The sequence below is a fragment of the Neomesorhizobium albiziae genome (assembly GCF_900114255.1).
Taxonomy (GTDB): domain Bacteria; phylum Pseudomonadota; class Alphaproteobacteria; order Rhizobiales; family Rhizobiaceae; genus Neomesorhizobium; species Neomesorhizobium albiziae.
Genome location: NZ_FOSL01000002.1, coordinates 390,193 through 446,919 on the forward strand (window position 1 = coordinate 390,193; position 56,727 = coordinate 446,919).

Annotated in this window: 52 protein-coding genes, 1 pseudogene and 1 riboswitch (2 of these 54 cut by a window edge); of the genes and pseudogenes, 24 read left to right on the plus strand and 29 right to left on the minus strand. The window is 63.1% G+C overall.

From position 1 onward, the window contains the following. Positions 1–90, plus strand: the 3' portion of a protein-coding gene (locus tag F3H98_RS05510) for a GNAT family N-acetyltransferase (protein ID WP_149759105.1). Its footprint begins 465 nt before the window's first position; the window shows 90 of its 555 coding nt (coding positions 466–555); its start codon lies beyond the left edge, outside the window; the stop codon is at positions 88–90. 19 nt (positions 91–109) lie between these two features. Here F3H98_RS05510 and F3H98_RS05515 read toward each other — a convergent pair whose 3' ends face one another. Continuing rightward, the gene (locus tag F3H98_RS05515; RefSeq protein ID WP_149759106.1) at positions 110–769 is read right to left on the minus strand and encodes a peroxiredoxin; all 660 of its coding nucleotides are present in this window, start codon (positions 767–769) and stop codon (positions 110–112) included. Then, positions 766–948, minus strand: coding sequence for a hypothetical protein (locus F3H98_RS30985; RefSeq protein WP_188130335.1), 183 nt, complete (start codon positions 946–948; stop codon positions 766–768). The genes F3H98_RS05515 and F3H98_RS30985 overlap by 4 nt, the downstream gene beginning before the upstream one ends. Before the next feature lie 183 nt (positions 949–1,131). On the opposite strand from F3H98_RS30985, the gene F3H98_RS05520 reads away from it, so the two are divergent. The 3 genes from F3H98_RS05520 (at position 1,132) to F3H98_RS05530 (ending at position 6,572) form a co-directional block, all read left to right on the plus strand. Next, positions 1,132–2,325, plus strand: a complete 1,194-nt coding sequence (locus F3H98_RS05520) for an efflux RND transporter periplasmic adaptor subunit (RefSeq protein WP_149759107.1) — start codon at positions 1,132–1,134, stop codon at positions 2,323–2,325. A 4-nt stretch (positions 2,326–2,329) separates the two neighbouring features. Beyond that, on the plus strand, positions 2,330–5,506 hold the full coding sequence (locus F3H98_RS05525; RefSeq protein ID WP_149759108.1) for an efflux RND transporter permease subunit: 3,177 nt from the start codon (positions 2,330–2,332) through the stop codon (positions 5,504–5,506). A 376-nt stretch (positions 5,507–5,882) separates the two neighbouring features. Then, positions 5,883–6,572, plus strand: a complete 690-nt coding sequence (locus F3H98_RS05530) for a Crp/Fnr family transcriptional regulator (protein WP_149759109.1) — start codon at positions 5,883–5,885, stop codon at positions 6,570–6,572. Between the two features lie 57 nt (positions 6,573–6,629). On the opposite strand, the gene F3H98_RS05535 is transcribed toward F3H98_RS05530, so the two are convergent. Beyond that, the gene (locus tag F3H98_RS05535; RefSeq protein WP_149759110.1) at positions 6,630–10,835 is read right to left on the minus strand and encodes a cytochrome P450; all 4,206 of its coding nucleotides are present in this window, start codon (positions 10,833–10,835) and stop codon (positions 6,630–6,632) included. Between the two features lie 125 nt (positions 10,836–10,960). Continuing rightward, positions 10,961–12,724, minus strand: a complete 1,764-nt coding sequence (locus F3H98_RS05540; protein WP_149759111.1) for an adenylate/guanylate cyclase domain-containing protein — start codon at positions 12,722–12,724, stop codon at positions 10,961–10,963. A gap of 1,388 nt (positions 12,725–14,112) precedes the next feature. Between F3H98_RS05540 and F3H98_RS05545 the strand changes: the two genes are divergently transcribed. Further along, positions 14,113–15,177, plus strand: a complete 1,065-nt coding sequence (locus F3H98_RS05545; protein ID WP_149759112.1) for a FecR family protein — start codon at positions 14,113–14,115, stop codon at positions 15,175–15,177. Positions 15,178–15,291: 114 nt separating this feature from the next. Here F3H98_RS05545 and F3H98_RS05550 read toward each other — a convergent pair whose 3' ends face one another. The 3 genes from F3H98_RS05550 to F3H98_RS05560 form a co-directional block, all read right to left on the minus strand. Beyond that, on the minus strand, positions 15,292–17,493 hold the full coding sequence (locus F3H98_RS05550; RefSeq protein ID WP_149759113.1) for a CHASE2 domain-containing protein: 2,202 nt from the start codon (positions 17,491–17,493) through the stop codon (positions 15,292–15,294). 610 nt (positions 17,494–18,103) lie between these two features. Next, positions 18,104–19,648, minus strand: a complete 1,545-nt coding sequence (locus tag F3H98_RS05555) for a VOC family protein (RefSeq protein ID WP_149759114.1) — start codon at positions 19,646–19,648, stop codon at positions 18,104–18,106. 29 nt (positions 19,649–19,677) lie between these two features. Continuing rightward, positions 19,678–21,267 carry a peptide chain release factor 3 gene (locus F3H98_RS05560; protein ID WP_149759115.1) on the minus strand — a complete coding sequence of 530 codons (1,590 nt, stop codon included), beginning with the start codon at positions 21,265–21,267 and terminating at the stop codon, positions 19,678–19,680. A 321-nt stretch (positions 21,268–21,588) separates the two neighbouring features. Here F3H98_RS05560 and F3H98_RS05565 point away from each other — a divergent pair, with 321 nt between their 5' ends. After that, complete coding sequence (locus F3H98_RS05565) at positions 21,589–22,320, plus strand: hypothetical protein (protein ID WP_149759116.1); 732 nt, start codon at positions 21,589–21,591, stop codon at positions 22,318–22,320. 162 nt (positions 22,321–22,482) lie between these two features. On the opposite strand, the gene F3H98_RS05570 is transcribed toward F3H98_RS05565, so the two are convergent. The 5 genes from F3H98_RS05570 to F3H98_RS05590 form a co-directional block, all read right to left on the minus strand. Then, positions 22,483–23,223, minus strand: a complete 741-nt coding sequence (locus F3H98_RS05570) for an adenylate/guanylate cyclase domain-containing protein (RefSeq protein WP_188130336.1) — start codon at positions 23,221–23,223, stop codon at positions 22,483–22,485. Between the two features lie 129 nt (positions 23,224–23,352). Further along, complete coding sequence (locus tag F3H98_RS05575; protein ID WP_244621612.1) at positions 23,353–24,006, minus strand: glutathione S-transferase family protein; 654 nt, start codon at positions 24,004–24,006, stop codon at positions 23,353–23,355. Further along, positions 23,999–24,361, minus strand: coding sequence for a response regulator (locus tag F3H98_RS05580; RefSeq protein WP_188130337.1), 363 nt, complete (start codon positions 24,359–24,361; stop codon positions 23,999–24,001). The genes F3H98_RS05575 and F3H98_RS05580 overlap by 8 nt, the downstream gene beginning before the upstream one ends. A 71-nt stretch (positions 24,362–24,432) precedes the next feature. After that, a complete protein-coding gene (gene hpt / locus F3H98_RS05585; protein WP_149759117.1) occupies positions 24,433–24,975 on the minus strand; it encodes a hypoxanthine phosphoribosyltransferase in 543 nt (180 codons plus the stop codon). A gap of 17 nt (positions 24,976–24,992) precedes the next feature. Then, a complete protein-coding gene (locus tag F3H98_RS05590) occupies positions 24,993–25,634 on the minus strand; it encodes a hypothetical protein (RefSeq protein WP_149759118.1) in 642 nt (213 codons plus the stop codon). Between the two features lie 189 nt (positions 25,635–25,823). Between F3H98_RS05590 and ftsE the strand changes: the two genes are divergently transcribed. The 4 genes from ftsE to F3H98_RS05610 all read left to right on the plus strand — a co-directional run bounded on the left by ftsE (position 25,824) and on the right by F3H98_RS05610 (position 29,168). Beyond that, entirely contained in the window at positions 25,824–26,483 is a 660-nt protein-coding gene (gene ftsE / locus F3H98_RS05595; protein WP_149759119.1) for a cell division ATP-binding protein FtsE, read from the plus strand. Beyond that, entirely contained in the window at positions 26,476–27,459 is a 984-nt protein-coding gene (locus tag F3H98_RS05600) for a cell division protein FtsX (protein ID WP_149759120.1), read from the plus strand. The genes ftsE and F3H98_RS05600 overlap by 8 nt, the downstream gene beginning before the upstream one ends. A 102-nt stretch (positions 27,460–27,561) precedes the next feature. Then, positions 27,562–28,284 (plus strand): YdcF family protein, encoded by a 723-nt coding sequence (locus F3H98_RS05605; RefSeq protein ID WP_149759121.1) that lies wholly within the window; start codon positions 27,562–27,564, stop codon positions 28,282–28,284. An 89-nt stretch (positions 28,285–28,373) separates the two neighbouring features. Further along, the gene (locus F3H98_RS05610; protein ID WP_149759122.1) at positions 28,374–29,168 is read left to right on the plus strand and encodes a lysophospholipid acyltransferase family protein; all 795 of its coding nucleotides are present in this window, start codon (positions 28,374–28,376) and stop codon (positions 29,166–29,168) included. A gap of 5 nt (positions 29,169–29,173) precedes the next feature. Here F3H98_RS05610 and F3H98_RS05615 read toward each other — a convergent pair. Then, a pseudogene (locus F3H98_RS05615) lies at positions 29,174–29,740 on the minus strand (methylated-DNA--[protein]-cysteine S-methyltransferase); the annotation flags it as partial. Between the two features lie 148 nt (positions 29,741–29,888). Further along, a complete protein-coding gene (locus tag F3H98_RS05620; RefSeq protein ID WP_149759124.1) occupies positions 29,889–30,407 on the minus strand; it encodes a gamma-glutamylcyclotransferase in 519 nt (172 codons plus the stop codon). A gap of 94 nt (positions 30,408–30,501) precedes the next feature. On the opposite strand from F3H98_RS05620, the gene F3H98_RS05625 reads away from it, so the two are divergent. Further along, positions 30,502–31,497 carry a DUF2125 domain-containing protein gene (locus F3H98_RS05625; protein WP_342211601.1) on the plus strand — a complete coding sequence of 332 codons (996 nt, stop codon included), beginning with the start codon at positions 30,502–30,504 and terminating at the stop codon, positions 31,495–31,497. Here F3H98_RS05625 and F3H98_RS05630 read toward each other — a convergent pair. Continuing rightward, positions 31,492–32,445: a prephenate/arogenate dehydrogenase family protein gene (locus F3H98_RS05630; RefSeq protein ID WP_149759126.1), complete on the minus strand. Its 954-nt coding sequence runs from the start codon at positions 32,443–32,445 to the stop codon at positions 31,492–31,494. The two genes, F3H98_RS05625 and F3H98_RS05630, sit on opposite strands and share 6 nt — an antisense overlap. A 2-nt stretch (positions 32,446–32,447) precedes the next feature. Continuing rightward, positions 32,448–33,560 (minus strand): histidinol-phosphate transaminase, encoded by a 1,113-nt coding sequence (gene hisC / locus F3H98_RS05635; protein WP_149759127.1) that lies wholly within the window; start codon positions 33,558–33,560, stop codon positions 32,448–32,450. A 117-nt stretch (positions 33,561–33,677) separates the two neighbouring features. After that, positions 33,678–33,755: riboswitch (SAM riboswitch) on the plus strand. Between the two features lie 56 nt (positions 33,756–33,811). Here hisC and F3H98_RS05640 point away from each other — a divergent pair. The 3 genes from F3H98_RS05640 (at position 33,812) to F3H98_RS05650 (ending at position 36,516) form a co-directional block, all read left to right on the plus strand. Beyond that, positions 33,812–34,750, plus strand: coding sequence for a homoserine O-succinyltransferase (locus F3H98_RS05640; protein WP_149759128.1), 939 nt, complete (start codon positions 33,812–33,814; stop codon positions 34,748–34,750). A 118-nt stretch (positions 34,751–34,868) separates the two neighbouring features. Beyond that, a complete protein-coding gene (locus F3H98_RS05645) occupies positions 34,869–35,090 on the plus strand; it encodes a hypothetical protein (RefSeq protein WP_149759129.1) in 222 nt (73 codons plus the stop codon). Between the two features lie 187 nt (positions 35,091–35,277). Continuing rightward, positions 35,278–36,516: a TCR/Tet family MFS transporter gene (locus tag F3H98_RS05650; protein ID WP_149759130.1), complete on the plus strand. Its 1,239-nt coding sequence runs from the start codon at positions 35,278–35,280 to the stop codon at positions 36,514–36,516. Positions 36,517–36,527: 11 nt separating this feature from the next. Here F3H98_RS05650 and F3H98_RS05655 read toward each other — a convergent pair whose 3' ends face one another. From F3H98_RS05655 to F3H98_RS05665, 3 genes are all read right to left on the minus strand, one after another. After that, on the minus strand, positions 36,528–37,316 hold the full coding sequence (locus F3H98_RS05655; protein ID WP_149759131.1) for a DUF1194 domain-containing protein: 789 nt from the start codon (positions 37,314–37,316) through the stop codon (positions 36,528–36,530). Further along, complete coding sequence (locus F3H98_RS05660) at positions 37,313–39,163, minus strand: ABC transporter ATP-binding protein/permease (protein ID WP_149759132.1); 1,851 nt, start codon at positions 39,161–39,163, stop codon at positions 37,313–37,315. The genes F3H98_RS05655 and F3H98_RS05660 overlap by 4 nt, the downstream gene beginning before the upstream one ends. A gap of 87 nt (positions 39,164–39,250) precedes the next feature. After that, positions 39,251–40,003 (minus strand): class I SAM-dependent methyltransferase, encoded by a 753-nt coding sequence (locus F3H98_RS05665; protein WP_149759133.1) that lies wholly within the window; start codon positions 40,001–40,003, stop codon positions 39,251–39,253. Between the two features lie 104 nt (positions 40,004–40,107). On the opposite strand from F3H98_RS05665, the gene gloB reads away from it, so the two are divergent. Together gloB and F3H98_RS05675 are read left to right on the plus strand one after the other, a co-directional pair. Beyond that, positions 40,108–40,875, plus strand: a complete 768-nt coding sequence (gloB, locus tag F3H98_RS05670; RefSeq protein WP_149759134.1) for a hydroxyacylglutathione hydrolase — start codon at positions 40,108–40,110, stop codon at positions 40,873–40,875. Further along, positions 40,872–41,303: a cupin domain-containing protein gene (locus F3H98_RS05675; RefSeq protein ID WP_149759135.1), complete on the plus strand. Its 432-nt coding sequence runs from the start codon at positions 40,872–40,874 to the stop codon at positions 41,301–41,303. Before gloB ends, F3H98_RS05675 begins: the two co-directional genes overlap by 4 nt. A 3-nt stretch (positions 41,304–41,306) precedes the next feature. Here F3H98_RS05675 and F3H98_RS05680 read toward each other — a convergent pair whose 3' ends face one another. The 3 genes from F3H98_RS05680 to F3H98_RS05690 all read right to left on the minus strand — a co-directional run bounded on the left by F3H98_RS05680 (position 41,307) and on the right by F3H98_RS05690 (position 43,901). Continuing rightward, positions 41,307–41,996, minus strand: coding sequence for a lysoplasmalogenase family protein (locus F3H98_RS05680; RefSeq protein ID WP_149759136.1), 690 nt, complete (start codon positions 41,994–41,996; stop codon positions 41,307–41,309). Beyond that, on the minus strand, positions 41,993–42,886 hold the full coding sequence (gene yddG / locus F3H98_RS05685) for an aromatic amino acid exporter YddG (protein ID WP_149759137.1): 894 nt from the start codon (positions 42,884–42,886) through the stop codon (positions 41,993–41,995). Before yddG ends, F3H98_RS05680 begins: the two co-directional genes overlap by 4 nt. 187 nt (positions 42,887–43,073) lie before the next feature. Next, a complete protein-coding gene (locus F3H98_RS05690; protein ID WP_149759138.1) occupies positions 43,074–43,901 on the minus strand; it encodes a DUF3108 domain-containing protein in 828 nt (275 codons plus the stop codon). A gap of 198 nt (positions 43,902–44,099) precedes the next feature. On the opposite strand from F3H98_RS05690, the gene F3H98_RS05695 reads away from it, so the two are divergent. The 5 genes from F3H98_RS05695 to F3H98_RS05715 all read left to right on the plus strand — a co-directional run bounded on the left by F3H98_RS05695 (position 44,100) and on the right by F3H98_RS05715 (position 47,009). Next, a complete protein-coding gene (locus F3H98_RS05695; protein WP_149759139.1) occupies positions 44,100–44,690 on the plus strand; it encodes a biotin transporter BioY in 591 nt (196 codons plus the stop codon). A gap of 1 nt (position 44,691) precedes the next feature. Next, complete coding sequence (locus tag F3H98_RS05700) at positions 44,692–45,138, plus strand: DUF1284 domain-containing protein (protein WP_149759140.1); 447 nt, start codon at positions 44,692–44,694, stop codon at positions 45,136–45,138. Positions 45,139–45,267: 129 nt separating this feature from the next. Further along, positions 45,268–45,564, plus strand: coding sequence for a 50S ribosomal protein L28 (rpmB, locus tag F3H98_RS05705; protein ID WP_149759141.1), 297 nt, complete (start codon positions 45,268–45,270; stop codon positions 45,562–45,564). An 89-nt stretch (positions 45,565–45,653) separates the two neighbouring features. Then, positions 45,654–46,334 (plus strand): queuosine precursor transporter, encoded by a 681-nt coding sequence (locus F3H98_RS05710; protein WP_244621613.1) that lies wholly within the window; start codon positions 45,654–45,656, stop codon positions 46,332–46,334. A 3-nt stretch (positions 46,335–46,337) separates the two neighbouring features. Next, positions 46,338–47,009, plus strand: coding sequence for a spermidine synthase (locus tag F3H98_RS05715; RefSeq protein WP_149759142.1), 672 nt, complete (start codon positions 46,338–46,340; stop codon positions 47,007–47,009). Between the two features lie 74 nt (positions 47,010–47,083). Here the strand turns inward: F3H98_RS05715 and F3H98_RS05720 are convergent, their stop codons facing one another. From F3H98_RS05720 to F3H98_RS05740, 5 genes are all read right to left on the minus strand, one after another. Then, positions 47,084–47,461, minus strand: a complete 378-nt coding sequence (locus F3H98_RS05720) for a nuclear transport factor 2 family protein (protein WP_149759143.1) — start codon at positions 47,459–47,461, stop codon at positions 47,084–47,086. Positions 47,462–47,681: 220 nt separating this feature from the next. After that, the gene (locus F3H98_RS05725; RefSeq protein WP_149759144.1) at positions 47,682–48,716 is read right to left on the minus strand and encodes an esterase-like activity of phytase family protein; all 1,035 of its coding nucleotides are present in this window, start codon (positions 48,714–48,716) and stop codon (positions 47,682–47,684) included. Then, entirely contained in the window at positions 48,713–50,614 is a 1,902-nt protein-coding gene (cobT, locus tag F3H98_RS05730) for a cobaltochelatase subunit CobT (RefSeq protein WP_149759145.1), read from the minus strand. Before cobT ends, F3H98_RS05725 begins: the two co-directional genes overlap by 4 nt. A gap of 12 nt (positions 50,615–50,626) precedes the next feature. Further along, complete coding sequence (gene cobS, locus F3H98_RS05735; RefSeq protein ID WP_149759146.1) at positions 50,627–51,613, minus strand: cobaltochelatase subunit CobS; 987 nt, start codon at positions 51,611–51,613, stop codon at positions 50,627–50,629. Between the two features lie 122 nt (positions 51,614–51,735). Then, entirely contained in the window at positions 51,736–52,344 is a 609-nt protein-coding gene (locus F3H98_RS05740; protein WP_149759147.1) for a J domain-containing protein, read from the minus strand. Between the two features lie 143 nt (positions 52,345–52,487). Between F3H98_RS05740 and F3H98_RS05745 the strand changes: the two genes are divergently transcribed. From F3H98_RS05745 to yihA, 3 genes are all read left to right on the plus strand, one after another. After that, the gene (locus F3H98_RS05745) at positions 52,488–52,790 is read left to right on the plus strand and encodes a BolA family protein (RefSeq protein WP_149759148.1); all 303 of its coding nucleotides are present in this window, start codon (positions 52,488–52,490) and stop codon (positions 52,788–52,790) included. A 1,161-nt stretch (positions 52,791–53,951) separates the two neighbouring features. Further along, entirely contained in the window at positions 53,952–54,590 is a 639-nt protein-coding gene (locus tag F3H98_RS05750; RefSeq protein ID WP_149759149.1) for a CatB-related O-acetyltransferase, read from the plus strand. Between the two features lie 220 nt (positions 54,591–54,810). Continuing rightward, positions 54,811–55,476, plus strand: coding sequence for a ribosome biogenesis GTP-binding protein YihA/YsxC (gene yihA, locus F3H98_RS05755; RefSeq protein ID WP_280177975.1), 666 nt, complete (start codon positions 54,811–54,813; stop codon positions 55,474–55,476). 122 nt (positions 55,477–55,598) lie between these two features. Here yihA and msrB read toward each other — a convergent pair whose 3' ends face one another. Then, positions 55,599–56,090: a peptide-methionine (R)-S-oxide reductase MsrB gene (gene msrB / locus F3H98_RS05760; protein ID WP_149759150.1), complete on the minus strand. Its 492-nt coding sequence runs from the start codon at positions 56,088–56,090 to the stop codon at positions 55,599–55,601. Between the two features lie 190 nt (positions 56,091–56,280). Further along, a protein-coding gene (locus F3H98_RS05765; RefSeq protein WP_149759151.1) for a fasciclin domain-containing protein crosses the window boundary here: on the minus strand, positions 56,281–56,727 show its 3' portion. It continues 111 nt past the right edge of the window; 447 of the gene's 558 nt are visible here — the last part of the coding sequence; the start codon falls outside the window, past its right edge; the stop codon is at positions 56,281–56,283.

Here is a 56,727-nt window from a genome sequence, read left to right on the forward strand (position 1 = left end):
AAATGTGGCTATCGCGAAGTCATGAAGACGACCTACCGCGGCGACCCGACAATCCTTTTTGAAAGACAGGCGGGAGGGAAGGCCGCCTGAGCAGCCCACCCTCGATGCATCAGTCCTTCGGCTGCTTCGTCTTCCTGAGATAAGGCAGCACGCGCTCGAACTCACCGAACTTTTCCGTGGCCTCATCGTCAGGCACGGCGGCCGTGATGATCACGTCTTCGCCCTGCTTCCAGTTGGCGGGGGTGGCCACCTTGTGCTTGGCAGTCAGCTGGATGGAATCGATCGCCCGCAGGATCTCGTCGAAGTTGCGGCCGGTGGTCATCGGATAGGTAATGGTGAGCTTCACCTTCTTGTCCGGCCCGACGACGAAGACCGAGCGCACCGTGGCGTTGTCCGCCGGCGTGCGACCTTCCGAGCTTTCGCCGGCGCCGGCCGGCAGCATGTCATAGAGCTTGGCGACCTTCAGGTCCTTGTCCCCGATCAGCGGATATTCCACCGACTGGCCGGTCGCCGTCTTGATGTCGGCCTTCCATTTGTCGTGGCTCTCGACTGGGTCGACGGAGATGCCGATGATCTTGGCGTTGCGTTTCTTGAACTCGCCGGCGAGACCGGCCATGATGCCGAGTTCGGTCGTGCACACGGGCGTGAAGTTTTTCGGATGCGAGAACAGCACGGCATAGCTGTCGCCGATCCAGTCATGAAAATTGATTGTGCCTTGCGTAGTCTCGGCGGTGAAATCCGGCGCTGTGTCGTTGATGCGGATGCTCATTTGGTGTCTCCCGGCTTTCGTGGTTTGGCCGCCATCATAACGCAAAGATCGACTGTTTCGGGAAGCAAAGAGCCGAATTTTTTGGCGAAAAAACAGAATTTGACGAGATCGGCCTGCCTTTGAACGATTGTTCCGGCTTTCGGTTCGCCCATGAAATGCCCGTTGCGGCCGGCTTTCACAAAGCGCCAAAGCCTACTTCTGAAAGTTACCGTTACAGGCTACCATTTGCGCTAACATTGGCTAGATTTTGGCAACTTTTGAATGTGACCATATTGCGGCGCACAAGGTTCAGCCTACATGTGTTTCGCATAAATCACTTTCCGCCATCACAAACACGCATCGATCCCAACGAGGGGAATCACATGGACGAAACGGCTAGCCGACTTCCGGTCATCCGCAATTTTGGTGGGCGTTTTGGCCTGCGAACCGGCGCCCTGGCGCTGTTCTGGGTTCTTACCGCAGCCGCGCCGCACGCCGCGTGGGCACAGCAGCCGGACCTGCCCGTCGTCACCGCGGCCAAGCCGGTTGTGCGCGACATCGTCGAGGACGACGAATTCGTCGGCCGGTTCGAAGCCGTCGACGAGGTGGCTATCCGCTCACGCGTCAGCGGCTATCTTGCCGAGGTGCATTTTCGCGACGGCGCCGTGGTCAACAAGGGCGATCTTTTGTTCACCATCGACCAGCGCCCCTACCAGGCGACCTTTGACGCGGCCAAGTCGCAGGTCGATGTCGCGCGCAGCCTGACCGAGTTCTCCGCCTCGCAGCTCGAAAGGGCTGAAGCGCTTTCCAAGTCCGGCAATCTCGCGGTGTCGATCCTTGACGACCGCAGGCGCGAAAGCCTTGCCGCCCAGGCCCAGTTGCAGGGCGCCGAAGCGTCGCTGCGCAACGCCAGCCTCAATCTCGAATTCACCGAGATCCGCGCGCCCCTTTCGGGCCGCATCGACCGCCGGCTGGTTTCACCGGGCAATCTCGTGCAGCCGGATTCGACCCTGCTGACGACGATTGTCGCCTGGGACCCGATCGACTTCTATTTCGACATCGATGAGCGCACCTATTTCAGCTATGCGCGCGACGCCCGTGAGCGCGGCGGCACGATGCAGGAAGGCGCCAGCAATCTCGATGTCGTCGTGCGGGTCGCGGACCGCAGCGAAGCACAGTTCAAGGGCAAGCTCGATTTCGCCGAGAACCGCCTCGACGACGCCAGCGGCACCATGCGGGTGCGCGCCCGGTTCGACAACAAGGACGGTGTGCTGCAGCCCGGCATGTTCGGCCGCGTCAACGTGCCCGGATCGCTTCCGCACCGTGGCATTCTCGTCCCCGACCAGGCGATCGGCGCCGATCAGGATCGCCGCATCGTCTTCGTTCTTGACGATACCGGAACGGTGTCGACCAAGCCCGTGCGCACCGGCCCCAATCTCGACGGCTACCGCGTCATTCGCGAAGGTCTGACTGGTGACGAGACCATCGTCGTCAACGGGCTGATGCGCGTGCGGCCCGGCGTGAAGGTAAAGGCTGAAATGGTGACCCTGCCTCCCAAGGCCGAGACTGCGGAGTAATCCGATGCGCTTCGCACATTTTTTCGTCGACCGGCCAATCTTTGCGTCGGTGGTTTCCATCGTGGTGCTGATCGTCGGCGCCATCGCCTATACCCAGCTCCCTGTCGCGCAATATCCGGAGATTGCGCCGCCAACCATCGTCGTTCGCGCCGCCTATCCCGGCGCCGACGCCGAAACGGTCGCGGCGACCGTCGCCACGCCGATCGAGCAGGAGATCAACGGCGTCGAGAACATGCTCTACATGTCGTCCTACTCGTCGAACGACGGGGCGATGGCGCTGACCGTGACCTTCAAGCCGGGCACCGATCTCGACCAGGCGCAGGTGCTGGTGCAGAACCGCGTGTCGATCGCCGAACCGCGCCTGCCGGAAGACGTCAGGCGGCTCGGCATCACCACGGCCAAGAGTTCGCCGGACCTGATGATGGTCATCCACATGCTGTCGCCGGACGACACCTACGACCAGCTCTATGTGTCGAACTATGCACGCTCGCGGGTGCGCGACGTGCTGTTGCGGCTCGACGGGGTCGGCGACCTCATCATCTTCGGCGAGCGCGAATTCTCGCTGCGCATCTGGCTCGATCCGGAAAAGCTGTCGGCCTACGGCCTGACTGCGGCCGACATCGTGCAGGCCCTGCGTGACCAGAACGTGCAGGTTTCCGGCGGCGCCATCGGCGCTCCGCCGATGAACACCGGCACTGCCTTCGAATATACCGTGACCACGCAGGGACGCTTCGACGATGCGCGCGACTTCCGCTACGTCATCGTCAAGTCGACCGAGGACGGAAGACTGATCTCGCTGCAGGATGTCGCCCGCATCGAGCTTGGCGCCAAGGACTACGTGACCAACTCCTATCTGGACGGCAAGCCGGCGGTGGCGCTCGGCATCTTCCAGCGGCCGGGCTCGAACGCGCTTGCCTCCGCGGCTGAAATCCAGGCGAAGATCGCCGAACTGTCCCGGGATTTCCCGAAAGGGCTGGCCTACGACATCGTCTACAACCCGACCGAGTTCATCCAGCAGTCGATCAACGAGGTCTACAAGACGATCCTTGAGGCGATGGCGCTTGTCGTCATTGTGATCCTGGTCTTCCTCCAGTCGTGGCGCACGGCCATCATTCCGATCGTCGCCATACCGATTGCGTTGATCGGCACGCTTGCCGTCCTCTACGCGGCGGGCTTTTCGCTGAACATGCTGACGCTCTTCGGCCTTGTGCTGGCGATCGGCATCGTCGTCGACGACGCGATCGTGGTGGTGGAGAATGTCGAGCGAAACATCGCGCTCGGGATGGATCCCAACCCCGCCTCGCATATGACCATGGACGAGGTGGGCACGGCGGTCATGGCGATTTCGCTGGTGCTGATCTCGGTGTTCGTGCCGGCGGCGTTCATCCCCGGCATCACCGGACAGTTCTATCTGCAGTTCGCCATCACCATCGCGGTCTCCACGGCAATCTCAGCCTTCGTTTCGCTGACGTTGTCGCCGGCGCTCGCCGCACTGCTGCTCAAGTCGCATCACGAGACACAGAAGCCGCCGCGCACTGCCATCGGGCGTTTCGGGCGCCGGCTGGCGGATGGGTTCAACCGCGGCTTCGACCGGGTCTCGGAATGGTATGGCCGTCTGGTCAAGGCGCTGGTCGGCTCCACCATGGCGTTGCTGGCCATGCTCGCAGTCTTTGCCGTGCTGATCTATGCGACGGTGTTCATGATCGAGAAGGTGCCCACCGGCTTCATCCCGACCATGGACCAGGGCTATGCGATCGTCGTGGTGCAGTTGCCCGACGGATCGTCGATCGAGCGCACCGACGCGGTCATCCAGAAGGCGACCGACATCGTCCGCAAGACGCCCGGCGTTCGCAACGCCGTGGCATTTTCGGGCTTCTCCGGCGCCACGTTCACCAACGCCAGCAATTCCGGCGTCATCTTCACTCCGTTCACGAGCTTCGAGGAACGGCTGGCAAGCGGCCTGACTGCGGAAAAGATCATCGGTTCGCTGTATGGCAGTCTGCAGGGGCTTCAGGAGGCCTTCATCATCGCGCTGCCGCCACCGCCCGTGCCGGGCATCGGCAATTCCGGCGGCTTCAAGATGCAGCTGCAGGAGCGCAACAGCGCCGACATGCGCCAGATACTGGCTCTCGCCTACGAACTGGCGGGCAAGGCCAACCAGACCCCGGGCCTGGCTGGTGTGTTCACCACCTTCTCGGCATCGAGCCCGCAATACTTCCTGGCCATCGATCGCGACAAGGCGCGTATGCTGAACGTGGCGATCCCGAGCATCTTCGAAACGCTTTCGATCAATCTCGGCACCGCCTACGTCAACGACTTCAATGCCTTCGGCCGTGTCTACCAGGTGAGGGCGCAGGCCGATCAGGCCTTCCGCCTCGACCGCGACGACATATTGAAGCTCAAGGTGCGCTCGCAGTCGGGTGAACTGGTGCCGCTCGGCACGCTGGTCGAGATCCAGGATTCGACGGGTCCCGCGCTGGTGCAACGCTACAACATGTATGTGTCGGTTCCGGTGCAAGGCAACGCCGCGCCGGGCGTCTCGACGGGCGAAGCGCTGCAGAAGATGGAGGAGCTTGCCAACGCGACGCTGCCAGACGGAACCTCCTTCGAGTGGACCGAACTCGCACTCCAGGAAAGCCAGACCGGAAACACGGCGATCTTCATCTTCGGGCTGTCCGTGCTGTTCGTCTTCTTGGCGCTGGCGGCCCAGTATGAAAGCTGGATCATGCCGTTCGCCATCGTGCTGATCGTGCCGCTTGGCGTGCTGGCTGCGATGATCGGTGTCTTCATAAGAGGGCTCGACAACAACATCCTCGTGCAGGTGGGGCTCATCGTGCTGATCGGTCTGGCGGCCAAGAACGCCATCCTGATCGTCGAGTTCGCCAGACAGGCGCAGGATCGTGGCCTGTCGCCGGTCGATGCAGCCGTCGAGGCCTGCCGGCTGCGCCTGCGGCCGATCCTGATGACGGCCTTCGCTTTCATCCTCGGCGTCGTGCCCTTGATGATCGCCACCGGACCCGGTGCGGAAATGCGCCAATCGCTGGGCACCACGGTGTTCTCCGGCATGCTGGGCGTGACGATTATCGGCCTTTTCCTGACGCCGGTCTTCTATGTCTCGCTGCGGCGGTTGTTCCCGTTGCGGGTCAAGCAGCATCCGGCCGAGGAAGTGCCGGCCGAATAACGCTGCATTTTCATGTACGATGGTAAAAGGCCCGGATCACTCCGGGCCTTTTCCGTTCCGGGCAAGTGCCCGCCCCGGTGCGGTGGGGCGGGCTCTGCGGACATTGTTGTCAAATTGTCAAGGTGACATGACGTATGGGAAGTGCTGCGCCGCGATCTTCTCGACACGTTATCAAATGGAATGTTCCCATTACTCGCACGGTTCGCTCGACAATCGCTTTGGCCGTGGGGCACGATTGCCGTAGAAAGGCTCAGGGCATTTGCAGCCAGGTGGAATCACTTGGCGTTGCACAAATGCGGCTAAAACAAGCAGATGGAGCGGGATGCTCGGTTCAATCTGAATGCATTCCGCTCTAGGGTCCAATAGGGAAATCGATATGTCGCCGCCACATCCGGATGAAAGTGAAAGGGAGACGATACCGAGGCCGGCAAAGATCGGCGCCGACCTGTTCGAACTGCTATTCGCCGGATGCAAGACCGAACACCATGCGGCAGGCCAGCATCTCTTTGTGCAGGAGGATATCGCCGACAGGGTCTACGGCATCCTGCGCGGCACCGTCGAGATATCGCTCTATTCGGTTGGCGGTAAGAAGCTTGTCGCCAATATCGAGCGCCCGCCAGCCGTGATCGGCGAAATCGGGGCGCTGGACGGCGGCCCTCGCACCGCCACCGCGATCTGCCTGGACGATTGTGATCTTGTTTCCATCAGCCGTGGGCAACTTTTCGAACGGATCGAGCGGCATCCGGCTCTGGCCCGGGCGATGATAGAAATTCTGTGCACCCGGCTTCGCTGGGTGACCGGTCAGCTCGGCGATCAGGCGTTTCTGGGAATAGAGGCGCGGCTGGCCAAACGGCTGCTTTTTGTCTCCGCCATGATGTCGGACCCTACCGGCTGGATACCGATCTCGCAGTCCGAACTCGCCGAATTTCTGGGCGTCACGCGCGAGTCCGTCAACAAGACCCTCAACGAATGGCGCAGCCGGTCGATCATCAACATGAAGCGCGGCGGTGTGCGCATCGAACGGGCCAGCGGGCTGCGCGTGATCGCCGAAGCAGAAGACGATTGACCGTCAGAGCATGATCCCGAAAAACGGAAACCGGTTTTCGGAATAGACGGGCTCCCGTCAAAGCCGTGAAATTAGAAAGCGCAACGCGGAGCGGCTTGGCATGAAGAAATAACCGCCGCCTTTGGTGGTGACGAAATTCGGAATGCCCTTCAGCACCAGGGTGCCTTCCCATCTGGGGATGGAAAAGCGGCCGCCGCCCTTTTTCTCGTCCTGCGTGCCGATGGTCGGATCCTTCTCCTTCATCAGGCCGTGGAACGATCCGGACGACACCCAGGTCTGCTGCATGAACTCATACTGCCGCTCGATATCGGCGTTCAGGCACATGAACAGCAGGCCCTTTTCAGGCTCTCCGTCCTCCTTCTTCTTTTCGTAGGTGCGTCCGACACGCAGGATGCGATGGCGCTTGCCGATCTTGAGCTGAATTTCATGGTCGTCGCCAAGTGAATCGCGCGGGTTCGAACGGCGTATGTGGGAGCCCAGCGGGCAGAGCAGCCCTTGCGGGTCTTCGGCGCCGAAGGTGAAGTCGTTGTCGATCGGCCTTTTCTCTCGGCCGTCGGGATTGCGCACGAGGGAGGACCCATCGGGCCAGCGACCAACCATTTTCGCGGCGATCCATCGCTCCGTAATTTCCGGGTCCTTACGCCCGCGCGCCGCCGCCTGGCAGAAGTCCTTGAATTTTTCGACATGCTGCTCGAACTGGCGAACCACCAGGAACGAGCCGTTCCGGCCGAAATCGTGAAGGCCGGTTTCGCCTCCCATGGAATTCATCTCGTTGAGCGTCGGCAGGATGCCGTCACGGTCCTGCGCGGCACTTGTCGTCACTGCCGGCGGGAAGTAGCCGTGTTCGTCGCGGTAGCCGAAAAGGAATTCGCCGGGCGCGACCAGATGCAGGGGCGAAACCGAGGAGTTCGCTCGAGCCGTTCCCCGCACGATCGGTTGCGAAATACCGTCGACAAAGCCGAAATGTTCCTTTGCCCGTTTTTCGTCGCGATTGACGACCAGCGGCAATTTCGCGGCGCGCTCCAGGCCGGCGGCTTTCAGCTGCTTCTCCAGGTCGGTAACGTCGGATTCCAGCTTTTCTTTGCTTGCTGCATAGCAGACAACGACGGCATCCACGGGGTTGCGCGCCGAGCCCCACTCCCATTTCGCCGGCGCGCTGTCTCCGACATCGTCAAGAATGCGGCTGCGCGAGGCGCTGCCCATGCCTTGCCGGAACGACAGCGCGAAGTTTTCCATGGGGTCGTGATCGGGGTCGCAGTCGAGCCCCAGGCGCCTGAGGCCGTCGGGACCGAAGGCGACTGTCATTGCCTGGTCGGTCAGGACGCGATCGCCGAAGGTCGTCCGCTCGGCGATGAATTCAAGCCAGGCCTTGCGTTTGCGACGCGGGCTGCCGTCCGGAATACGGATCGCCAGCATGGCCCCATATTTCAGGGGACCGAAGGCGTTGAAGAAGATCGTCTGGATTTCGCCCAGTTCGAGCGTCTCGATCGGTGGCGGGGCGGCATCCACCAGGTTGATCCTGGCGCTGTCCTTCGCAATCAGCGGCCGCGGTAGCGAGCCGAAGAGGCTGATCCAGTCGCGCGCCTGGTTTGCCGTTGCATGCGCGATGCCGTAGCGGATTTTCGAATTGATGCGAATGCGCGCCGTGTTGACGGGATACGCCGAATACCAGAAGAGGGTCGGCACCTGTTGTGTCCGGGCCCAACGCTTGAAGCGCTCACCGTCACGCGCGCCTGCCCCGAACAGCCAGCGTGTCGCCGGAAATCCTATCGTGTTGCTCCACACGCCGGTGAGCCCGTTGGCCGCCTTGGTTATGAAATCCTCGAGATAGCTTTCCCAGCTGCCGCCGTAGTTGCTGAAGAACATCAGCTGGTTGGTGCCGGGTATCGAGATCCAGCGGGCGAAGTGGATCGTGTTGATGTTGGACAGATATCCCGGCCGGAAGACTTTCTGCGCCGATATCGAAATCACGTAGAAGGTAAGGCGCAGGGCCAGACGCCGCAACCGGCCCGGCTTCATGATCGAGATCGCCGTGAGATGGTTCTGGGCGGCGTGGTCTTCGCGCTCGTTGATGGCTTCGAACCGGCTGAGCTCGATCATTTTTTCGCTGGGCTTGTCCTGTTTTTCGAGGCGGCGCAACGCGATGAAGCCAATGCCGAGCGGCACGACAACCAGCAGCGCCAGCCCGACAAGCGTGAGGATAAGGGAGGCGCCGCCAACGAAGAGGTTGCGGAAGAAGCCGGGTAAATATCCAAATACGTATGTGTAAGTCAGCCAGCAGCCGACCAGTAGGGCGATCGTGCTGGCGGCAGCCATGGGGCGCGCCTTCAACGTGGTCAGCGCGGCCTGCCAGAGGCTTCCCTCCGGCTTGTCCAGCAGGTTTTCCGCCGGCTCCAGCACCCATGCGGAAGCGGGGTCTTTCGCGATTTTCCGGCGCACCTCGGCCAGCGTGGCCGCAGCGCTGCGCGTCTCGTTTCCCGGTCCTTCCACTATCTTCTGGACCTTTTCGGCGAGTTTGGCTTCGGCGCGGATACGCTCGACCGACAATCCGGGCGTGCCGGAAAAGACCAGGCCGGCGCTGCTGCCGAAGGATGGCGATATCTTCACCGCGTGCTTGCGCATGAAGTCCGCAAGCGTTTGGCCTTCGAAGTCGCAGGCCTTTCGGATGATACCGCCGAGCACCGGGTCGGAATGATTGGCGAAAGCGTCGATCACCGAAGCTTCTGTCCCGTCGCCCGAAAGCTCGATGATGAGATGGGTGTCTTCGCGTTCGGCGCCTTCAGGGCTCGAAACCGCGATGCTGGCAAAATGAATCACGCCCGTGGCGTCGAGCGCCGCCTTCATGTCGGCGCCGGCCGGGTTGCCGAGCGATGCGATCTCATCGCGAATGTCGCCCACCAACACGGCAGGCTTGAGCGGGCAGACAACGGTGACCATCGAATGCGTCACCGTCCGGCAAAGCGGCGATCGCTCGAAATCCACCTTGAGGCTCTCGGGATAGGCGCCCAGGCGCCTCATCTTTCCCGCCGCACCTTTTGCCCGGCGTAAACCCGGCTTTGCGAAGAGTGCGCGGAAGCTTTCGGCTATCTGCACCTGGGCGACGGCCGATCCGATGCACAGATGGATGCCGTGGCCGAAAACCATATAGTCCCGGTAGGGACGCGTCGTGTCGAAATCGTCAGGTCGGTGCATCGCCTCAGGGTCGAACATCGCAGACAGCGTCGCCGGCATGACGATCGTGCCCTTCTTGATCACGCGTTCGCGGCGCGTTCCTTCGGCGATCAGGGCGTCCCGGGCGGTATAGCGCACCGGGCCGATCCAGATCGGTTTGAAGCGCATCGCCTCCATGATCGTCTTCTGCACCTGCTGTTCGTCGTTGTCGGCGAACGCTTGCTCCAATGCGGCGCGGGCTTCTGGTTTCGACAGCAGAACGTCCAGGCAGTTGCCGCCTGCAAGCAGGTTGGTGGGGCCGAACCCCGCGATCATGCCCATCATGATCGAGTGAATGTCGTCGAGCGTCAGCCGCTTGCGGTCGAGCATCGCGACCAGCCGCGCCAATGGGGCGTTCGGGTTGGTCCTGCCGTCCCTCACGGCTTCGATGGAGCGGTCGATCACCCCGACCATCCGGTCGGCGGCGACAACCGCCACGTCTCTGGTCGCCGGATTGCCGAACGGGTCGGAGAAGAACAGCGCGCTGAGGGCGATCGACCATTCGGCGAATTTCACGTCGTCGTCGACCACGATCCCGAAATAGTCGCGGCAGATGTTGACCGGCACCACCTTGAGCAGGCCGCTTATGGGGTCGAAGCCGGGTTCGGCACGCGTCATGATCGCTTGCGAATGGCGCGCCGCGATCGGCCTGACGATCGCCTCGACCTCATCGGGCGGAAAGGCGCTCAGCACCGCCGACTTCATCCGGCGGTAGTCGGGGCCGTCCTGCATGCCGAGAATGAAATTCGTGCCGCCGGCGATCTCGGTCATCTCGGGACCGTAGGGCGTCTGGAATTCGTCCTGGCGCTCGAGGATGTCGCGCACATCGTCGTTTCTGGTGACGAGCATGAATCGGCCGACGCGCAGCAGCGGTCGGCCGCGCCGAAGCAGCGAAAGCCACCATCTGGGGTTCTCCAGAAACTTGCTCACGATCCGGCTGGCGAAGCCGCGGCCGGTGCGCAGCCGGCCGAGATCGAACCGCGGCAGTTTCGATGCCGGCAGTTCGGCCCGCTGGGCGTCGTGGATCTTTTCGAAATACTTGAGTTTAACCACGCCTTTCGAGCCCCAATGTCACGGCAAAAAAAGCCGGCTATGGTTGACATATGTTTGCGTGCATCTTGCGTATGTGATCGCCTTCACAGTAAGCGCTGGCTCTATATTGAAGAGACAAACACCCGTCATTTTGCCATTTCGAAATTCGCGATCAGGAAATCGTTGACCCGCTTGTCGGTGAACGGAATCCAGCCAACCCGGTCGTTCGAGAAATCCGGATGGCGGGTCTGGAAGACCGCGAGCTCCTGCCTTGCTTCTTCGTAGCGGCCGCTTCGCGAAAGGGCGCCGATCTTGAGAAATGCCGAATAGAAATAGCCCGGCGACAGGCTGAGCGACCGGTCCGCCGTTTCGATGGCCAGGTCCCAGTTGTGGGTGAGGCAATAGGCGGCCGTCAGTTCACCCAGATTGTGGAAGCCGTAGAGATCGAAAGGGCTGAGCCGTTCGGCGTCGCGAAACAGCGGTATGGCCTGCTCTGCCTCTCCAAGAAGCAGGTGGGCGCTGCCCTTGGCCGAGCGCGCGAAGGCGAAGCTGGGGTTGATGTGGAGCGCATCGTCGAGATGCTCCTGCGCCGATCTCGGTAGTCCCCGCATGATGTCGGTGACGCCGAGATGGGCATGCGGACGTGCGTCCTGGCTGTCCATCCGCAGCGCCTTGCGCGCGTAGTCCGTCACCTTGTCGAGATCGGCGCTGTCGCCGAACCGCAGCCAGGCACGCCAGAAATACCACCATGCCAGTTCGTTCAGCACCGCGCTGGAGTTGGGGTCGTCCAGATAGGCCTTTTCGAAGAATTCGAGCGCCAGCGCGGTATCCTTGCGGGTACGGCGGTTCATGTGCCAGCGTCCGCGCCGGACCAGCTGCCAGGTCTCGAGGCTCTCCCATGGCACTTGAAAGGTTCGCGCTTGTTCGGCCCGGTCGACTTCCTTTTCCAGGGTGGAAACGATCTCGCTGCCGATCTCGTCCTGCAGCTCGAAAATGTCGACCAGTTCGCGCTCGAAACGCCGCGACCATACGAGACGCCCGTTGGAGGTGTCGGTGAGCGCGAAGTTCAGCCGGATGTTGCGCCCGCCGCGCGTCAAGGCGCCGGTGACCAGGTATCGCGCGCCGAGCGCGGCGCCGATTGCCTTAGTTCCGAGCGCATCGTCGCGAAACTGGAAACTTGAACTCTTTGCGATGACCAGCATCCAGCGCGTGTTCGAAAGCCCGTAGATGATGTCTTCCGCGATGCCGTCGGCGATATAGTCGATGTCGCGCTCGCCGCTGTCGTTGCGCAGCGGCAAGATGGCGACCGCGGGTGGCCCGTTGGAAGGCGCCTGCCGCGAATGAGAGTTGGCAAAGGACATGGGGATGGCCGGTGCGGCGCTTTTTTCGCGCGCGGCGATAAAGACCCTCACCGGCAGCGCGATGTTCTTGAGCGGGAGTTCGCCGAGGTCGGTGAATTCGGCGGCCGATTTGTCCTTGACGTGGTGCCATGTCGTTTCGGAGAGGGCGAGGCCGTTATGCGGCGCGAATTCCTGGATGCGCGCCGCGATGTTGACGTCGTCGCCGTAAAGATTGTCACCGCGCACGATGACGTCACCCGTGTTGATGCCGGCGCGAAACGGCATCCGCATCTTCTCCGACGCCGAGGCGTTGAGCGTTGCTATCCTCTCCTGGAAATCGAACGCGGTGAGCAGCGCTTCGCTCGGATTGCCAAACTCGGCCATGATGCTGTCGCCCGCGGCGCCGAAAACCCGGCCGCCATACTTGCCGCAGCTTTCCATGATGATTGCGCGCCGCTCTTCGAACGCGGCCACCGCCGATTCGTCGTCGAGCCCCATCAACCGCGAAAAACCAACAGCATCGATCGACATTATGGTCGCGAGCTGATGGGTGTATTGCCAATCAGCCATGGTCCCAGCTTCACCCCTTCTGGGCAGTACAAGCGGACCGAGCCGATCCGCCCGGCTCGCCCGAGACTGTATTCCCCAACCGGAGACCGACGCCGCTTCGGTACCCTCATTTTTCGTATTGGAGACCTTAGATGCCGAGCGACGTTTAGGAAAGTGCTGTGTTGACTAGACCAAAGTCTTTTACGCCCTGAGTTGCCAAAGCAAATCTCGCACGGGGCGTCAAACGTCTTTGCTTAACAGAATAAAGTACGGTTTTAATGTCAGGTTGAAGTGAAAGCTGCCAATATCGCGCCAAGGTTGCTGTTGTACGACCGCGAATTACATTGGCCAAACATCGCACAGGACGCGGTTGGCTGGCGGTCAATGGCGGGAAGGGCGTGGCTTCGATCCGCTCGTAGGCGTCTTCATCCGCGTCCCGTCAAGCCGCTCGTAGCGGACGCCGGGGAAAATGATGATGGTGGCGTCCGTCGACTGCCCGCGCTTTTCGCGAGTCCCGGAGCTGCGCTTCGGCTGAAAGCTTAGAATGTCTCCCATGACTTCCCTCCCTTTCCGCAGAAGGTGCCTATGATTGCGCTGCACTGTTATGCAAAAGCTTGTGCGCCGATGCGTTCGACGCTGTATGATTTTTCATATATTACGATGAAACTGTATGTGACAGCCTTCACATAGGTGGATGGGATTAACATCGTCCATTTTGATCTACGCTAAAAGTATTATGTGTAGTCAAAGCGAGCTATGAATTTGGATGACTTGTAGCGATACTCTGCGCTGCACTCATGTGCCGCGCAGAGGGCGGCATGAGGGTAAGTTAGCAGGCAAAACCGGGTCATAATGAGCGGAGGCCGGAGCGGCGCGCTGCCACCCCGGCCACCCTGGAAGGATTTTCCGCCTGCCCCCACCGTCGCCAAACAAATATACAAGCGATGGTAGTGCGATTATGTGAGTTATGTCACAATATTGGCCAAAAATCGCAAATAATCCTGCGGGTCACTCCGGTTCTTCTGCAGTGTCCGTCATTGCCCAAGCAGTTGGGATACCTCTTGTTCAGTAAGAGAGAGCGGGTTGCTTGGATGACGCTGATACATCTGCCGTCATCTGTTTGCGATTCATGGCTGATCGTCTCTGCACCATCGGCGCCGGCTTGGATGTTTTCGGCGGTCCGAAATCTTGCCGGTTCCCGAATTGAAGCTTGCAGGAAGTTGGCGTCCTTTACAGTCGTATAGAATTTCGACGGATCGAAAGATAATCTATGTTAGCGAGGAAAGTAACAACTTCCGCGCGAATCGATGATTACGGCTCGTTACTTAGAGTACTCCAAATGATTTAGGTATTAACTTGGGACAAGAAACCTCCTGCTGTGTTATGGGTAGCTAATTAAGGAGGGTGGTATGTTGCCTGTGCGCAGCATTGCTTTCGCCGCGCTCGCTGCGATTAGCGTCCCAACCACGACATTTGCCGCTGAGCGGGTCGGACAGGCCGTGCTGATCAAGACGGCGGTTACCGGTGCGAACGGTCCTCTTGCCGTCCGGGGGCCCGTCCATCGCGATGAACGCATCCGCACATCCGCATCGGGCCTTGGCCAATTTGTGTTCCGCGACGGCACCAAGCTGGCGGTGGGTTGGGGATCGTCGGTCGTCATCGACAAATATGTGTTCGACGACGAACGGTCGGTCGCGAAGCTGACGATCAAGGCGACCAAGGGAACGTTCCGCTGGATCAGCGGCAATTCCAAGTCCTCCGCCTACGAGATCGTGACGCCCGCGGGAACGATCGGCGTGCGCGGAACGGCTTTCGATTTCTTTGTCGGGGCCAACGGGCAGACGGCGGTGGTGCTGTTGAACGGCTCGGCGCGTTTTTGCAACGGAGCCGGGTGCCAGGAACTGAGGCGGCGCTGCGACTGTGTGGTGGCCTCGCCCGGGTCGCGGCCTAGTCCCGTGCAACGCGTCAGCCGCAACACGCTGAGAACATTGGGTACGCAAAGGGCGTTGCCGTTCCTTTCGGGAAACCAGGAGCTTGCGCGGGGTTTCGGGGTCACCGGTTGCGGGCTTTCATCGGCGTCGACCCTCGGCAACGGCCAGGGATCAGTGAGGGAGCGGAGTGCCCCGGCGCCTGAAGCGCCTGCTCCGGAAGCTCCCGCCCCGGAGGCTCCGACCCCAGAGGCTCCCGCGGCTCCGGACAGGCCACAAGCCCAGGCGCCGGAACCGCCGAGCGCACCAGCGCCTGATCCCGATCCTCCCGGCAAGCCTGACAAACCCGATAAGCCCGATAAGCCCGACAAGCCCGACAAGCCGGGCAAACCCGGTCATCACCATGGCCATCATCATGACAAACCCGGGAAGCACCACGATAGGGACGACGACGATAAGGGCTGGGGCGGCAAGGACTGGGGCGGATCGAAAGGAAACTGGGGAGGACGCGACAGGGGATCGCGTCGCGGTCGCGAACGCAGCTAGCTAGAGCATGATCCTCGGAAAAGATTATGCTTCAAGAAAGCATGATCCCGAAAAGTGGAGACCGGTTTTCGGAAAGGATCATGCTTCAACAAAGAGATAGAGATCCATTCCGGTTCAATCGGAATGGATCGGGCCTTGGACGCTGTCCCCGGTCTTTTCCGGAGCAGGCTCGCCGGGTTGCGTGAGATAGTGGTCGTGCCGTCGCGATATGCGGCTGTAGAATTCCTGCAGGCCTTCCGTCATTCCAGACGCCTTGACCTTTGCCGCGTGGATGGCCTTCCGGTTGTTGTGCGAGTGCGAGTTCAGCGCCCGCACGAGTTGCAGGTGAGCAGCCTGCAGCTCTGAGAATGCCGTCGACCGGGCAATCTTGTCGTCGCCGACAACCGCATAGATACGGGTGCGCCGGCTCTTCCCCTTCAGTTCCACCGCGCCGGCATCGAGCATGGCGAAACGGTCGTCCAGCGATTGCGCCGCCGCCTCGGAAACGAGAATGTCGAATGCCAGGTGTTTGCAGGAGCTTTCGATACGCGCCGCGACGTTGACGGCATCTCCTACCGCCGAATAGTTGAACCGCGATTCCGCGCCCATGTTGCCGACACAGGCAAGCCCGGTGTGGATGCCGACGCCGATGCCGATTTTTTGCGCGCCGAAACCGAACGCATTGTTCGCGTTGAGGTGCGCCAGCGTTTCGCGCATCGCAAGTGCTGCCCGCACCGCCTTGCCCCTGTGATCGGCGACATCGATCGGGGCGTTCCAGAAAGCCATGATGGAATCGCCGATGAACTTGTCGAGCGTGCCTTCGTTGTCGGTGACATGACGGCTCAGTGCGTCGAGCAGCGTGTTGAGGAAACTCACCACCGCCGTCGGCGACAGCCTTTCGCTGATCTCGGTGAAATTGCGAACATCGACGAACATCACCGTTAGCTCACGCTCGTCGCCGCCGAGGCGCAAGGCGTTTCGGGTATGTTCGATACGATAAAGCAGCGAGGGCGAGAGGTATTGGCCGAAGGCCCGCCGGATTTCGCGGCGCTGCCGATCGGTGACCAGAAACCGGAATGACGTCGCCGCGAAATGGGTGATGGTGCCGGTGACGATGGGCGCCAGCGGATCGAACAGCAGCCCGCCGTAGAGGAACGCCAGCCACGATGCGACCAAGGCAAATGCGGTAATCAGCAGCCCGCACACCAGCGCGATCGCCGGGCTGACGAAGATGGTGAGCGTCACCAGAAGGACGCCAAGCACCGCGACCGCAAGTATTTCCAGTCCATCGGCCCAGTCCGGACGCGAGAGAAAGCGGCCGGACAGGATTTGTTCGATGGTCTGGGCGTGGAGCGAGACGCCCGGAACGTTCTGGCCAAGCGCGGTGGTGCGCGTGTCCTGCAGGGCGGCGGCTGATGTTCCGACGAAGACGATGCTGCCTTCCAGCGTTGCCGCTGTTTCGGGGGAAGCGCCGCCTTCCGCCAGCACGTCTCTTGCGGAGACATAGCGCTTTGCGTTGTCCGGACTGACATACAGCCAGAGTTCGCCGGCCTTGGTCACCGGCACCACGAAATCACCGTTCTTGATGGAGGTGATAATGTCCGGCGCCTCGGGTGCTCCGGCCAGCAGGTAGGTCGACGCGCCTTGCGCGACGCGCAGCGCCTCCATGGCGAGATTGGGGTAGAACTGTTCGCCGTCCGTCAAAAGAAGCGGAACCGTCCGAACCACCGCCGAGGAAGCGCCCGGGTTCAGGTTGATATGGCCGATGCCCGACGCGGCGGCCTCGAGCTGCGGCCTGAGTGGCGCAGCCGCCGTGAAATGCGGCGGCGCATTGATCGGGCTTTCGCCCGTGAAGGCAAAGCCTGCCTTGACCGGCGGCCGGTAGTTGCCCTGATTGGACAGGCCAAATCCCAGCACCACCGGCCGCCCGACGAAGGACCGGGCGAAAATCTCGTCATTGTCCGGCAGCTTTTCGACCAGCGACGGTTCTATTCCTGGAACGTCGCGCACGACGTTGCGCGGTGAGAGACGGTCGGGTTCGGCAAACAGCATGTCGAAGGCGATGACCGAGGCGCCCATTGCGGCCAGTCTGTCGACGAGCGTCGCCAGGCGGTCGCGCGGCCAGGGCCACTGGCCGAATTCGAGCAGCGAGGTCTCGTCGATGTCGACCACATGCACCGGCATGTCTTCGAAAGGTCGGGGTGACAGGCGCTGGTATTCGTCGAATGTCGCGTCGCGCGCCAGTTTCAGCGGCGCCGGATCGCTTGCCCGCAGCATCGTAAGTGCTGCGACGATGGAAAATCCGATAATGATCCCCACCAGTTGGGCGCGTGTCATGACATCGGCGGCAGGCCCCTTTCGCGGGGATGTCCCATGGCATCGGAAACCGGACCCACGCGGATCCTGGTTTGCGCAACAGTAACATGGGCCACACGCTTCCCGGTTACTCAATTCGGCTGCTTGCCGATTTGGCCTCGCGAGAAAGCACGCTTCAATTCGCCGGCTCCCAAGCTTTGCGACCAATCATCCGAATGAATGAATTGGCGGCGCCGACGATCAAATAAGTCACGTCTTTGTCACGCGTTTACTAATATGCCTGATGCTTAACAGATATGTCCGATTCTTGGATGTAAGTAAGTCCAAATCTGGACAGTTGATCTTATCCGGATTTCCAAGATGACTGTTTTTTGTGCAAACGGACGAGGTTTGATCATGAGACCCTGTCGGCCTTGGTCGCCGCAAGACCTTGAACACTTGAAGATGCTTGCAGACAGCAATGTGCGGGTGAACGCAATTGCGCGCAGGTTGAACCGAACCATCAGTGCATTGCGGACCAAGGCTTCCAAGGAAGGCATCAGCCTGATTGAGATCAGCATCCCGCTTCTCTGAGAGTGGTTGCGGCCGACCGGCCGGCATGTACGGCTGGACCGCGTTACCCGTTCGGCCTTTACCGGCTGGCCATCCACTCGGCAACGGCGTCGCGGTCGGCAGCGACAAGTTCATGACCGGCGTCAAGCGTGCGGACGTCGAGGTTCGCGCCGCCGGCCCTCAGCGCTGTCTCCAGCGCGGGGGCAAGGGCGCCATACGGGTCCGATCGCCCTTGCAGCACCAGCACAACGCAGCCTGACAGGTCCGCTGCGGGCGGCTGGTCCAGCACCGCCGCCGCGCGCAGCAGCACCGCGCGCGCGATCAGCCCGGGATGGAGCAGCATCGTCGCCGCCAGCAGGTTGGCTCCGTTGGAATAGCCGAGGAAGACGGTCCGCTTGTCCTCCAGGCCGTAGGCTGCCCTCGCTCCCTCGGTGAAAGCGGCGAACGCTTCGGCCTCCGCGCGTATGTCCTTTTGGTCGAACGAGGTCTGCGAGATGCGCCTGAACCAGCGCGCGACGCCCTCCTCGGTGCTGCGGCCGCGCACGCCGAGCAACCTGGCGTGCGGCGCGACACGGCGGGCAAACGGCATCAGGTCGGCCTCGTTGCCGCCGGTTCCATGCAGCAAAACGATGGTGCTGCCGTCCGGTTCGTCGGGCGTCAGGAAGCGGTGCACGAAGGGCAGGTCGCGATAGATCGGCCTTTCCATGCCCGGCATTGCGAATTGTGGCAGCACCGCCGTGATATCGCTGGCGCGCCCCATCTCAGACGGCGGGATGAACAGCTGCGTTCCAAGCGTTTCCTCCGGCTCGTCGACGGTAAAGCCCGGCCCGTCGGTGGCCAGCTCGAACAGCGTTCCGCCGGGTTCGCGCACATAGAGCGAGGTGAAGTACTTGCGGTCGTGAACGTTGGTCGGGCTTGAATTAAGCTTTCGCAGCGACGCGTTCACCGCTTGCAGTTGTTGCGTATCGGCGCTGCGGAAGGCGACGTGATCGGCGGTGCCGGTTCCGGGGATGCCGGGCCAGAAGCCCGTCCCGTCGCGCACGTCGATGATGTCGCCCGCCTGCGAGACCAGCCGTTCGATCGCGCCTTCCCGCGCGTTGTGCGTGAAGCCGAAATAACGCTGGATGAAGCGCGCGGTCTGCTCCGGCGTCTCGGTGTGGACAGTCGCGCCCCGGATGCCCCGAATGGCGTGGGCAAGGGGGATGTCGCCCGAAGTCCAGTCGCCGGTCGGCCGGTCGGTTCCGACCAGCTTGACGATCACCCCGTCGCGATCGCGCAATCTGAGCACGGTCTCGCCGAATTCGCGCATCGGGCCTTCAGCCGCCACATGGAAACGCAGCGCCCGTTCCAGCCAGAAGCCGATGCTTGCGGGGTCGATGGCGAGCGCCAGCTCGCCGACCTGGCCATGCCCGACACGGCCCGGCGAGCCGTCCTCCCAGACGAGGAAGGTGACCAGCGATCCCGGCGAGCCGGTCTTGTCGCCGTAGAACAGGTGGAGCTGTTCGGCATCCTCGTATCCGCCGGTCCGCTTGACGAGACGCAAGCCGAGAAAGCCGACGTAGAAGTCGACATTGGCCTGCACCTTGCGGGTGATCAGCGTGACGTGGTGAATGCCGCTCGTCATGTCGTCAGCAGCGCCTTTCTCCCGTAGGGCTACGCCGCCTCGCGCACCTGATAGTCCTTCACCGCCTTGAAGCGGATCGCCTTCCAGCGCTCGGCCTCGTAGTTCAGCGAGAATTCGTGCTGCGCCAGGAAAACCGGGTCGTTGTCGAGATCGCGGGCAATATCGCCGCGATGGCTTTCGACGAAGCGCTGCAGGTCGGCCGGATCGTCGGCCTCGATCCAGCGGCACACTGAAAAGCGCGCCATCTCGAAATCCACCGGCAGCGTGTATTCGACCGACAGCCGTTCCTTCAGAACGTCGATCTGCAGCGCGCCGACGACGCCGACGATGGCAGGCGAGCCGTCCTCCGGCGAAAACAGTTGCACCACGCCTTCCTCGGCCATCTGGTGCAGCGCTTCCTTGAGCTTCTTGGCCTTCATCGCGTCCCCAAGGCGGACACGCCGCAGGATCTCCGGCGCGAAGTTGGGCACGCCGCGGAACAGGATTGCCTCGCCCTCCGTCAGCGTATCGCCAATGCGCAAGGTGCCGTGGTTGGGAATACCGACCACGTCGCCAGCATAGGCCTCGTCGGCGGTGATGCGCGAGCGGGCGAAGAAGAACTGCGGCGCCGACAGGCTCATCGGCTTGCCGGTGCGCACCAGCTTGGCCTTCATGCCGCGCTTCAGCTCGCCCGAGCAGACGCGCACGAAGGCGATGCGGTCGCGGTGGTTGGGGTCCATGTTCGCCTGTATCTTGAAGACGAAGGAGGTCATCTTCTCCTCGGTCGCCTCGACCTTGCGCGTATCGGCTTCCTGGTCGCGCGGCGGCGGCCCGTAGGCCCCCAGCGCCTCGATCAGGTCGCGCACCCCGTAATTGCGCAAGGCGGACCCGAAATAGACCGGCGTCATGTGGCCTTCGAGGAAAGCGTCGTGGTCGAAAGGCCGGCAGGCTTCGCGCGCCAGCTCCAGTTCCTCGATGAAGTTCTCGCGTTCATTGTCGGGCAGCAGGCCGGCGGCGCGGTTGGAGTCCGGGCCGTGGACAGGTGTTCGCTCCGCCTCGGCGTCGCCGCGGCGCACCGCGTTCTGCGCCAGGTGGTAGGTGCCGGCGAAGGTCTTGCCCTGCCCGATGGGCCAGGTGATGGGTGCTGTGTCGAGCGCCAGCTTCTCCTCGATCTCGTCGAGTATCTCGAAGGTGTTGCGGGCCTCGCGGTCCATCTTGTTGACGAAGGTGATGATCGGGATGTCGCGCAGCCGGCAGACCTCGAACAGCTTCAGCGTGCGCGGCTCGATGCCCTTGGCGGCGTCGATGACCATCACCGCCGAGTCCACCGCCGAAAGCGTGCGATAGGTATCGTCGGCGAAGTCCTCGTGACCGGGCGTGTCCAGGAGGTTGAAGACGTTGTCGCCATATTCGAACGTCATCACCGAGGTGACGACGGAGATGCCGCGCTCGCGCTCGATCTTCATCCAGTCCGAACGGGTCTGGATGCGGTCCTTCTTGGCCTTGACCTCGCCGGCAAGCTGGATGGCGCCGCCGAACAGCAGGAGCTTTTCGGTCAGCGTGGTCTTGCCGGCGTCCGGGTGCGCGATGATCGCGAAGGTGCGGCGGCGCGCCACCGCCTTGGCTATGTCTTCAGCCATTTCATGATGATCCTGTTGATGGGCGGGCTTCTAGAGCATTTTGCAGCCAAATGGAAACATTTGGCGTCCGCATAAATGCGGCAAAACAAACAGTCAGAGCGAGTTTCCGGGTCCCGAAGGAACCGGAACCGCTCTAACAGGAGCTTTTGCGGCTGTCGACCATAACCGGCAAGGCGCAGGGCCGGAGCCGCCGCCATGCCTTGTGGTTCAGCCGCCCGCGCGTCAAATGTCGCTGCTTTCTGCAGCGACAGAAAAGGGAGTGCCCGGATTCGAATTTTCAGCTGCCAAGATAGAACCGCCAATAGTATTTAAGGAGTCAAATTGACCCCTGCAAAGTACTCGAATAAAATGAAAGAAAGGGGGAACTTTATTATGACCGCGCGTAATCGGACGATAGATGAGATGACTTGGTGGGAAAAGCACTCGGATGCAGTTGTTGTAGCGATCTTGGTTGCAGGAATTTGTGGAATAGGTGGATTGCTTTGGTCTATCAACAGTAGCGTTTCTGATCATGCGGCAAGATTGCGGATAGCTGAGCAACGGATGGAGAGAATTGCTAGTACATTGCCCGATTTACGAATTAGATTATCTGAAGAGGAAATCTCAAGAGAGTACAACGTAGCTTTGGTGCAGTACGGTAAAAGCTCAGAAAAATCTAAGGATGGGCGAGTATTTTTGATTAACATGAATACCAACGCCGTCGAATACTGGTCCCCACCGGATGTGGCCGACGCGCGCATAAACGCAGCATTCTCCTTTGCAGCGTCGGGTTCTTTCTCCGCGACCATGCAGTCGGCGAGGACATTCCAGGATTTGGAGAAAGCGAGAGCAGAAGCCGGTGTGGCGGACATATTTGTTCCCGCTATTCATATATCGAACAGCCATGTAGCGCAGGGAGATCCAGGTCAATTTGTTGGAACTTTAAATAATATGGGTTGGAGGCGAGAAGATTCCGTTTCGTTCCAGGATATAGGCGTTAGCCTTATGGGTGGAAGAACGAGCTTCGAAAATATCGTTGAGGTTACGAAGAAAGCATCAGCTAAAGTAAATTAGCAGGTTGGAATTATCTATCTCAGATTGAGATCAAACCCACTTTCGGCGACGATCCCGCCATTGACGATCAGCTCGACGCGGTGATGCCCCGCGTGATGTCTGCGCATGGTGAAGTCGCGAATGGTCCGGTCGGCGCTGCCGGCTTCCGGGGTTCACCGACCTTCAGACCGCATACAGCTCGATGGGCTTGTCGAAGCCTTTCAATTCGTAGTCGCGTCCCTCCCGGGAGGCTGTTTCACCGGGAGCCCGGTCGCAGACGGCCCTGGTAACGAGAATCCGACCGGCCGGTGCGACCGATTGGGCGCGTGATGCGGTGTTGACCACCGTGCCGATCGCTGTCAGGTCGCGGTGCGACCGGCCGAACTCCCCAAAGCTTGTCTCGCCGGTATCGATGCCGATGCCGACGCCTAGCTCACTCCCGTCCGCCTCCGCATGGTGCGGGAGATCGAACTCGCGGCCCAGATGGCTGCAGCGGCGCTGGATTTCGCGCGCCGTTCGCACCGCGCGTTGTGCATGATCGTCGTGGCGGATCGGAAAATTGAATATCGCCATGATCGCATCGCCCACGGTCTTGTTGAGCAGTCCGTCAAATTCCCAGATCGCCTCGGCGCATTCGTCGTAAAAGACATCGAGCAGCGACGAGACGGTGTCTGCCGGAAGCGATTGCGACAGCGTCGTGTAGCCCCTCAGATCGGCAAAAAGCACGGACACGTCGACGGTGATCTGGCGCGCCTTCATCACCCGTGTGAACATCAGCTCGCAGATCGTGCAGGTGTTCGGGTTCATCCGGCTGGGGCGTATGCCAAACGCCCGAAATGGAATGGAGGCTGGTCCGCGCAGCGGCACCGGCAGATGCATCTGCTGCCAGCAACCCTTGCAGATCATGGATCTTGGAAGCGACATCGCCCAATCTTTTGATGGCCGCGCCAATTGTAGCACAGCGGAGCTGGAGTTCGCTGCGAAAACGACCCTTGCGTCAGGCCAAAACTGTTCGCCGCCTCCGCAAGCAGCGATTATCGGTTGGAGGTTGTTCTAGGACGGCAATCCGGGATCGGTGTCGATCAGCGATTTGCGGTTGCCAATCCCGGCCCACCATGCTGCCAGCCGGGGATAGGAGGCAAGCGCGACGCGTCCGTCTTCTGCGGCGGTGAAATAGGCCATCATGGCGGCGAGATGGATGTCGGCGAGCGTCAATGTCCGTCCGACGAGGAACGGCCCGCCGGCAGCGAGCTCCTCCAGCGCGCCAAGCACCGTGTGCGATTTCGCGATGCCTTCGGCGATCACGCCTTCGTCTGGGATCGTACCGAGGGCGGCATTGAAGACGCGCGGCGAAAACACCTGGCGCACCATCGGCCAATAGCCATAGGAATCGGCAACCGCGATGATCTGGTTCATGCGCGCCCGCTCGCGCGGCGTTTCCGGCTGCAAGGCCTGTCCGGGAAAAACCTCGTCGACGTAACGGGTGATCGCCGCTGTTTCGTAGAGCACGAAATCGCCGTGCCTGAGGGTAGGCACCCTGCCGAACGGGTGCAGCGCGAGATAGTCGGCCGGTATGGTCTCGGCGAACGGGTCGATCTCGACATGGGTCCAGTCGACGCCCTTTTCGGCCAGTGTCATGCGGGCGATACGCAGATAGACGCTGTACCGGTAGCCGTAGAGCGCGACAGCTGCGGCCGCTTCAGCCAAGCGCCTTGCCTACATGTTCGCGGATTTCGGCCAGCGTGAACGGCTTCTGCACCACGTCGACGATGATGTCGCGCAAATCTTCCGCGCGCTCGCGCTGGTCGGCATAGCCGGTAATCAGAAGGATGCGCAGCCCCGGATAGGAGGATGCGGCGGACTTCGCCATCTCGATGCCGTCCATCTCGGGCATGCGGATATCCGAGACAACGAGGTCGAAACCGCCGCCAGAAGCCCGGATGCGGGCCAGGCCGGCTGCGCCGTCGCCGGCAACCTCGATCGCATGTCCGGCGCGTTCGAGCGCCCGGGCAGCAAGTGTACGTACGGACTCGTCGTCCTCAACAATCAGGATTTTTGCCATGGCCGGGATACTGGCGGCGAAGTCTTGACGATCCCTGAACGATGCCACTTTTTTCGAACCGGCTGGCCGGCTCAGGCGTCGCCCTTGACGATGCCGACGAACGGCAGTTCGCGGAAAGCGTGGGCGACGTCCATGCCATAGCCGACCACGAAATAGTCCGGGCATTCGAAGCCGACGAATTCGGCCGTGAGGTCAGTCTGGCGGCGGGTGTACTTGTCCAGCAGAACGGCGATGGAAACGCTTCTTGCGCCGCGCGACAGCATCAGCTCGCGGGTGAATTTCAGCGTCTTGCCCGATTCCAGGATGTCGTCGATCAGGAGAACGTCGCGGCCGGCCACCTCATTGTCGATGTCGCGCAGCACCCGCACCTCGCCGCTTGTCGTGCCGGCGCCGTAGCTGGAGATGAAGATGAACTCGACCTCGGGCGAAAGCCCGGTGTCGTGCATGGCGCGAATGAGGTCGGCGGCGAATATGAACGAGCCCTTGAGGATCGAGATGACCAGCAGGTCGTGGTAGTCGCGCCCGGCGATCTCCTTGGCCAGTTCAAGATTGCGGCGAGCGATCGCCGAAGCGCTGAACAGGACCTCGATGTCCTTGCCGCGAACCACAGGCATGGCGGTTTTCCCAGTCTTTAGCGGCCGAAAGTGACCGAAACGGATTTGACCCCGTTCTTAGGCACTGGCAGGCGGCTCGCAAAGGCGAATTTTTCGCCGGGCGCCACCGGACTGCCGGATGTCCCCAGATTGTAGCGCGTGGTGGCGCCGTCGTGGGCGACAACCTGGATGTTCATCGGCGGCATCGGCAACGGATCCGCGCCGTCATTGATCGCCTCGCCGTCAATATTGAGCATCGCGCGCTGGCCGGATGTATCGACGCGCGAGACGACCGAAGCGATGCGCAGCGGCTGCACCGCAGCCTGCATCGGGTTGAATGAACCCGCCGGCATCAACGCATGGCCGCCCGAAAACCAGAAAGCGGCAGCTACCAGGCCGAAACCGGCCATCCAGAACAGCGGCCCGCCGCGAGCCGAACCGAAAGGCGCCCGCGCCGGCCGCTCACTGCGCAGCATGTGCATGCCGCCCGCCGCGGAAGCTTCCGCCCGCGCTGGCGTTGCGGGCGTAGCGACTGCCGCTGCGTCGGCGGTTCGGCCAAGTGTTACGAATTCGGCGTCGACAAAGTCGAAATGCGGTTCGCGGCACGGCAAAGCGTCCCCGGCAGGCGCCGCGGCCATGATTTCGCCGGAAACCAAGCGTGCGTTGCGCGCCTCAGCCATGCGGGCCGAACATCCTTTCGAATTCCCGCTTTCGGGGGTAAACCGAAATGGTTAATGCTTCGCCACCGAAAGCCTCTTCCGGCATGGCGGAGCAAGAAAAATTAACCGGCGATTAACCATGCCGACCCGATGGTCGTTTCCCAGGAAACGGTCGCTAATCGCAGCCCCGAACGTCCCAACGAGCACAGTGTGATCCGCTTCGAAAATGTCGGCCTAAGGTATGGAATGGGTCCGGAGATCCTCCGCGACATCTCGCTTCAAATTCCGGACCGGTCGTTCCAATTCCTCAGCGGCCCTTCGGGCGCCGGCAAGACGACGTTGCTCAGGCTGCTGTTTCTGTCTCTGAAGCCCACGCGCGGGCTGATCACCGTTTTCGGCAAGGACCGCTCGCGTATCTCGCGCCAGGACCTGCCGCTGATCCGGCGGCGAATCGGCGTGGTGTTCCAGGATTTTCGCCTGCTCGACCACATGACCACCTATGAGAACGTCGCGCTGCCGCTGCGGGTGCGTGGGCGCGAGGAGGCAAGCTACCGCAACGACGTCACCGAGCTTCTGAAATGGGTGGGGCTCGGCGAACGCATGCATGTGCTGCCCCCGGTGCTTTCGGGCGGCGAGAAGCAGCGCGCGGCGATTGCTCGGGCGCTGATCGAGCAGCCGGAGATCCTGCTGGCGGACGAGCCGACGGGCAATGTCGATCCGCCTCTGGCAAGGCGCCTGCTGCGGCTGTTCATCGAACTCAACCGGCTGGGCACGGCTGTCGTCATCGCCACGCACGATCTCGGCCTGATGGAGCAGGTCGATGCGCGGCGGATGATCATCTCGGGCGGCAGGCTCGACATCTATGACTGAGCTTCCCGAAGAAATCGGCTCGGCCAGGGACGCAAGCGGCGGCCAGCAGCGCGCGCAACGCAAGACGGCGCCCATCGTGCCCGAACGCAACGTCGTCGGCAACGCGCTGGTGTTCGTCATCGCCATCATGACCTTCCTGTCCTGCCTCACCCTCGGCGCGGTGACCTTGGTGCGCGACACCGCCTCGGTGTGGGAAAACCAGATCGCCCGAGAGGCGACGATCCAGATCAAACCGGTCGACGGGCTGGACATGGAAGCCGCACTCGAAAGTGCTGCCCGCATCGCCACCGGCTTCGCCGGCGTCACCGGCGCGCGCATCGTCGACCGCCAGGCGACGGCGCGGTTGCTGGAGCCCTGGCTGGGCACCGGCCTGAATATCGACGAACTGCCGGTGCCACGTCTGGTGATCGTCACCATAGACCAGGCGAGCCCGCCCGATTTCGCCGCAATGCGTGCGATGATCGCGCCGGAACTGCCGAGCGCCTCGCTGGACGACCACCGTACCTGGGTCGACCGGCTGGTGGCGATGGCGCACACCACGGTAACCATCGGCGTGACAGTGCTGGTGCTGATGCTGTCGGCGACCGTGCTGTCGGTGGTGTTCGCCACGCGCGGCGCCATGGCCGGCAACGGCCACATCATCGAAGTCCTGCATTTCGTCGGCGCCGAAGCGGGTTTCATCGCGCGCGAGTTCCGCCAGCATTTCCTCCTGACAGGCATGAAGGGGGCGGCCGCCGGCGGCGTTGCCGCGATCATCGTGTTCATCGCCTTCTCGTTCTGGTCATCGATGAACATGGCCACGCCGGAGGCGGACCAGGCGACCGCGCTGTTCGGCAATTTCGCCATCGGCGCGGCAGGCTATCTCGGCTGCGCCCTGATCGTGATCGTCATTGCAGCGCTCACCGCCGCCACGTCGCATATGACCGTGGTGTCATATCTGGCGGAGATCGACATGCGTCATCCGGACGGAGGATGAGTGGATTGTTATATCACGAATCCGTAATATACGTCACAATATGTGAGGAGAGTAACCCAAACTGCTTGCCAATTATTGGTGATTTGAGGATATCCATAATCCATGAACGGGCATGAGCCGCCGGAACTGATTCTGAGCAGGCCTTTGGGCGCAGCGGGAGCGAAAGCCAGCAGCCCGCGTTCGACCATATTGTCCGCGCTCAGATATCCCGCCATTTCCGTCCTCGTCGCGGGCGCGCTTTTCGCCATCGGTTTCGGCTGGTTCGCCAATCATGTCAGCCATCTCACGGCGCCCAAGAACCCCGGGGTGGCCGACGCGATCATCGTCCTGACCGGCGGCCAGGCCCGGCTGAACGCCGCGCTCGACCTCCTGAAATCCGGTAAGGGGCAAAGGCTGCTGATCAGCGGCGTCAACCCGCGCGCCGACCTCGACGACCTGCGGGCCGCCACCGGTGGCGACAAGACGCTGTTCAACTGCTGCGTCGACATCGACCACGCGGCGCTCGACACCATCGGCAACGCCGAGGAAAGCGCCAAATGGGTGGAGAGCCACGCCTACCAGAGCGTCATTCTCGTCACCAACAATTATCATATGCCCCGCAGCCTGCTCGAAATGGGCCGCCTTCTGGGCGAAGCCGAACTGCGGCCCTATCCGGTGGTCAACACCAAGCTTGACGAAGGCGCGTGGATGACCAAGCCGGCGGCGCTGCGCGTGCTGTTCACCGAATACACCAAATATCTCGCCTCGCTGGCGCGTGGCGTGATGACCACACGCGGCCTGCCGCAGGATATCGCGCTGGTGAACGCGTCTCCCGTTTCCGAATGACATCTCGCGCCTGACGCCGGTTTCTCGCCGGTTTTCCTTTCGCGCGGCTTGGTGTAACCACATCCGGCACATCTCTCGTCAGGCACCTCATGCTCGTTCTCCGTTCGCTGGCGTTCAACGTCGCCTTCTACGTCAATCTGATCGTCCAGATGATATTGTGGACGCCGTATTACTTTCTGGCGCCGCGCCTCCGGGCGTGGTTCGTGCCGAAATTCTGGGCGGCGAGCAGCCTGTGGCTGCAGGAGAAGATCGCCGGCACCAGAAGCGAGATCACCGGGCAGGAGAACCTCCCGCTGGGTTCCTACATCCTGGCGCCGAAACACCAGTCGTTCTGGGATACCATCGCCTTCCTTCCCGACATTCCCGATGCGCTTTACATCCTGAAACGCGAGCTGATGTGGATTCCGTTCTTCGGCTGGTACATCGCCAAGATGCGGATGATCCCGGTGCACCGCGGCAGCCGCTCCAAGGCGCTGAAGAAGGCGGTCGCGGCGACCAAGGCCGAGCTGGAGAGGAACAGCCGGCAACTGATCATCTATCCCGAGGGCACCAGGCGCGCGCCGGGCGACGAGCCGAACTACAAATACGGCATCGTCGAACTTTATGCGCAGCTCGGCGTGCCCGTCGTGCCGGTCGCCCACGTCGCCGGGCTCTACTGGCCGCGACGCAAATTCCTGCGCTTTCCCGGCGTCATCAAGGCGCGCTACCTGCCGCCGATCCCGTCGGGCCTGGACAAGGAAGAGTTCATGCAGCGGCTGGTCCGCGAAACCGAGGCTGCCTGCGACCAGTACCTGGTCGAAGCCGCCACCGGGCCCAACCCGCCGGCCCTGCCGCCGACGGCGGTGAAGAGGTTGCAGGAGCTGGGCGTGGCCGTGCAGGGTTGATCCTTCTACGGCCCGGCCATCCGCCGCTCATGTTCGATGAGCCAGTGCTTGCGCCATAGCCCGCCACCATAACCGGTCAGTTCGCCGCCGGCGCCGACGACGCGGTGGCAAGGGATGACGATGGCGATCGGATTGGCGCCGTTGGCGTGGCCGACAGCCCGCACCGCGGCCGGATTGCCCATGCCGGCGGCGAGCCCCGAATAGCTGGCGGTTTCGCCTGCAGGTATTTTCCGCAGCGCCTCCCAGACCTGCCGTTCGAACGGCGTGCCCAGCGGCGCCAACCGGATTTCGAAGACTGAGGAGTTTCCCGCAAAGTAAGCCGAGAGTTCGGTCTCGATCCGGTCGATCACCTCTGTTCTTCCGAAAACGATCGCCGAGCCGGTCGCCTTGCGCAGTTTCTTGACTTCCGTGGCCAGCGCCTTGCGCTCCAGGAACTCAAGAATGTGCAGCGCATGGGCGTCGGCGACGGCGATCATCGGGCCGATCGGCGTCTCGATGAAATCGGCCTTGAGCATGGTCTTGCCGCGCAGGTTTGGCGGCGTTTCTTCGAGGAGTTGTGCAACCGCGGTGCGGTGGGCTGCGTCGTGAAGAATATCGTCGTTGGGGCGTTGGAAAAGCATGGGCCAACCTTATCGCGTACCGTGGCTCGCCGCCGCCGAAAAACGTGCGTCGAACTTTCACTACTGACATAGGACCCGGCTCCTTGCGGCGACACCCGATTCAGGCCGCAACCAGTTCGGCCACCTTCTCCAGCCAGTGGTCGCGGATGCCGAGCGCCTTGAGGTGCTCGACCGTGTTGCGGACGTAATCCTCATTGGCGCCGGATTGCCCGACAGCGCCGATAACCACCCTTGCTGCTTCGGCTTCGTCGAGGCCACCGGCATATTGAGGATGCGCACGGTCGACGATGTAGCAGAGCGCTGGCACAGTCTCGCCGGTGTCGAGCCTTACGGAGAACGTCCGCTCCAGATAGACATTGGTGACCAGTTCCCGCTCGCGCAGGTAAGCCACGACCTCGTCGCGCAACTCTCCCGGAATCCGGAAGGCCAGCCCGACGCAGGAGCCGCCACGGTCGAGGCCAAGCACCAGGCCGGGCCGCTGCTGGGTGCCGCGATGAACCCAGGAATACACGCAGAGAGCCCGGCGGAAGCCGTGCAGGCGGGCGCGATGCGTCTCGGTATGCGCAAAGCCCGGCCGCCAGATCAGCGAACCGTAGCCAAAAACCCAAAAATCGCCCATATCGCCAAGCCTGATTGCAAACAACGGCAGTGCTTGCCGATCCCACAGCGCGGAATGTCCGTCCCGCCGCCCCAGCGTTAACGAGAGCCCCATCATGTCGTCAAGCGAAGCGAAGCCGACCTACAGCCGCCGGTTCATGTGGCTGGCGATTTTCATCGTGCTCTTGATCGGCGCTTATACCGCCGGCTGGTTCTATCTGGCCGGCAAGGTGACCGAGCGGGTCAACGCCACGCTCGCCCTCGTCAATCGCGACGGCGTCACCGCCGAATGCGCCAATCCCGTGGTGCGCGGCTATCCCTTCCGGCTCGAACTCTCCTGCGACAGCCTGGGTTACGAGGATACCGGCCGCAACATCGTCGCCACCGTAGGCAGCCTCAGCACGGCAGCGCAGGTCTACCAGCCGATGCGTGTCGTCGCCGAACTCGACGGCCCGCTGCGGGCGGCCCTGCCCGGCTTGCCGCAACTGTGGCTCGACTGGGACAACCTGCGCGCCAGCGCTCGCCTGGCCAGGCCGCTGCCGCAGATACTGTCGGTGGAGGCGGGCGGGTTTTCCGGCCAGACCGACCCGGACGAAGGCGACCCGGTGATGCTGTTCAGCGCCGAAAAGGTCGAGGGGCATCTCAGGCCCAACGGCGCCGACCTCGACGGGGCCGGCAGCTTTGCCGGGCTGGAGATCGATGCGGCGGCCGTCGGCGGGCGCACGATCCCGGTGCTCAACGGCTCCGGCGACGCGACGCTGGCGAACGGCGTCGCGTTCGTGCTGAGCAGGGCGGCGAGCCTGCGCGGCCAGTCCGGCACGATCCGCAGCCTCGACCTGTCGACCGGCCCGAACACCGGCGTTTCGCTCAGCGGGACATTTTCGGTCGGCGCGGACGGATTGCTCGACGCCGACCTCAAGGTCGGCATACGCGACCCGAAAGGCGTGGCGGCGGCCCTTTCCACCGCCTTCCCGGAAGCCGCCAAGCAGATTAACAACGGCTTTGCCGGGCTTGCGCTGCTTGGCGATGCGTCGTCCATGCCCCTGAAAATCGTCAGGGGCAAGGCGATGCTTGGCTTCATCCCGCTCGCGGAAATACCGCCGCTGTCATGACTTGGCGGCGGGCATCACGGCGCCCGGATGCTCGACGACCTGGCGGCCGAAATCCGGCACGTCGATTTCCTGGCCCGCGTCGATGATCGAGCGCCGCACGGCGCGCGTACGGGTGAACATGTCGAACAGCTTTTCGCCGTCACCCCAGCGGATCGCCCGCTGCAGCGAGGCAAGATCCTCGGAAAAGCGCGCCAGCATTTCGAGGATGGCGTCCTTGTTGTGCAGGCAGACGTCGCGCCACATGGTCGGGTCGGATGCGGCGAGGCGGGTGAAATCGCGGAAACCCGAGGCCGAATATTTGATCACTTCCGACTTCGTCACCGTCTCCAGATCGTCGGCCGTGCCGACGATGTTGTAGGCGATGATGTGCGGCAGGTGCGAGACGATGGCCAGCACCATGTCGTGATGGTCGGCGTCCATGGTGTCGATGTTGGCGCCGCAACGGCGCCAGAATTCCGAAAGGCGCTCCAGCGCTTGCGGATCGGTGTCGGGCAGCGGCGTGAAGATGCACCAGCGGTTTTCGAACAGATCGGCAAAGCCGGCGTCCGGGCCGGATTTTTCCGTGCCGGCAAGCGGATGGCCGGGAATGAAATGCACATTGCCGGGCAGCAGCGGCTGCATCTGCGCGATCACCGAGCGCTTGGTCGAGCCGACATCGGTGACGATGGCGCCGGGCTTCAGCGCCGGCGCGATCTCGGCGGCCACGGCTCCGGAAGAGCCGACCGGCACCGAGACGATGACCAGGTCGGCATTCGCGACCGCGGTTGCGGCTTCCGTGGAGTAGCTGTCGCCGAGGCCGAGTTCTTCAGCGCGCGCCAGCGTGGCCGGGCTGCGCGTAGCGATGGCGATTTCCCCAGCAAGGCGTTCGCGGCGGATGACCCGGGCCAGCGACGAGCCGATCAGGCCGATGCCGACAAGGGCAATTTTTTCAAAGAGAGGTGCGGACATGTTCAGTCTTTCAGGAATTGGGTGAGAGCGGCGACAACGCCGCGATTGGCTTCTTCGGTTCCGACCGTCATCCGCAGCGCGTTGGGAAAACCGTAGCCGGCAACGCGCCGCAGGATATAGCCCTGAGCCGAAAGATACGCGTCCGCCGCGGCGGCCGAGTGCCTCTCACCTTCCGGAAAGTGAATGAGAATGAAATTGCCGACGCTGGGCGTCACGCGAAGGCCGATCTTCGTCAGCTCTTCCGACAGCCACGGCAGCCATCGCTCGTTGTGGGCGACGGTGCGCTCGACATGCGCGCGGTCGCGCAGCGCCGCCACGCCGGCCTCGATGGCCACCGCGTTGACGTTGAACGGGCCACGCATGCGCTCCATCGCGTCGATGATGTGGGCCGGCGCATACATCCAGCCGATGCGCGCGCCGCCGAGACCGTGGATCTTGGAGAAGGTGCGGGTCATCACGACATTCTGGTTGCCGGCGACCAGTTCCACGCCGGCCTCGTAGTCGTTGCGGCGCACATATTCGGCGTACGCTGCGTCGAGCACCAGGAGAACATGCCCCGGCAGGCCAGCGTGCAGCCGGCGCACCTCCTCGAACGGCATGTAGGTGCCGGTCGGGTTGTTGGGGTTGGCGAGGAAGACGATCTTGGTCCTGTCCGAAACCGCAGCGAGGATCGCGTCCGCATCGGCCCTCTCGTCTGTCTCTTTCGCCACCACGGGAACGGCGCCCGCGGCGCGGATGTAGCTCTGGTAAACCAGGAAGCCGTGTTCGGTGTAGATGCCCTCGTCGCCCGGTTCGAGATAGGTCTGGGCAAGCAGCCCGATGATCTCGTCGGAGCCGTTGGAGCAGACGATATTGGCAGGGTTCAGCCCGTGCGCCTCGGCGATCGCCTGGCGCAGGCGCATCGCCGAGCCGTCGGGGTAGTATTCCAGCCGGCCGGCGATGTCGCGCACCGCCTCGATGGCCGCCGGCGATGCGCCGAGCGGGTTCTCGTTGGACGACAGCTTGTGAACCTTGGCGACACCCGCCGGTGCGGTGCTCTTGCCCGGCACATAGGCTGTGATGTCCATGATGCCGGCGCGAGGCCGTGGACGTATCTGATCCGGTGCCTGGTTCATCAGCGAAATCCGTCAAAAATGCCCCGAAACCGGGGCCGCAGCGGAAATACAAGCCAAGCCGGCGAATGTCGAGGGAAAGCTTTCCCATTGACGCCGCGCGTGGCGCAATCTAAGACCAATCATCGTCGTGGTGATTTGGCCGGTCGGCTTGCAGCCACGTTAAACAACTTGCTAAAGGGCCGCTCGCAACAAATCCCGTTGGGACCGGCCGCGATTTTCGCCGCCGGTCTTTTTGTTTTGGAGTTTGCGCAGTGCCCATCAAAATTCCCGACCAGCTCCCCGCCCGCGACGTGCTCGTGCGCGAGGGCGTGTCCGTGATGGACGAACGGACGGCGCTGCGCCAGGACGTCAGGCCGCTGCAGATCGGGCTTCTGAACCTGATGCCCAACAAGATCCGCACGGAGACACAGTTCGCCCGGTTGATCGGCGCCTCGCCGCTTCAGGTGGAAATGACGCTGGTGCGCATCGGCAACCACAAGGCCAAGAACACGCCGGAGGACCATCTCATCACCTTCTACCAGACCTGGGAGGAGGTGGCGGAGCGCAAGTTCGACGGCTTCATCGTCACCGGCGCCCCGATCGAACTCCTGCCGTTCGAGGAGGTCACCTACTGGGACGAGCTGACGCGCATTCTCGACTGGACCACAACGCACGTCCATTCCAGCTTCTTCATCTGCTGGGGGGCGATGGCCGCCGCGCGGCATTTCCACGGCATTCCGAAATACACGCTTGGGAAAAAGGCGTTCGGCGTCTTCCGCCACGTCAACAACGCTCCGACGTCGCCCTACCTTGCCGGCTTCTCGGACGACTTCGCCATTCCCGTCTCGCGCTGGACGGAGGTCCGCACCGCCGACATTCCGGGCGACTCCGGCCTGGAGCTGCTGATGGAATCGGATGTTACCGGACCCTGCATGCTGTCCGAGGCGGCCGGCAACCGGCTCTATATGTTCAACCACATCGAATACGACTCCACATCGCTCAAGGAAGAGTTCGATCGCGACAGGGCCACCGGCGTGCCGATCGAGGTGCCGCACGAATATTTCCCGGAAGACGATCCGACGCGCCGGCCGCTCAACCGCTGGCGCTCGCACGCCCATTTGCTGTTCGGCAACTGGATCAACCAGGTCTACCAGACCACGCCCTACGAGCTGAAGGAGATTGGCGCGGTCCGGCAACCCGCAATGTCGTAAGCCGCCTTCTGGCCGTGATCGACCGGGGGCGTTCTCTCACAGCTACGTATATTAGCGGGAAACGCCGATCACAGCCCTGTCACGCCACAATTGGTTCTTGTGCTCAGCGGAGGCAGCAATGAACCAAATCCTTATCAGTCATTACTCCCCCTGGAGTCCCACAGAGGTCAAGGAACTGAAGTGCCTTGCGGCGGCGCGGATGCCCGTCGGGGCAATTGCCAACAAGCTTGGGCGCACGCCGCCGGCCATACGCGCCAAGGCCCGCCTGGAACGCATCACCCTCTTCGACGACCACGGCATCCGGCCGTCCAGCAGGACGGAGAACAGATCATCGTTCTGATCTGAGGCGCAACAACATAGCGGGCCGACCGCCGTCATCGAAATCCATCGTCGCAAGACCGCGGATCGCCCTTCGGTCTTGCGGCTGTTGTGTCAAGCGATGTCAGTAAATGTTAGGCCAGGCTGCCCTCAAGGGTGGTAACTGGCGTCTGCCACCCGTATAAGCGCGCTCCCGGACGGAGCCCATCATGTTCGCGCTTTCAGGTTCCCGGCGTCAGGCCGCGCTGGCCTTCATTTTCGTGACCGCGGTGCTCGACATCCTGGCGATGGGCATCATCATCCCCGTGCTGCCGTCGCTGATCGAGGAGTTCGCCGGCTCGAACGCTGAAGCGGGCTGGATCAACGGCGTGTTCGTCGCACTCTGGGCCGGCATGCAGTTCGTCGCCTCGCCGATCATCGGCTCGCTGTCCGACCAGTATGGCAGGCGGCCGGTCATCCTGCTTTCCACGGTGGGACTTGCAGCCGACTATGTGCTGATGGCGCTGGCGCCCAGTCTCTGGTGGCTGGCGCTCGGCCGCATCATCGCCGGCATCACCTCGTCGAGCTTCACCACGGTGTTCGCCTACATGGCCGACATCACGCCGCCGGAGGGCCGCGCCCGCGGCTACGGCCTGATCGGGGCCGCTTTCAGCGCCGGTTTCGTCGCCGGCCCGCTGCTTGGCGGTGTGCTCGGCGAAATCTCGCCGCGTGCGCCGTTCTGGGTCGCGGCCGCGATGAGCGGCCTCGCCTTCCTCTACGGACTTGTGGTGCTGCCGGAATCGCTGGCGCCGGAAAAACGCATGGCCTTCTCGTGGCGGCGCGCCAATCCGTTCGGCGCCATGATGCTCTTGCGTTCGCATCGCGAACTGTCGGGGCTGGCGACGGTGAACTTCCTGCTGCATTTCGCGCATCACGTGTTTTCCGCCGTCTTCGTGCTCTATGCCGCCTATCGCTACGACTGGCATGCATGGGAGGTCGGCGTGCTGCTTGCGATGGTCGGCGTGCTCGACATGATCGTGCAGGGCGTCATCGTCGGGCCGACGGTAAAACGCTTCGGCGACCGCGCCACCATGATCTTCGGCCTGTTCGGCGGTGCGGTCGGCGTCGCCTGTATGGGGCTGGCGCCGACCGGACTGCTGTTCACGCTCGCCATGCTGCCCAACGCATTGTGGGGCCTTGCAATGCCGACGCTGCAATCGCTGATGACACAGCGCGTCTCGGAATCGGAACAGGGGCAATTGCAGGGCGCCAACATGAGCGTCGCCAGCATTGCCGGCGTTGCCTCGCCGCTGTTCTTCGGCGCCGTCTATTCCTTTTCCGTCAGCGAAGGTTCAAAGCTGCCCTACCCGGGCGCCGCGTTCCTGATGGCGGCACTTGTCCTGCTCGGTGCGGCGATCCTCGGCTGGGTCGTTGCACGGCGCGCCGAGCGGACCGAACCGGCGTCTTGACGTTGTGACGCTCAGCGATCGAGTTCGGGATAGAAACGGTCGGACAGCGAACGCCGCGCCTTCTCGCCAACCATGCAGTCGACCGGCGGTTCTGCGGCCGCCGGAACGATGGCGACGCCGTGCTGGTTGCCGCTGACCTCGAGGATGAGTTTGCGGCGTATGGCGGTGCTGAATTCCGAGACTGCCCGTATCGGCAGCGCGAAGGCGCCGCGACCGCCGATCACGCACGCGCTGTAGTAGCGATCGATGTCCGGAAAGATCGACGAAGGCCTGACCAGGATGGGCAGCCCGTTGACGGTTATGCCGCGGGCAACCGCCGCGTCGCGGGCGGCAGTGACAGGCGGGCCGAAATTGTTGGGACCGTCGCCGGAGACGTCGATGACAAGGCGGCCGCCTTCGAGCCCGTTGGCCTGCAGCGCCGAGACGCCGAACGCCAGCGCTCCGGAGATCGAGGTGCCGCGAAAGGTGGCGAAGGGCCGCGCCTCCAGCTTCGCCGCGAAATCGTATGCGCTGTCCCGGTCGCTTATGATCTGCCACGGCACCAGTGACGCCGTGCGCACTGTGCCTGCCCACTCGAAATAGGTGACCGCGACACGGCCGTTCGGACCGGAGCGCGCCGCCGCGATGAAATCCGGGTCGCGCAGCGCCGCGACATAGCCGGCGCGCTGGATGGCGAATTCCTCGCGGTCCATCGATTCGGAGACGTCGACCGCCAGCACGAGTTCCACGTCGACCGGTTCGGCGCGGGCCTCCGCAACCGCGAAAGCCAGGCAGGCCAACACGGCCCGCTGGGGGATCATGACCCGGTGCGCCGTGCGAGTATCTGGCGCACACCCTTGCGCGGGGAACGGCGTTTCGGCGCCACGCCCGTGAAGTCGACGCGTTTCAGGCAGCGGCCGTCCTTGTCCTTCACAAGATGCAGCTCCCGCGAGAAGAAGTCCCCGTTGCGCTGGGCACGGCCGATGTTGACGACGGTGGCATCGGGAAGATCGTCTTCGAAAATCGAGAATACCTTCTTGAGCGCCGAGCGGTCCAGCGTGTCGAGCGCCTCGTCTATGACGACCCAGCGCGGCTTGTGCAGGCTGAGCCGCCCGAAGGCGAGCAGGCGCTGCTCTTCCTCGCTCAACTCGCGCTCCCAGCGCGCGTCGCGGTCGAGCGAACCCGCCAGCCGCTCAAGACCGACCTTGGCGAGGGCTTGCCTGAGATCGGCGTCGGCGAAACCGGCGTCGCCCTGCGGATAGGAAAGGCCGGCGCGCAGCGTGCCCGGAGGGAAATACGGCGCTCTCGGCACGAAGGTGATCGTTTCGCCGGCCGGCAGGCCGATACGGCCGCCGCCCCAGGGCCAGAGGCCGGCAAGCGCCCGGAAGAACAGCGTCTTTCCCGCCCCTGGGTCGCCGGTGATCAGAACGCGCTGGCCGGCGTCGATCTCGACTCGCGGCTCGGCGAGCATGGTGCAGCCCGCCGTGGAGACGACTTCGAGGCCGTCGAAAGTCAGGCTGTCATCGGCATTTTCGACGAACTCGATCCGCCTTTCGGCATCGTGCAGCACATCCGCCTCGACCAGCGCCCGGCGGAAAGCGGCAACGCGCAGCAAGGTCGCGCGCCAGTCGGCGATGGCGCCGATGTTGTTGATGAACCAGCGCAGCGACGAATGCACCTGGTTGAAGGCGCCGACCGCCATCATCAGGCCGCCGAAGCTGATGTCGCCCGCGAAATAGACGGGGGAGGCGACGAGGATCGGCGCCACCACCGTGACCCAGCCATAGCCGTCGGTCACCCATTCAAGGCGTATCTGCACAATGAAGATGCGCCGCACCGCGCCGAGCACCGATGCGAGGTCCGTCTCCAGCCGGCGTTTCTCGTCGCCTTCGCCGCCGGCGAGCGAGATGGCGTCGACATGCTCGTTCACCCGCATCATGGAAAAGCGCAGATCCGCCTCACGCGAATAGCGGTCGCTGTTGAGCGCGATCAGCGGCCTCCCGACCAGCCAGCTCAGCACCGAGGCCGAGCCCGTGTAGATGATCGCAGCCCACACCATGTAGCCGGGAATGGCGAAGGAATAGCCGCTGACATGGAAGACGAAGCCGGACGACAGCGACCACAGCACGCCGACGAAGGAGATGAGCAGGATGGTCGACTGCACGAGGCCGAAGGTCAGGCCCGTGGTCAGGTCGGTGAGATGCCCGGCATCCTCCTGCATGCGCTGGTCCGGATTGACGCCGATGGCGCCGGCATTGGCGAGGCGAAAGGCGCGGCGTGGCCGCATCCATTCGTTGATGAGATCGCGCGTCAGACCTTCGCGCAGCTTGAGCTTCATCATCTGGTTGAGCCAGGTCTGCATGACGCCGAGCGTCAGGAGGCCGCCGGCGATCACCACGAACAGCGTGAGCTGGTGGACGAAAGCATCGATATCGCGGCGCTCGATGGCGTCGTAGAAGGGGCGGTTCCAGCGGTTGAGAATGATCTGGCCGAGCGAAGTCGCCACGATCACCGCCAGCGCGCCGGCTGCCATCCACAGTATGGTGTTGCGCAGCGGCGACGCCATGAAGGCGCGCAGCATCATGGCAAGCTGGTCGCGAAAGCCGATGTCTTCGGCTGCGACGGGGGCTGTCTTGAGATCGGTCCTGCCGTTGGTCTGATCCGCCATCTCATGGGGTCCTTCGTTCGCAACCGACTGTTTCATTGCAGGTAAGTTGACACCCGGCGGTTGCCAAGCGGTCGCCGGACGGCCGCGTCAGGGGCGCGGCACGATCCGTGCAGCCCGCGTCGCCCCTTGCGGTGTCAGCACCGGCACGAAGACGCGGCGCGAGGCGCGCTGTGTCACCGGCAGGCCCTGATAGAGCCGTTTCTGCGCCTCGACCACGATGACGCCGGAAAACATCGGCCAGAAGCGGCGGCCCGATTTTTCAAGCAGTTCGTGGAAGCGCAGCACCCAGCGGCGGCGCGACGGCGGGAAAAACAGCCCGTCGGCCCATGCTCCCGGCGTGAAGTTCGCCTCGCGCAGCAATTCGGTCAACTGGCCGCGCGAAAACGGCCGGCCGGTGCCGAACGGCGTGTGTTCGAAGCGCGCCCACACGCCGCGCCGGTTGGGCACCACGATGACCAGCCTGCCGCCCGGCGCCAGCACGCGCCATATCTCCTTCAGCGTCTCGCGCGGGTTTTCGGCATGCTCCAGCGAATGGACAAGCAGCATGCGGTCGATGGACGAATCGACCAGCGGCAACTCCTCGTCGAACACCAGCGCCGTGGCAGAGGGGCCCTGCGGCGGCCAGTTCACGGCGCCCTGCGTCGCCGGCATGAAGGCAAACACGCGGTCGGCGTCGCTGCCGAAGCGATCGAGCCAGGGCAGCACATAGCCGAGGCCAACCAGCCTTTCGTTGGGCAGGTTGGCCCAGACGGAGGCAATCGCCATGGCGATCGAGCGTTCGGCAAGCCGGCCGAGCGTGGTGGCGTAGAAGGAGCGCAGGTCGACGATGTCGGAATTCATGGCGCGGACGGTAGCGGCGTTGCGTCACGCTTTCAAGAAAGCCCCTCGCCAAGGGTGACATAGGCAAGTGCCCGCCATATCGTCACGCGCAAAGGAGACCCGCCATGGCGATCAGAATCGAGCAATTCATGTGCCGGAGCGACAATTTCGGCGTTCTGGTCCACGAGACCGAAAGCGGCGAAACGGCGATCATCGACGCGCCCGAGGAAAAGCCGATCCTGGCGGCGATCGAGCGCACGGGCTGGCGGCCAACGGCGCTGCTCATCACCCACCACCATGGCGACCATGTCGAAGCCAATCTCGGGCTGAAGCAGCGTTTCAACCTGAAGATCACCGGCCCGAAGGCGGAAGCGGCAAAAATCCCCGGCATCGACGAGCGCGTGGTGGAAGGCAATACGCTGAAGCTCGGCGCAGAAACCATCGAAGTCATCGAAACGCCGGGCCATACCGCCGGGCACATCAGCTATCATTTGCGCGGCGCAAAAATCGCGTTCACCGGCGACACCTTGTTTGCGCTGGGCTGCGGCCGCCTGTTCGAATGCAAGCCGGCGGTCATGTACCAATCGCTGAAGAAACTGGCTGCCTTGCCCCTCGAAACGAAGATCTACTGCGGCCATGAATACACCCAGTCCAACGCCCGTTTCGCGCTGACCGTCGATCCCTCCAATTCGGCGTTGAAGGAGCGTGCGGCCGAGATCGAGAAGCTGCGCGCCGAGGACGAGCCGACCTTGCCGACGACCATCATGCAGGAACTGGCGACCAACCCGTTCCTGCGCTGGCACGACCCGGTGATTCGCAAGAACCTGCATATGGAAACCGCCTCCGACGAAGCGGTGTTCGCCGAGATCCGCAAGCGCAAGGACGTCTTTTGATGACCGCCGCCGAGATCATCGCCACGCTCGGCATGCAACGCCACCCGGAGGGCGGCTGGTATGCCGAGACGTTCCGCGACAGCGCCGGCAACGGGGCGCGCGGCAACTCCACCGCCATCTATTTCCTGCTCGAGGCCGACGACGTTTCGGCCTGGCACCGGGTCAAGGACGCCGCCGAAGTCTGGCACCACTATGCCGGCGCGCCGTTGTCGCTGACGATGTACGAGGAGGGCGGGCCGGTCGTCACCCGCACGCTCGGTCTTGATCTGGCAGTGGGCCAGCGCCCGCAACTGGTGGTGCCGGCGAACTGGTGGCAGATGGCGAGGAGCCTCGGCGCCTTCACGCTGGTCGGCTGCACCGTGGCGCCGGGCTTCGATTTCGCCGTGTTCGAGATGGCGCCGGCCGACTGGCAGCCTGGGGTGAGTTGAGAATCAGGTCAGGCCGGCATCACCCAGCAGGAAACCCAGCGTGATCGAGAGCTGCGCCGCATAATAAAGTACCCATACGGCGACGCGGGCCGGGCGGCTGCCGGGCGATTGCTCAGCCATCAGGAACTTTTCGCTGGCAAGGACGGTGTCCGAGGCCATGAACGCCACCGCGCCGGCGATGATGAAAAGATTGCCGAGCGTCAGCGCCGCGATGCCCATGACGACAATCGCCGCGACATAGAGGACGATCGGCAGCCGCATGTCGCTTGCCACCACGCGCAGCAGCCGCGACAGCATGAACAGCGCGAAGACCAGCATGGCAGCCGCAAGCACGGCGCGCCACGGCTCCGCGACAAGAATGCCGGCGGAGCCGCCGGATTGCCAGAACAGGGCGATGTAGACGAGATGCGCGGCAAGGAAGCTGCCAAGGCCGGCCAGGAATGCCTTGTCGCCGTCGCGCGCCAGAAAGGCGTCGCCCACCGCACTCAACGCCAATGCCGCGACCAGCAGAACAGGGCCGCCCTGGAAGAAGGCGAGCACCGAAAGCAGCGCCACCGCAAACGTCTTCACCGCCATGCGTCGGAAGGACTGCGGCGCGTCGAGCATGATGAGATAAAGCAGCGCCGCGGCGATCGAGAAGATCAGCGTGGCGTTTGCCGTGTCGGTGGCGCTTCCGGGAAACGGCAGCGTCACGGCTTTGCCTCGCTCTGCCTGGCGGAAGCGCGCCCGAAGATCAGCGACTTGGCCGCCAGCACGGCACCCGCCGTGATGAGCAAGCAGGCAAGCAGGATATGCGGCGTCGGTTCGGTAAAGCCGGCGGCGATCAGGATCAGCGTCGAAAGCAGCGGCGCGGCATAGCTCGCGGCGCCCAGCACCTGGATGTTGCCGCGCTTGACGCCGATGTCCCAGGCATAGAAGGCGGCGCCCACCGGCATCAGCCCGAGGCCGAGCACGGCCAGCCACTGGCCGGCGTTGGACGGCAGGACGGTATCCTCCAGCGCCAGATGACACAGCAACGACAGCACCGCCGTTGCCGCACAGAACCAGGTGACGATGCTCGTCGGCACCGCCGGAAAGCGCCGCGACAGCAGCGAATAGCCGGACCACAGGAAGGCGCAGACCGCGGCCATGGCATAACCGAAGGCATAGCGGCTTTCGAACGAAAGCCCGCCGCCATTGGTGATGATCAGGAAGGTTCCTGCCAGCCCGAGCGCCGCACCCGCGATATGGAACCAGCGCAATTTTTCGCCCGGCATCAGCGCCGAACCGAGCACGATGAGCAGCGGCCACAGATAGGCGATCAGGCTGGCCTCGACCGCCGGCGCGTTGCGCAGCGCTGTGAAGTAGAAGAAGTGGTAGCCGAACAATCCGGCAATGCCGATCACCCAGACCTGCGGCGGAATTTTCACCCGCTCGGCCGGAGCCGGCGAGAATAACCGCGCCACCAGGCCGACGCCGGTGCCGATGGAGAAACATATCGCCGACAGCAGGAACGGCGGCACCGCACCCGATGCGTCCGTCAACAACGCCAGCAGCGCCCACATGGCGACCGCCGAAAACCCGATCAGAGTGGCGCGCGCCATCTTCTTCCCCCCGAAACCGACGCGGCAAGGCGTAGGTCGTGATCCAGGGTGGATTGAGATTCAGGTCAGGCCGAGGCGAAAATGGCGGATTTCGAGAACCGGAGCGCAGCGTACATTTGGGTACGTGAGCACCGGAAGCGGAGAAAGCCCCATTTGCAGGCCGGCATCACCTGAATATCAACACACCCTAGTTGATCTGTTTCATCCCCCGCGCACTGATGGTGATCGTGCCGATCCTTGTACCGACCGTTGCGCGGATCGGCGCATATACCCCAGTCGTGCCCAGCGGCGCAAATGTGATGCGGATCTTGCTGCGGTTTTTCAGATATTCGATCGACTTGTGTCCCTTGCGGTAGCCGGCGACCGGTATGAACCTGCCTTCACAGACGACTGCGTCGCCCTCGTAGCCACCGATTGAAACCGGCCCTCTTTCGGCATGGGCAAGCGACAGGTCGGCCCGCAGCTCGCCGTCGAAGACCTTCAGGGTGCGGCCGCACACCTTGTCCAGGCTGTCTGCGCGTACCAGCGTCGCGGACAGTGGATCGGCCACGCCGCGCAATTGGTTTTCGCCGACCGCGATCCAGTCTTCGCCGCGCGGTTTCGGCGGCGGGAGATTGACGGTTTTGGTGACCGTGCCGTCGGCGAAGCTGATGGCGATCTTCTTCGCCTTCCTTCCGGTCGTGTAGTTGGCGGCAAAGGCATCCGGTCGGGCGACGCCCCGCGAAAAACTGCCGGATGCCGAGGTCGTGCCCTTGGTGTCGTCGAACAATTCGGCGAGGCCCGCGCTCGACAGCGAACCGCCGAGCTTGAACGAACGGTCGCTGATGGTGCTTTCGAAGCTTGACTTGGCGATGGTCAGGCCGAGATAGGAGACGTAGTAGTCGGCGTGGAAGGACTGGGCTTTCTCGGCCGCTGCGGCATTGGCGGCGAACGCCGCGGCAGCCACGATCGCAAGCACCGCCGCGGCCGGCTTTATGGCTGCCCTGCAACGGAAAGTGGAGCGCTTGATAGACATCGCGCCAGATCGTCGCATGATTCAGGCGATTATGTGGATATCGCTCGCGCCAATGGATCTGCCGATCCTTGATTGGCAAGATTGTGTCGCGCGTTTTCTCGTGGAATAAAGCCGCGCTGTGCGATGCGGAAGACGCGCCCGGGTTGCACGAGATGCAATCAACGGCCGTTGTCGGCCCTCAAGGAGCAAATTCACATCATGAGCAACGCGTTTTCGGCAGCCGCCGGCTCCAATAGTTTCGTCCCGCTGCGCCTCAGCGGCCAATCCGTTCTGGTGAAAGCGATCGCGGTGGCGCTCGGCTCGCTGTTCCTGGCTGCCTCGTCGTGGATCGAAGTTCCGATGTATCCGGTGCCGATGACGATGCAGACATTCGCAGTGACGCTGATCGGCGCGCTCTATGGCTGGCGGATGGGTGCGATAACCGTGCTTACCTGGCTTGCCGAGGCCGCGGTTGGCTTCCCGGTGCTGGCCGGCGGAGCGGGCGGGCTCGCGCATTTTGCCGGGCCGACCGGCGGATATCTGGTCGCCTTCCCGTTGGCCGCCGCGATGGTTGGCTGGCTGGCCGAACGCGGCTGGACTTCCAAGGGGAATCTGCTGCGCAACGTTGCGGCCATGCTGATCGGCGGGGCGTTTATCCTTGCTTTCGGCGGGTTGTGGCTCGCTGGCATGATCGGAGTGTCAGATGCCTGGACCTATGGCGTGGGCCCCTTCATCGTCGGCGGCATTCTCAAGGCAGTGCTTGCAACCGCCAGCGTCGAGGCAACACGGCGCATCCACTCCGCCCTCTGACATGACGCTGCGCCTGCGCGCCCATCACCTGCTTTGCATGCTGACCTATGTCGGCAAGGGGTATGGCGCGGCGTTTGTCGACAATTACGATGCTGTCGTAGGCCGGCTGGCGAAGGGCGAAGATCTCTTGCTCGTCGCCGGACCGGACGACATCTGCCAGCCGCTGCAAGGTGATGCGCAGGCTCATTGCCATCTAGAAAGCGTGCTGGATCGCGACGATCGCGCCGCATCGGCGGTCGCCTCATTGCTGGGGCGGCCGGTCAACACTGGAGAGCGCATCACGCTGGATGCTGCCACCGTTGCCCGCATGCGCCACAGTTTTGCAGCCGGCAGAACCAGGGAGGCCTGCACCGGCTGCGAATGGTTCGATCTGTGTAGCGCGGTGGCCGCAAGCGATTTTGACGGCGCGCGACTTGCTTGGAACGACGCCGGGGCACCTTGCGCTTGACGCCTGTGCCAAATCCCACTAAGGGAACGCCAACTTTTCCTACGTGGCCGCCTGACTGAGCCCGCGCCTGCCGTTTCTGGTGCGACATCGTCTTTTGGCCCGGCACCGAACAGAACTGAAGGTAGTAAAATGTCCCGCGCATGTGAACTGACCGGCAAGGCCGTTATGACCGGCAACAATGTGAGCCACGCCAACAACAAGACGAAGCGCCGCTTTCTGCCGAATCTCGTCAATGTGACGCTGATCTCGGAAGTGCTGAACCAGAATGTGAAGCTGCGCATTTCGGCCAACGCCCTGCGTTCGGTCGAGCATCGCGGCGGTCTCGACGCCTTCCTGGCCAAGGCCGACGTTGCCGAGCTGTCGCAGCGCGCCCGCCTGCTGAAGAAGCAGATCGCCAAGAAGAACGCCGAACAGCCGGCCGCCTGATTTTCCCGACCCGGCGGGCGCCCTGCCCGCCAACCCGGGCGAGGCCGTCATGGTTGCGCCCGACTGGTTCCATTACCCAGGATAAAAAAATGATACGCCTTTCCGCCTATATTCCGTTTGTCGCCGCCATGGCGCTTATCGTCGTGGCATCGAACATTGCCGTTCAGTTCCCGGTTCAGGGGCAGCTCGGGCAGCTCGCCCTTGCCGATATCCTGACCTGGGGCGCCTTCACCTACCCGGTCGCCTTCCTGGTCACCGACCTTGCCAACCGCCGCTACGGGCCGGTTGTGGCGCGGCGCATCGTGATGATCGGCTTTGTGGCGGCCATCGCCTGCTCGATCGTCATTCCGCCGCTGCTTTTCCAGTACGGCTATATCCCTTACGAAACGGCTGCCGGCCGTCTGGTCCGCATCGCCATTGCCTCGGGCAGCGCCTTCCTCGTCGGCCAGCTTCTCGATATTACGGTGTTCAACTGGCTGCGCCGGCAGGATTGGTGGCGCGCGCCGGTGTTCGGCTCGCTGGCCGGCTCGGTGATCGACACGGCGATGTTCTTCAGCATCGCTTTCGCCGCGAGCTTCGCTTTCGTCGGGCCCGATGACGGCTTCGCACTGGAGCAGGCGCCGCTGCTCGGCGTCATGACCGAAACGGCGCCGCGCTGGATATCCTGGGCCATCGGCGACCTCACCGTGAAACTGCTGATCGCCGTCTTCGCGCTGATCCCCTACCGCCTGATCGCCGCCCGCTGGAGCCAGCCCGCGGTCGCGGCCTGAGCCGTGATTCCCTGGGTCCAGCTCGACGCCGCAAAGACGCCCGACGGCGAGCAGGAACTGCGCCTGAAGCGGCGCGGCAGCGAATTCTCGATCATGCTCGGCGCCAACGAGCTGATGAACAGCCGCCTCAGCGGTTCGGAAGAAGCTCTGGCGAAACTGTCCTGCGGCAAGATCCAGGGTACGCCATCGCCGAAAATCCTCATCGGCGGGCTGGGCATGGGCTTCACGCTGCGCGCGGCCCTCGCCGAGCTTGGCGCTGACGCGAAAATCACCGTTGCCGAATTGGTGCCTGCGGTCGTTGCGTGGGCGCGCGGGCCGATGGCCGAAGTGTTCGGCGATTGCCTCGACGATCCGCGCGTCGCCATCGCCGAAACTGATGTCGGCCTTATCATCAAGTCCGCCAGGGCGGATTACGACGCCATCCTGCTCGACGTCGACAACGGCCCGGAAGGGCTGACCCGCAAGGCCAATGACGGCCTCTACGACATGGCCGGGCTGAGCAGCGCCCGCGCCGCGTTACGGCCAGGCGGCGTGCTGGCGGTATGGTCGTCGGCGCCGGACGCCGGCTTCACCCGCCGGCTGCAGCGGGCGGGCTTCGCTGTCGAGGAAGTGAAAGTGCGCGCCCACAACAAGCGCGGCGCCCGCCACGTCATCTGGCTCGCGACCAGGGCTTGATCCCTGGTCCGGCGCTCCCGGTCACCGGTGTTCGGCTGACCGCGGAGCCGGCCATCAGAGCCGGCGGGCCGATATCAGCCCGCCTCACCCGCCTGCAGCGGTCCGAAGAAGCCGATGATGCGTTCTATGCGCCGGCCGTCCGGGCTGAGCAGGGCGATGTCGAGCCCGGGCCGTTCCGTGCCGTCGGCTTCGACCAAGCTCCAGCCGAAACGGGCGACATCGTGATGGACGTCGACCGTGCTGGTGCGCAGGATGCGTGCGCCGGGGCGGCTCTCCCTGACCCTGGCGATATGCGCCAGCAGTTCGTCGGCGCCTGCCGTGTCGGCGCGCGGGTCGGTGTAGGTGGCGCCATCGGCCCAGACTGCGTTTAGCAGCGCCTTACGCCGGGCCGGATCGGCCTCGTTCCACACGGCGCAATAGCGATCGATCAGTTGAGTGACGTCCAGCGACATGATCCGCCTCCATCCGGCATGGGCGACGATACCGTCAAAACTGTCAGCATGCCGCAGTAGAATTTGCAAACGGGCTCAGTGTCTGAATCAAAAAGCGGCAGGCCGAGGCGAAAATGGTGGTTTCGAGAACCGGAGCGGAGCGTACATTTGGGTACGTGAGCACCGGAAGCGCAGAAAGCCGCCATTTGCAGCCCGGCTTGGCGACTTTTGGATCAGACACTCAATCCTCGTGCAGGACAAATTCCAGGTAGAGATTGCGCTGCAGGATCGAGTGGTTGTCGTCGGACATCAGCGACACCATCACCGCACCGTCTGCACGTTGCCAGACGTCCATGGCTTCCATGTTGTCGATCTGGTAGCCCATGTCGGCGTCCATCAGCACCGGGCCGTCGACGACCGCACCCTCGACGATGCTTTCGGCTTCGATGCGGCGCAGCCGCATCTTGACGCCTTCCGCCATGTTGAAGCTGCGTTCCAGCAGGAGCAGGTCGCCGTCCGGCAGGAAGGCGCCGTCGGTGATGTCGAAATTGCCGTTGCGCTTGACCGTGAAGACGCCCTTGCCCGGACCTTCGAGGATGGCGGCAAAAATGTTGCCTCGGCTGTCCAGGCTCTTTTCGGAGACGACGACGAGGCCGCCGGCATGCTGGCCGTGCGGGGCGGCATAGGCGACGGTTTCGAAACCGCGGTTCTGGCGCAGTTCGCGGGCGGGCACGAGGAAATCGAGGTTGCGGAACGCCGGCCCCATTTTGCCGGGCTCGATCCTGAACCGGGCGACACGATGGTTGCGCTCGAAACCGACAGTGGCGATGTCGTCCTTTACGGCCAGGCCCTCGGCGTCGACCTCCCACTTGCGGGCAAAGGTCTGGCCGGATGGGTCGACCATCTGTTCCATGCTGAAATCGGCGATTCCGGAAGGCTTTTGCGCGTCGTCGTGCACGAGCTTGCCGAAGAACCAGAAGCCGGTGTCGGCGACGCCGACGAAACTGCCGCCGGGGCTGGTGAAGCGGAATGCCGAGATGGCGCCGAAATGGCGCGAATTGGCGGTCATTTCGAGACCGCCGACAAATTCCAGCGGGCCGAACTGCTTGTCGTCGCGGCCGATGCGGAACTGGGTGATCGGCCTGGTGCTGATGGTGATCCGGTCGAGCGGCGCGGAGCCGGCATCGCCCGAATTGGCAAGCCCCAGCACGGATATCAGCGCGAGGGCGGCAAAGCCTCCCAGCCAGTTGCGCAGCCGGAGCGAGGGTGGCGTCATCCGGCGCGCCGCAGGCCGCCGCGGCGGGTGTCCCGGACGCTCTCCTCGCCGAACAGCGAAGCCAGTTGTTCGGTCATCGCGCCAGCCAGTTCTTCCGCATCGACGATGGTGACGGCGCGGCGGTAGTAGCGGGTGACGTCATGGCCGATGCCGATGGCCAGAAGCTCGACCGGCGAGCGGCTTTCGATCAGTTCGATGACGGCGCGCAGATGCCGTTCGAGATAGTTGCCCGGATTGACCGACAGCGTCGAATCGTCGACCGGCGCACCGTCCGAGATCATCATCAGGATCTTGCGCTGCTCGGGCCGCGCGATCAGGCGGTTGTGCGCCCACAGCAGCGCTTCGCCGTCGATGTTTTCCTTGAGCAGGCCTTCGCGCATCATCAGGCCGAGGTTGCGCCGGGCGCGACGCCACGGCATGTCGGCCGATTTGTAGATGATGTGGCGCAGGTCGTTGAGGCGGCCCGGGTTTGGCGGCTTGCCGTCCTTCAGCCATTTCTCGCGCGCCTGCCCGCCCTTCCACGCACGCGTGGTGAAGCCAAGAATCTCCACCGAGACGCCGCAGCGCTCCAGCGTGCGCGCCAGGATGTCGGCGCAGGTGGCGGCCACCGTGATCGGCCGGCCGCGCATCGAGCCGGAATTGTCGAGCACCAGCGTCACCACCGTGTCGCGGAACTTGGTGTCGCGCTCCTGCTTGAAGGAGAGCGGCTGCATCGGGTCGATGACCACGCGCACCAGTCTGGCCGGGTCGAGATAGCCTTCCTCGAGGTCGAAGTCCCACGAGCGGTTCTGCTGCGCCATCAGGCGGCGCTGCAGACGGTTGGCGAGGCGTCCGACGACGCCCTGCAGGTTGGAAAGCTGCTTGTCGAGGAAGGCGCGCAGACGGTCGAGCTCCTCTTCCTCGCACAGTTCCTCCGCCCCAACCGTCTCGTCGAAGGCAGTGGAAAAGACCTTGTAGTCGATCTCTTTCGGCAGGTTGGTGAACGGGTTGTCGGGACGCTTCGCCTCGCCAGGCGTCTCGGCGTCGGGGTCGTCCTCGTCCGTCATCTCGTCGGAGGTGGCGTCGGCGGCGTCGGTCTCGCCGGCCTCCTGGTCCTCGGCGGAAGGCTCGGCGTCCTCGGATTGCGAATCGTCGGAGCCGGAATCGTCCTCGCCGCCCTCCTCGCTCTTCTCCTCGCCCTGCGGCTGGTCGTCGTCGCTGTCCTCGGCCTCTTCGCTCTCCTGGTCGTCGCCGAGTTCCTCCGCCATTTCCATCGAGGCGAGCATATCGCGCACGACGCGGGCAAAGGCGTTCTGGTCGTCGAGCTTGGCGGCCAGCCCGTCGAGGTCGGCGCTGGCCTTCTCCTCGACCCACTTGCGCCAGAGGTTCACCATGCGCTCGCCGCTCTTCGGCGCCGGGCGGCCGGTCAGCTTCTCGCGCACCATCAGTGCAATCGCTTCCTCGATCGGCGCGTCGGCCTGGTCCTTCACGTCGGCGAGATTTGCCTTGGCGTATTTTTCTTCCAGCATCGAGCCGATGTTGTCGGCAACGCCGAGCATGGCCCTTGAGCCGATCGCCTCGACACGCGCCTGTTCGACCGCGTCGTAGATGGCGCGGGCCTGCTTGCCTTCCGGCGCCAGCTTGGCATGGATGCGGTTGTCATGGCAGGCGCGCTTCAGCGCCATGGAATCGCCGATGCCGCGGGTCACCGCGATGTCGCTGATCGTCGGCTTTTTCGGCAGTTCGGGCAATCGCGCACGGTTGCCCGCAAAGGCCGGGCGGTCCTTGGCGAAGCCGACTTCGAGGTCGTGGTCGCCGGCGATGGCGCGCACGCACACGGAGACCGCACGCTTGAAGGCTTCGCCCTCGCCGTTGGCCTTCGGCTTGCTGCGCGTTGAGTTGTCGCCCGGACCCGCCATGTGAGCCTTGTTCTATCCCAGAACGACGTTGGCAGCCGATTCAGGCAATTCTTCGCCGAAGGCGCGCTGATAGAACTCCGCCACCACCGACCGCTCCAGCTCGTCGCATTTGTTGAGGAAGGTCAGCCTGAACGCCATGCCGACATTGCCAAAGATCTCGGCGTTCTCGGCCCAGGTTATGACCGTGCGCGGGCTCATCACCGTCGACAGGTCGCCGTTCATGAATGCCGAGCGGGTCATGTCGGCGACGCGCACCATCTTGTTGACGATGTCCTTGCCCTTGTCGTTCTTGTAGTGCTTGGCCTTGGCCAGGACGATCGCCACCTCGTTGTCGTGCGGCAGGTAGTTCAGCGTCGTGACGATCGACCAGCGGTCCATCTGCGCCTGGTTGATCTGCTGGGTGCCGTGATAGAGGCCGGTCGTGTCGCCGAGGCCGACCGTGTTGGCGGTGGCGAACAGGCGGAAGGCCGGGTGCGGGCGGATGACGCGGCTCTGGTCGAGCAGGGTGAGGCGGCCAGACGATTCCAGCACGCGCTGGATCACGAACATCACGTCCGGGCGGCCGGCATCGTATTCGTCGAAGCACAGCGCGACATTGTGCTGGTAGGCCCAGGGCAGGATGCCGTCGCGGAATTCGGTGACCTGCATGCCTTCCTTGACGACGATGGCGTCCTTGCCGACGAGGTCGATACGGCTGACATGGCTGTCGAGATTGACGCGCACGCAAGGCCAGTTGAGACGGGCGGCGACCTGCTCGATATGGGTCGACTTGCCGGTGCCGTGGTAACCCGACACCATGACGCGGCGGTTGAAGGCAAAGCCGGAAAGGATCGCCAGCGTGGTCTGCTCGTCAAACAGGTAGTCGGGGTCGACATCGGGGACATGCTCGGTGGCAACCGAATAGGCCGGCACGACCATCCTGGATTCGAAGCCGAATTTCTCCTTCACCGATACCGTCGTATCGGGGAGATTGGCGATGTCGCGATCGACCTTGTTCATAATGTCCACGTCTCCACAGGCGAACATCGAGCTTCGCCGGCAATCGATTTTGTTCGGGGGCGGTCTTAGAGCCTTTTCCAACCGGATGAAAGTTGGAAAAAAGCCCGGACTTCAAAGTTCGCTCAGCACAAACCTGCCTGCTTGAGCACGCGATAGGCCTGCAGCACATCGCGAAACCTGTCTTCCGAACCTCTGTCGCCGCCATTCGCATCCGGATGGTGACGCTTCACCAGTTCCTTATAGCGCGCCTTGATGTCCGCGCCAGTCGCCTTTGCGTCAAGGCCAAGCGTTTCCAGAGCCTTGGCCTCAAGCGGCTTGGCCTTGCGTTCGCGCGGCTCCTTCGGCCCGCTGAACAGGTTGAACGGGTCTCGCATGCGGTTGTAGTAGCCGGCGCGGCCGGAACGCTGCTGGGCGATGTCCGGCGAGGAGCGGGCGCCGCCATTGGCACCGATCGTCCAGGTCGGGCGATGGCCGGTCAACGCCTCCTTCTGGAAGCGGGCGATTTCGGAATCCGGAACGCCCGAGAAATAATTGAAGCCCTTGTTGTACTCGCGCACATGGTCGAAGCAGAACTTGAAATACTCCCCCTCGCGCATGCGGCCCACCGGCGCGCGATGCGTGCCGGCCTGGCTGCAGCCGTCCCACTGGCAGCGCGGCGCGTGCGACTTCAGCTCGGCATCCTTGTCCGGCCGCACGCGGATTTTCTCGAAATATTTCGAATACGGTTTCATTCGTTCCGATTATGGGGCGTTCACCGCACGAAACAAGAATTGACATTTGGCGGATGATGGACCTAACCGCTGATTTGCGATCCGTCCTGTCCGATTGGTGTTTTTTGTGGCGGGCCGACCACATGTGGTGAAGGGAAGCAGCGATGTCCATACAGGAAACGATGGAAAAGAAGCTTACGGCCGCCTTTTCGCCGGAGCGGCTGGTCATCATCAACGAGAGCCACCTGCATGCCGGGCATCACCACGAGGAAACCGGGCATCACGTCGTTTATGACGGCACCGGCGAGACGCATTTCCGCGTCCGCATCGTGTCGCCGGCGTTCGCCGGCAAGAGCCGCATCGAGCGCCACCGTGCCGTGAACGACCTTCTGGCCGACGAAATGAAAGCCGGCCTGCACGCCCTTGCGATCGAACCGGCGGCTCCGGGCGAAAAGACCCGCTGGTAGCGGGATTCTGCTCTCGCCCTCGGGTCATTCGTCGATAGCTAGTTCGCGCCTCGCCTCTCCTGATGTCGCCGAAACCGAGGACACTTTCGGGCGACATGCATTAAGTTTGAATAGTCCCCTCTTGGCGGAGCAGGCTATGCCTTACGTCGCCCCCCTCTGGCCTGCCGGCCATCTCCCCCTCAGGTGGGGAGATTGGCAGCTCTGGCGAAAGCGCTCACCCCCCAGCGTTGGCGATTGAGCGAAGTCGGCGGAGCGACTGATCTCCCCCCTTGAGGGAGGGCAATCGCATATAGGTTCTATCTTCCCCCACTCCGGCCCTTCGGGCCACCTCTCCCCCCTCCGGAGGGAGAGGAAAGGGAGCCGCCATAGCGGCCAGCGCTTCCTCTCCCCCGGGGTCGACCACGCATATGCGATTGCCCTGCCCCTTGAGGGGGAGATGGCCGGCAGGGCGCGAAGGATCACGACCTCTCCGGAAACCAGCTTATCCCGCGCACCCTTCCCAACCCCCATTGTCAGCATCTGTCAGCAGTCTTTCATTTTGTTTTATCCACACCCCTTTGCCGCTGCCGCATAGTTGTCGGCAGTTTCTCCTGCGGGAACGCCGATCATGACGGTGGTTTGCGGGGAGGAACCGGCGCTTCGGGCAAGCGGCTAACGTGGCCGTGGAGACGAAGGGCTGTCCCAGAGTCTCTACGATTTCCCGCGTTGACGGGAACCAGGCGCGGTATGATCTGGCGCTGACACGTAGAAACCACCGGTGCATACCGGAAGGTCCGATGTTGGGAGATGGGATGGCCGAAAATCGCCGGCGGGGCGCTGGGAAGGCGCCAGATTACTTATTTACGAGGTGCTGACCCAGCGCCCCGCTTCCCGACTATCTTTCATGCAATGGCCAGACGGATGAAAATCCGGGCGTGGCGATGGAGAAGCTTGCGATGATGAAAGGAACCCCCTCTCCGCCTCGGCTTCGCCTCGACACCTCTCCCCCGCTTCGCAGGGGCGAGGAACCGCTGCCGCGACGCCAGCGCTTCTCCAGCTTGGGTTCCTCGCCCCTGCGAAGCGGGGGAGAGGTGGTTTGCGCAGCAAACCGGAGAGGGGGTCTTTGCAAAAGTTCCAAAAGAGGCAGGATGGCAAACCCGGCATTCATTCGACGGATATCCCATGACTGGCCCCAATCCGGACCTCAAGCACCCCATCCCCATGCATTCGCGCGTCGGCTTCCTGAAGTCGCTGGTGACCGCGCCCAACATCGAGATCGGCGAGTTCACCTATTACGACGATCCCGACGGGCCGGACCGTTTCGCCGAAAAATGCGTGCTGCACCATTATCCGTTCATCGGCGACCGGCTGGTCATCGGCAAATTCTGCGCCATCGCCGAGGGCGCGCGCTTCATCATGAACGGCGCCAACCATGCGATGTCGGGATTTTCGACATACCCGTTCAACATCTTCGGCCACGGCTGGGAAAAGGGCTTCGACGTCAAGACATGGGAGGCGGAGAACCGCGGCGACACCGTGGTCGGCAATGATGTGTGGATCGGCATGGAGGCGGTGGTCCTGCCCGGCGTGACGATCGGCCACGGCGCCGTCATCGCCGCCAAATGCGTGGTCAGCCACGACGTCCCGCCCTATGCGATCTTTGCCGGAAACCCAGGCAAGACGGTGAAGCTGCGCTTCGACCGCCTCACCATCAAACGCCTGCTCGACATCGCCTGGTGGAACTGGCCGGTCGACAAGATCACCCGCAATCTCGATGCCATCCGCGGCGCCGATATCGTGCGGCTGGAGGCCGCCGCGTGATAGCGCTCGCCTTGCGATTGCCGCCTGAAAATACTCATCGGTTGACAAGGTGGCCGGGAATGCCGATGCCATCGGCAAAGAGCGGACACCGGCGATTAGAGCATGATCCCGAAAAATGGGAACCGGTTTTTGGAAAAGATCATGCTCCAACAAAGAGATAGAGCCCCCATTCCGATTCAATCGGAATGGATTGGGCTCTAAGGCAGGCAGAGTGAGCGACATCGATAAAAAGACGGCAAGGCCAGACCAGTTGAACGCGGCGCTGTTCACCCGGGCGTGGGTCTTCATCCGCGGCGTGCCGGCGATGAAATTCCTGCCGCCGGAAGGCCCGCCGGAAATCGCCTTCGCCGGCCGCTCCAATGTCGGCAAGTCGTCGCTGATCAACGGGCTGGTCGGTCAGAAGGGGCTTGCCCGCACCTCCAACACACCGGGCCGCACCCAGGAGCTCAACTATTTCGTTCCCGACGGCTATTCCGGCGAAGCCGGCGACCTGCCGCCGATGGCGCTGGTCGACATGCCGGGTTACGGCTACGCGCAGGCGCCGAAGGAGCAGGTGGACCAGTGGACGAAACTGGTCTTCGACTATTTGAAGGGCCGCGTGACGCTGAAGCGCGTCTATGTGCTGATCGACGCCCGCCACGGCGTCAAGAAAAACGACGAGGAGGTGCTGTCGCTGCTCGACAAGGCCGCCGTGTCCTATCAACTGGTGCTGACCAAGACCGACAAGATCAAGGCTGCCGGTGTGCCGCGGCTGATCGAGGAGACATTGGCCAAGATCAGGAAGCGGCCTGCGGCGTTCCCGTTCGTGCTGGCCACCTCGTCGGAGACCGGCGAAGGCATGGACGAACTGCGCGACGCCATCGCGCTGGCGGCGCGCGGCGGCTGAATTCCGGGTGTCCGGAACTGACTACCCTATTTCGCGGTCGCGTAGCAAGCGGAGGCGGCGGCCACTGAGCGGGGCCGGCGTGAAAACCGGCGCTGCCGGCATCATCGGAACATCGGCACGCCTTACGCGGTCGCCGGCTTGAAGGTCAGGGCCACGCCGTTCAGGCAATGGCGCTTGCCGGTCGGCTGCGGGCCATCGTCGAAGATATGCCCGAAATGTCCGCCGCAGCGGCGGCAATGGCACTCGATGCGCGTCATGAACAAGGAGTTGTCTTCCTTGATGCCGATGGCATTGGGCAGCGAATCCCAGAAGCTCGGCCAGCCGGTGCCGGACTCGTATTTGGTTTCCGACGGGTAGACCGCAAGATCGCAGCCGGCGCAATGGAAGACACCCTTGCGCTTTTCCTCCAGCAGCGGGCTGGTGCCGGGACGCTCGGTGTCTTCCATGCGCAGCACTGCAAACTGCGCCTCCGATAGAATGGCGCGCCATTCAGCGTCCGTCTTCGTCACTTCGAATGTCTCGGCCTGCGCGGCGCCCGGCCGGCGGAATGCCGATGAAACGGCAAGCGCGGCCACGGCGGCTCCGCTGGCGAACAGAAACTGGCGGCGCTTCATTCGTTTCTCCCTTTTGCCACATCCTAGCCGGGCGGTGGCTCACGGCGAAATCAACTCCGATTGAGCGGCAATGCTCAACACTCGCGCCCCACGTCCATCAAGCCAGCGGGCATGAGATGCGGGGCGCGCGTTGTCGGGTGCACGGGATTCATAAGAGCGAGCGTCCCGCGCATCCTTGGACTGAGACGACCTACATCTTAGGCAAGAGCACCTTGTCGATGACGTGGATGACGCCGTTCGATTGGTCGACGTCGGCGATTGTAACGTTGGCTACGTTGCCGTTCTCGTCGGTGACGGTGACCTTGTCGCCCTCATACTTGGCGGTCCAGGTGCAGCCACCGACAGTCTTCACCGGATGTGCGCCCTTGTCGTCGTCGACCATCTTCATGATGTCCTTCGAGAAGGCTTCCGCGCCGACCACGTGGCAGGTCAGGATCTTGGTCAGCTTGTCCTTGTTTTCAGGCTTCAGCAGGGTCTCGACCGTACCGGCCGGAAGCGCAGCGAAAGCCTCGTTGGTCGGCGCGAAAACCGTGAAGGGACCTGCGCCCTGCAGGGTTTCGACCAGGCCTGCGGCCTTGACTGCGGCGACCAGCGTGGTGTGGTCCTTGGAGTTCACCGCATTCTCGACGATGTTCTT

Bases quoted from the DNA above. Each gene is read 5' to 3' on its own strand.
- F3H98_RS05720 (WP_149759143.1), bottom strand. From the start codon at position 47,461: ATGTCGCTGGACGTCACTCAACTGATCGATCGCTATTGCGCCGTGTGG.
- F3H98_RS05650 (WP_149759130.1), top strand. From the start codon at position 35,278: ATGTTCGCGCTTTCAGGTTCCCGGCGTCAGGCCGCGCTGGCCTTCATT.
- F3H98_RS05745 (WP_149759148.1), top strand. From the start codon at position 52,488: ATGTCCATACAGGAAACGATGGAAAAGAAGCTTACGGCCGCCTTTTCG.
- F3H98_RS05750 (WP_149759149.1), top strand. From the start codon at position 53,952: ATGACTGGCCCCAATCCGGACCTCAAGCACCCCATCCCCATGCATTCG.
- F3H98_RS05645 (WP_149759129.1), top strand. From the start codon at position 34,869: ATGAACCAAATCCTTATCAGTCATTACTCCCCCTGGAGTCCCACAGAG.
- hisC (WP_149759127.1), bottom strand. From the start codon at position 33,560: ATGAACCAGGCACCGGATCAGATACGTCCACGGCCTCGCGCCGGCATC.
- F3H98_RS05740 (WP_149759147.1), bottom strand. From the start codon at position 52,344: ATGAAACCGTATTCGAAATATTTCGAGAAAATCCGCGTGCGGCCGGAC.
- F3H98_RS05700 (WP_149759140.1), top strand. From the start codon at position 44,692: ATGACGCTGCGCCTGCGCGCCCATCACCTGCTTTGCATGCTGACCTAT.
- msrB (WP_149759150.1), bottom strand. From the start codon at position 56,090: ATGAAGCGCCGCCAGTTTCTGTTCGCCAGCGGAGCCGCCGTGGCCGCG.
- hpt (WP_149759117.1), bottom strand. From the start codon at position 24,975: ATGCCTGTGGTTCGCGGCAAGGACATCGAGGTCCTGTTCAGCGCTTCG.
- F3H98_RS05665 (WP_149759133.1), bottom strand. From the start codon at position 40,003: ATGAATTCCGACATCGTCGACCTGCGCTCCTTCTACGCCACCACGCTC.
- cobT (WP_149759145.1), bottom strand. From the start codon at position 50,614: ATGGCGGGTCCGGGCGACAACTCAACGCGCAGCAAGCCGAAGGCCAAC.
- F3H98_RS05525 (WP_149759108.1), top strand. From the start codon at position 2,330: ATGCGCTTCGCACATTTTTTCGTCGACCGGCCAATCTTTGCGTCGGTG.
- yddG (WP_149759137.1), bottom strand. From the start codon at position 42,886: ATGGCGCGCGCCACTCTGATCGGGTTTTCGGCGGTCGCCATGTGGGCG.
- F3H98_RS05605 (WP_149759121.1), top strand. From the start codon at position 27,562: ATGAACGGGCATGAGCCGCCGGAACTGATTCTGAGCAGGCCTTTGGGC.
- F3H98_RS05540 (WP_149759111.1), bottom strand. From the start codon at position 12,724: ATGGCTGATTGGCAATACACCCATCAGCTCGCGACCATAATGTCGATC.
- F3H98_RS05625 (WP_342211601.1), top strand. From the start codon at position 30,502: ATGTCGTCAAGCGAAGCGAAGCCGACCTACAGCCGCCGGTTCATGTGG.
- gloB (WP_149759134.1), top strand. From the start codon at position 40,108: ATGGCGATCAGAATCGAGCAATTCATGTGCCGGAGCGACAATTTCGGC.
- F3H98_RS05655 (WP_149759131.1), bottom strand. From the start codon at position 37,316: ATGATCCCCCAGCGGGCCGTGTTGGCCTGCCTGGCTTTCGCGGTTGCG.
- F3H98_RS05545 (WP_149759112.1), top strand. From the start codon at position 14,113: ATGTTGCCTGTGCGCAGCATTGCTTTCGCCGCGCTCGCTGCGATTAGC.
- F3H98_RS05560 (WP_149759115.1), bottom strand. From the start codon at position 21,267: ATGGCTGAAGACATAGCCAAGGCGGTGGCGCGCCGCCGCACCTTCGCG.
- F3H98_RS05600 (WP_149759120.1), top strand. From the start codon at position 26,476: ATGACTGAGCTTCCCGAAGAAATCGGCTCGGCCAGGGACGCAAGCGGC.
- F3H98_RS05630 (WP_149759126.1), bottom strand. From the start codon at position 32,445: ATGTCCGCACCTCTCTTTGAAAAAATTGCCCTTGTCGGCATCGGCCTG.
- F3H98_RS05710 (WP_244621613.1), top strand. From the start codon at position 45,654: ATGATACGCCTTTCCGCCTATATTCCGTTTGTCGCCGCCATGGCGCTT.
- F3H98_RS05590 (WP_149759118.1), bottom strand. From the start codon at position 25,634: ATGGCTGAGGCGCGCAACGCACGCTTGGTTTCCGGCGAAATCATGGCC.
- F3H98_RS05570 (WP_188130336.1), bottom strand. From the start codon at position 23,223: ATGTCGCTTCCAAGATCCATGATCTGCAAGGGTTGCTGGCAGCAGATG.
- F3H98_RS05530 (WP_149759109.1), top strand. From the start codon at position 5,883: ATGTCGCCGCCACATCCGGATGAAAGTGAAAGGGAGACGATACCGAGG.
- F3H98_RS05515 (WP_149759106.1), bottom strand. From the start codon at position 769: ATGAGCATCCGCATCAACGACACAGCGCCGGATTTCACCGCCGAGACT.
- F3H98_RS05690 (WP_149759138.1), bottom strand. From the start codon at position 43,901: ATGTCTATCAAGCGCTCCACTTTCCGTTGCAGGGCAGCCATAAAGCCG.
- rpmB (WP_149759141.1), top strand. From the start codon at position 45,268: ATGTCCCGCGCATGTGAACTGACCGGCAAGGCCGTTATGACCGGCAAC.
- F3H98_RS05580 (WP_188130337.1), bottom strand. From the start codon at position 24,361: ATGGCAAAAATCCTGATTGTTGAGGACGACGAGTCCGTACGTACACTT.
- F3H98_RS05555 (WP_149759114.1), bottom strand. From the start codon at position 19,648: ATGACGAGCGGCATTCACCACGTCACGCTGATCACCCGCAAGGTGCAG.
- cobS (WP_149759146.1), bottom strand. From the start codon at position 51,613: ATGAACAAGGTCGATCGCGACATCGCCAATCTCCCCGATACGACGGTA.
- F3H98_RS05725 (WP_149759144.1), bottom strand. From the start codon at position 48,716: ATGACGCCACCCTCGCTCCGGCTGCGCAACTGGCTGGGAGGCTTTGCC.
- F3H98_RS05550 (WP_149759113.1), bottom strand. From the start codon at position 17,493: ATGACACGCGCCCAACTGGTGGGGATCATTATCGGATTTTCCATCGTC.
- F3H98_RS05660 (WP_149759132.1), bottom strand. From the start codon at position 39,163: ATGGCGGATCAGACCAACGGCAGGACCGATCTCAAGACAGCCCCCGTC.
- F3H98_RS05695 (WP_149759139.1), top strand. From the start codon at position 44,100: ATGAGCAACGCGTTTTCGGCAGCCGCCGGCTCCAATAGTTTCGTCCCG.
- F3H98_RS05620 (WP_149759124.1), bottom strand. From the start codon at position 30,407: ATGGGCGATTTTTGGGTTTTTGGCTACGGTTCGCTGATCTGGCGGCCG.
- F3H98_RS05520 (WP_149759107.1), top strand. From the start codon at position 1,132: ATGGACGAAACGGCTAGCCGACTTCCGGTCATCCGCAATTTTGGTGGG.
- F3H98_RS05610 (WP_149759122.1), top strand. From the start codon at position 28,374: ATGCTCGTTCTCCGTTCGCTGGCGTTCAACGTCGCCTTCTACGTCAAT.